The organism is Populibacterium corticicola (genome assembly GCF_042683685.1).
GTDB classification, from domain to species: Bacteria; Actinomycetota; Actinomycetes; order Actinomycetales; family Cellulomonadaceae; genus Timonella; species Timonella corticicola.
Genome location: NZ_JBHUOP010000004.1, coordinates 461374 through 519044 on the forward strand (window position 1 = coordinate 461374; position 57671 = coordinate 519044).

Here is a 57671-nt window from a genome sequence, read left to right on the forward strand (position 1 = left end):
GGCGGGCAGTGGTTGTTGCTCATCGTTTCGGCTTGGTGAGTGCTGTTGATTGAAGGAGTGGACGGATGGCAATGCAAGCGCAGACTGGAATCATTATCGAGTTTCCGGCATCGCATGCTGCGGAGCGTCGGGTTTCGCGCGAGCGCTACGGGCGGTCGGGTCTGCGGGGCCTGCGCCTGACGCGACGTGGACGTTTCGTGGTGTGGGCTTTTGCCATCGTGCTGTCGGTGATTGTGGGTGCGATGCTTGGAGGGGTCGCGGCTGCGGGGGAGGCGCCCGAGGGTATCCCGGTGACGGTTCATTCCGTGGAGCAGGGCGAGACGCTGTGGGCTCTCGCGTCAGGGATTAATCCGGGTAAGGACAATCGCGATGTCGTCTTTGAGATCATGCGTTTGAATGGCATGTCGGATGGATCGCTCAAGGCTGGTCAAACCTTGCTTTTGCCCAGTTATTAGGATTACGCAACAGGGTAGTTGCGTAATCGCCAAACATGCCTTAAGTTAGTAATACCTAACAAGAGGGCTGGGGGGCTGTCTGTTAGGGGAAAGCATTCCGCTTTCGGTTTCATCTCATCCTTCCTACGTGGTGCGGCGAGTCGCCACGCAAGTCGAAGGTTGGGCGCTCTGGAATGGGGCACAGCCTAGGCTGTGCCCCATTCGGCATTTTGGGGCCAGGCCCATCAGCACTGTGTGGGTTATTCTTCGCCGTTGTGTGCCTTTATGTTGCGCATAACGGCGAACAAACCCACACATCGGTGGGGTCATATGGGTGCTGGAGAGTTCCTTGTGATTAGTGCGTGATGAATTGAGTGCCAGGGAACTGACGGGTACACCAGTCGGGTAACGTAAAATGAACCGGAAGTTAAACCCAACCGGTAGGAGCACGACGTGCATTGCCCGTTCTGCAGGCACCCAGACTCACGAGTCGTCGATTCCCGCACGTCCGAGGACGGATCAGCGATCCGTCGACGCAGGCAGTGCCCCAAGTGTATGAAGCGATTCACAACAATCGAGACAGCCAGTCTCTCGGTGGTGAAACGATCCGGCGTGACCGAGCCGTTCTCCAGAGAGAAAGTCATCAACGGCGTACGTAAAGCCTGCCAAGGACGGCCAGTATCTGATGACGATCTTGCTGTTCTCGCTCAAAAGGTCGAAGAGTCTATCCGCTCAATGGGACTCGCAGAACTCGACGCCTACGAGGTAGGCCTTACCATTCTCGGTCCGCTTCGGGAACTGGATGAAGTTGCATATCTGCGCTTCGCAAGCGTCTACCAAGCATTCGAGTCGCTCGAAGACTTCGAAGCCGCGATTGAGCTCTTGCGCAAGGAACGCGAAGAACAGGCCGAGGGAGAAGCCGCCGAAGCAGGATCGGCTGAGCAGTAATCCTCGCTACTCACATCCTGCAAAGGGACTGAACGTCAAACGGTGCCGTGCTGGAGGACAACCCTCTAGCGCGGCACCGTTTTGACCAGTTGGCACTGCTGCTATAGATCGCTAGAGCGAGAGGCCCACAGGTTGAGGCCGCCGTCCACAGCGGTCGCTTCGATCTGCCTCAGTTGCGCATCGGTGAACTCGAGATCGAGCACCGCATCGAGGTTCTCGCTGAGCTGTTCCACAGTACGCGCACCAACGATGACCGAGGTTATCTCTGGGCGGCGTAGTGTCCAGGCGAGAGCCATCTGGGCGAGAGACTGCCCACGCTCGACCGCAATGTCATTCAATGCGCGCAGCGCCGTAATATTCTCCTGCGAGACGTACGACCGGCTAAATGATCCGCCTTGAGCTGCTCGCGAATTCGTGGGAATGTCACCGGACAGATACTTGGTGGTAAGCAGCCCCTGCGCGAGTGGCGAGAACGCGACGATCCCGAGTCCAGCCTCTGCGCACACTGAGGCCACTGAGTCACCATCAGCGTCTTCCTCTTCAATCCATCGGTTCAGGAGCGAATACGATGGTTGGTGCACACTGAGCGTCAAACCGATTTCGGAAGCGACCTGCAATGCCTCGCGAGTGCGTGCGGCAGAGTACGAGGAGATTCCGGCGTAGAGGGCTTTGCCACTGTCCACGGCGAACTTGAGCGCACCGAGCGTCTCGTGTAAGGGAGTGGTCGGGTCATACCTGTGGGAGTAGAAGATATCAACGTAGTCGATGTTCATCCGCTTGAGTGAGCTGTCGAGCGAACTGAGCAGGTATTTGCGTGATCCGCCCTCACCGTAGGGACCTGGAAGGAAACGATAGCCCGCCTTGGTGGTGATCACCAGTTCGTCGCGATAGCCGCGGAGATCTTTGTGTAGGATGCGTCCGAAGTTCTCTTCGGCGGAGCCTGGCGGTGGGCCATAGTTGTTGGCGAGATCGAACTGAGTGATACCGCGATCGAATGCGGCCACGATGATGTCGCGCTGTGTTGCGACGGGAGCCTGCGCACCGAAGTTCTGCCAGAGCCCAAGACTGATCGCGGGGAGTGCAAGACCGCTTCGTCCCATGCGACGGTATGGTGTGTTTCCGTGCGTCTCGCTGTAACGCTGTTCGTGTGGAAGGTGCATCTAGTTACCGTACCTGAAGAAGACTGAGCATATGACGATGGCCTTGGACCGGTGTTTCCGGTTCAAGGCCATCGCTGAGCTATAGGGGTTAGTGCTTTACACCGATTGGGGGCAGTACGCGGATGCGAATGTACTGTTCCATGTTTTTCAGTGCGTTGAGCGCGTCGAGTTCAACCGAGGCGTCGGTATCTGTCACCACGTAACCGATTTCGCCGCGGGTTGCGAGCAACTGGCCTTCGATGTTGGTGCCGAACTCTGCGAGCGTGTTGTTGACCGCAGCCAATACACCCGGGGTGTTGCGGTGCAGGAATGCGATACGGGTAACACCGGTGGTCGATTCGAGTGCCAGGTTGGGCAGGTTGACGCTGAGCGTGGTGGAACCGGTGCGAACGTAGTCCTTGAGTTTGTTGGCCACGAACTCACCGATTGATTCCTGGGCTTCGAGCGTCGATCCACCGATGTGCGGGGTCAGGATGACATTTGGAAGACCACGCAGTTCAGACTCGAACCTGTCGCCGCGCTTCTTTGGCTCGGTGGGGAATACGTCAACGGCGGCACCGGCGATGTGTCCTGTGAGCACTGCGCTGCGCAGCGCTTCGTTGTCCATCACGAATCCGCGTGAGAGGTTGAGGAAGATCGCGCCCTTCTTCATCTTCGCGAACTGTTCCTCGCCGAATAGGCCGGCATTTCCAGGGCGTCCATCGACGTGAATGGTCACGAAGTCGGAGACCCGAAGTAATTCGTCCATCGAGTGCAGCCGCTGGGCGTTACCGAGTGCAAGTTTCTCGGCCGTGTCGTAGAAGACCACGCGCATGCCCAGGTTCTCTGCGATGACGGAGAGTTGGGTGCCGATGTTTCCGTAGCCGATGATTCCGAGGGTCTTACCGCGAACCTCGTAGGATCCCTCTGCGGTCTTGTCCCAGACGCCATCGTGCAACGCCTTGTCTCGCTCCGGGATACGGCGAGCAAGGGAGATGATCTCCGAAATGGCCATTTCCACGACGGATCGTGTGTTGGAGAACGGTGCGTTGAACACAGCGACGCCGTGCTGCGCAGCCGACTTCAAGTCGATCTGGTTGGTTCCGATGCAGAACGCACCGATCGCCACGAGGTCTGGCGCGGATTCGATGACCTTTGCGGTGACCTGCGTCTTGGAACGAATACCTAGCAGGTGAACGCCTTGTAATGCCTCAATGAGTTCGGCTTCGTCGAGCGCGCCAGTCTTGGTGACGACCTCGATGCCGTTTGCGGCAAGAATCTCGATAGCGAGTGGGTGGACATTTTCTAAAAGCAGGGCCTTTAACACACGTCCATATTCCACCCACTGGACTTCTTTTCCCAAATGAATCTTGCCCTACGGACGTTTGCTACACACCCGCGTTAACCCCAGGGTCGCAGAACGTCAGTGTAGGGCTTGAGGTAACTCTTGGCTGTGCACGACGACAAGACGTTGGGTTGGTCTGGTCATTGCAACGAACAGATCGGAAACACCGTTGGCGGCCTCAAGTAACTGTGCAGGTTCCACGAGGACGACACCGTCGAACTCCAGTCCTTTCGCCTCTTGTGCGGTAATGATGCTGATGAGCGGGTCGTTTCCAACGATTTTCGACGAGTCGGTTGCGCTCAGCGCATGACGGATGGGTGCGATGTGTGCGGGTTGGGTGATGACCGCGACCCTCCCAGTGGTTCCACTGATGAGTTCTTGCGCGAGATCGTGTGCGGCACGGGCTGCACTGGATACCAACTGCGATGCTGTCACGTGATGCCGTGCAAAACAGTTGTCGATATCTCGCGCCGAGGTCAATGGCGACACGGGGAGACGGTGTTCTTGGGCAAGCGTGATCGCACGGTCGGCGATGTGTGCGGGAGTGCGGTAGTTGATCGTGAGTCGCCGTAGTTGCCAGGAGTCCTTGAAGAACCTGTTCATGGTGCGCGGCCAGTTCCTCGTTCCCGCAGGGTTCGAGGTTTGCGCGGTGTCACCGACGATTGTGAAGGACCGGGTAGGGCAGCGTCGGGCCAGCATCCGCCAATCCATGTTGGACAGCTCCTGTGCTTCATCCACGATCACGTGAGCGTAGGTCCAGGTGCGGTCCTGTGCCGCGCGTTCCGCTGTGGTCAGCGCTGGGCCGTTGTCCAAGAACCGTTCCGCGAGGAGTTCGGCATCGACGCGGATACTGTCCTTCGGGGCGTTCTCGAGTACCTGCCGTGCGTATTCAAGTGCTTCAGTTCGGGCAGCATCTCGGGCTTTCGCAGCGTCGGCGCGGGTCTGATCGTTCTCGCCAAGGAGTTCATACGCCTCATCGAGCAACGCGATATCCGCGGTGCTCCAACCGTGCCCAGGCTCACGGTACAGGGCAGCGATCTCGGAGTCGGAGAGATGAGGCGCAGCCTCCTGCAATCGGTGGGGCTTCGCCCACAGGTCCTCGATCAGTTTCTCGGGGCTGATCGGGAACCACGCGATGTTGAGTGCCACACGCACCTCACGGTGGGTGCGCACCTCCTCAAGGATCTCTCCGCGATCCTCTGGAGCAACCTCGTACGGCATGTCCTTGACATACTGCTCGACTAGTCGGTTCAGCATCTCGCGAACGAAAATGCTGCGAGCCTCGTTGTGCGGCTTGTTGGAACGGCGAGCCTTGAACATCGCGTCTTTGATGTCGCGGCGGCGGATCACGAGATCGTGTCCATCAATCCGCAGCCGGATGTCATGTGCTGGCACGCGCTCTCGGGCTTTGACCGCATTCTTGATGATGGCGACAAACTGCAAGGACCCCTTAAGCCGTTGTGCCCGAGGAGAATCGGTGCGCGTGGCGGCAACCCCGGGAATGAGTGAACTCAAGGTTGTCGACACCACACCGGTCTCGCCGAGCGATGGCAAGACCTGATCAATGTAGCGCAGGAACGAGGAACTGGGGCCAACGAGCAGCACACCGGAACGCTCAAGTAGTCGTCTGTGCGCGTACAACAGGTAGGCTGCGCGGTGTAGTGCGACAGCGGTCTTTCCGGTGCCGGGGCCGCCTTGAACGACAAGAGCACCCTGCAATTGAGCGCGAATGATCTCGTCCTGCTCCGCCTGAATGGTCGAGACGATATCGCCCATCTTGCCCGTGCGTCCAGCAGACATTGCGGCAAGCAAAGCGCCCTCGCCCGATAGGTTCAGGTGCTCGCGCTCCTGATCGCTCAGGTTCAGATCAAGTATCTCGTCCTCGGCGCCCACCACCTTGCGTTGCGAGGTCATCAGGTGCCGACGGCGTTTGACTCCATCACGCCGTGCTGCGGTGGCACGGTAAAACGGTTGGGCCGCCGGAGCACGCCAATCCGTCAACAGAGATATCTGACTCTCGTCATTCAAACCGATGCGGCCCACATAACGCACCTGATCGTCGCCAATTCCCGCATCAAAATCGAGCCGACCGAAAACCAGTCGGTCCTCAACCGCATCCAACAGCGCAATACGATCCTCGTAGAGGGTCGCAAACGAATCGCGCTCCGAGCGGTTCTGCGGCGAACCACTCGGCCCTTCACGGCGTACCTGCGCAAGGCGCTTGCGAGCAGTGGCGCGAGATTCATCTAAACGCGCGTACATGGCATCCACACGCAACTGTTCTTCATGCAGATCTAGGTTGGTCTCCGGCACGAACACATCCTCACCGATAAGGGATAGGCACAAAACACGGCCATCCATTATCCCGCATGTGCGGGCAGACATGCACATCGACACAAATGTGGGAACAATAGGACAGGCCTGCTGGTTGTACCTAACGACCAAGAACTACACGATGGAGACGCACATGCTGGACCCGCGCGACCTATACGAACTGAACCTTGACGTGGCTGACCCCCTGCGCGAGAGCGGAGAAGCGGCAACGGCAGGTCCAGCGCTCGTGGTTGCGCTGCGCGGCTACGGGGACGCGGGCCACGTCACTGAGATCTCAGCGCAGCACATCATCGCAACCGGCGAACCACGGCGCGTGGCCACCTTCGATCATGATCGTCTCGTGGACTACCAGGCCAAACGCCCGACCTTGACCTTCGAGTCCGCACGCTGGGTTGATTACCAGCCCCCGCTTATCGCGTTGGACCTCGTCACCGACGCCGAAGGTACCCCCTATCTCATCCTGCACGGCTACGAACCTGACCGATACTGGGATGGCTTTATTGCGGCAGTCATCGGGCTGATCACGGACTTCAACATCTCCCTGGTGGTCAACCTGCACGGCATCCCTATGGGCGTGCCGCACACGCGCCCAGCCGGAGCAATCGTCCACGCCACCCGCGATGGGCTTGTGGAAGACGAGAAGATCTGGAACGGCTCGATGCAGGTTCCGGCAACAGTCGCGAACCTCATCCAGTACCGGCTCGGGCAATACGAGCGCGATGCGATCGGCATTGCCGTGCACGTACCGCACTACCTCGCACAGTCGCAGTACACGCCCGCTGCCATCACCGGTCTCACCAAAGTCGAGGCGCTCACGGGTCTTGACCTTGCTGTGGGTGAACTTGCCGGAGCCGCAGAAGAGGCGCTCGCCGAGGTCGAACGGCAGGCAGGCAAATCGCAGGACATCTCCGAGATGATCTCCGCCATGGAGAACCAGTACGACGCGTTCATGGCCGCTCACCCAGAGGAATCTCTGCTTGCGCATGTGAACCGTATCCCGACTGCCGACGAGTTGGCGGCGGAATTCGAAGAGTTCCTGTCCCAGCAGCGCGAGTCGGGCAACGGTGACCTGTCCTAGTCGGTGACGCTGTAGGACCGGTTCCGTACGGAGGTGCTTGGTAGCGCCGTTCTGGGCAGGTCTGTTCTATCTGGGTCCGCTTGGGCACTTTCCTCGATGGGGCGAAATTGGTCCACATGCACTGCAAAAAGCTAGGCACCCGGACCAATTTTGGCCCATCGGCTTTGTGGTCCACCTTCTGTTGAGAGCCGAAGCAGAGTACAGAGAGCGGAAGTTGGTGTGGAAGAAAGCGGAGGCTACTCCGGGTCGCTGAGAACCGCGGCGGTTCCCGCGAACTGAGCCACCTCGTCGCCCATCAGAACCCGCGCTGGAACGGCGAGGGAGCGCACGGCCCGTCCGAGGGTGGCAGATTCTGGATCCAGTAACGGCTCTGTGGCGCCCGTGGGGGACAGCGCTCCGAGCACGAGGTTGCCGTAGCGGCGCCCCTTCATGATTCCCGGTTCGGCGATGACAAACGTTTGAGCCGAGTGGAACTCTTCACCCTGCCACTCGGCGGCTGCGTTTGCTGCGGCGCACTGCGCGAGAAGGGTCGCAACCTCGCTACGGGCTCGGCTCAGAGGCGGCTTATCCGCACAGTTGATGAGATACAGGCCACCTGGTTTGAGTTTGCGGAACACCAACTGCGTGAACTGCACGGACGTGAGATGCTCTGGAATGGCACCCGATGAGAAGGCGTCGCGAATGATGACATCCTGGCTGTGGTCTGCAATCCGTTCCAGTTGCTCGCGCGCGTCCCCAGCCCGCAACCGTAGTCTCGGAGAACGTGGCAGAGCGAACCATTGACGGGAGTACTCAAGAAGTTGGGCATCTATATCTATCCCGATCTGACGCGAATCGGGCCGCAGCGCCTCGATTGCTCGAGCCATTGATGAACCGGCTGAACCAAGATGCGTGACGTGTAGCGGTCCCGGTGAAATCTGCGCGATGACGCACAGGTAGATCTCCATGTACTCGAACACCACATTGGTGGGGTCATCAAGGTCGATGAATGAACTCGGCGCGCCATCCAACATCAGTGTCATACGGCGCGAGTTGTCGCGGTCCATCTCGATGGAGATGGTCGCATGGTTTGTGGTCACGGGCTGGGTTGGCACCTGCGGAGGTTGGAATGTCAGAGGCTTGCGCGATGATGAGCGTGAAGAACGAGATGCCATACCGCCAGCCTAACGACTAGACGCAGGCGGCAGGAAATCGCGGCATCCGTTGACATGGTCGAACAGATGTTCGAAAATGGAGTAGGAGGTGAGTGACATGACGAATGCACACACGGTAGGTACGGCGGTTCTGCCTGCACGAGAAGCGCTCGGGCAGCAGAAGGGGAAGCCGCGTTCCCGCCGCGCCATGTCACTCACTCCTGAATCAGCGCGTCTGATGAAGAGCGCTCGCGGTCAGTTGAATGAGGCGGAAAATGCGGCGCAGGATGCCGATAAGTTCGAGTTCTCCCATCGGGCTGCCTTGCGTATCGCTGGAGCGCTGCTCGACGCTGAGTCAAAGGGCGCTCGTTCCCGGAAGGCGGAGTCGATCTGGCAGCGTCTTGCACGTTTGTTCCCTGAGTTCAACGAATGGGCGATCGTGTTTGAGGAAGGTGCGCTTGTTCGAGTTCGAGTCCTTGCCGGTGATGAGGCCCCGATCCGGGAGGGTCGTGCCGCAATGTGGCTGAGCCAGACGCGACGGTTCTACGACGAGGCGGCACAACTGCTGGGTGTCTCTCCCGAGGATTCCTGGGTGGACCGCAGTTTGGCCGCTTGAGTCCTGGCGAAGTGGCGAGCCAACAGTCGGCAGTGTGGTCGGTGATCGGCGATGTCCAAGCTGGTTGAGAACTGAGAGTGTAGGGCACTGATGCATCGGTGGGTCTAGAGGATTGGCCCGCCGTGCGGGAATGGAAAGGGCGGCATGAGCAACGCACCGCGGGTGGTAAGTGCGAACAGGGACTGGGGTAGCGATGACTCAGATGCGCACATCATGCACGTTGACATGGACGCCTTCTTCGCGTCCGTTGAGGTGGCGCGCAAACCTGTGCTCGCCGGTAAACCTGTCATCGTTGGTGGTGGGGAACGTGGCGTGGTACTCGCGGCCACCTATGAGGCGCGACCATTCGGGGTGAGAGCGGGGATGCCCATCGCCCGTGCACGGGTATTGGCGCCTCAAGCTCTGTTCATCCCGCCGGACCATCGTGAATATTACCGAATCAGCACTGGGGTCATGGATATTCTTCACTCGATCACGCCTGAAGTTGAGCAGGTCAGTGTCGATGAAGCATTCCTGGACATACGTGGCTCCAAACGTAGGCTCGGGAGTGCGCTGGAGATCGGTGCGATGCTGCGTGAGCGAATCTATGACGAGTTCTCACTGACCTGTTCCGTGGGAATCGCACGCAACAAGTTCGTGGCCAAGCTCGCCTCCACGAACTGCAAACCGGATGGGCTGATGATTGTTCCCGCGGCACGCACCACGGAGTTCGTGCAGTGTTTGCCAGTTGGCTCGCTGTGGGGCGTTGGCGTGAAAACACAGGAACGGCTCGCTGAATGGGGTATCACGCAGGTTGCGGAACTCGCCGTAATGGAGGTGTCTGCCCTGGCGCGTATCGTCGGTCCTGCTGCGGCAGCCCACTTGCATGCGCTGGCCTGGGGGCGTGATGATCGCCCGGTGGTCACCGAACGGAACGAGAAAAGCATCGGCGCCGAAACAACGTTCAGTAAGGATCTGGTAGACCTTGACCAACTACTGAATCATTTTTGGGCACTTGCAGATCAGTGTGGTTCGCGTCTGCGTCGCAAACAACTCGTAGGGCGTACGATCGCGATCAAGGTCCGTAACACGCACTTTGAAACGGTGACACGTTCCATGCGGCTGGACTCACCGACAAACTCCTCAAAGGCGATCTATGAGGCTGCTCGGGAACTATTTGCCGGGTTGAAACGTCCTTCAGCTACGAGACTGGTTGGGATTCGAGTTGAAAACCTTGAAAACGAGTCTGACAGTGTTTTTCAAGACACGCTGGCCGATTCGGTTGTGGGTGCAGGAGTCGCTTTGAGTAGATCGGAGCGAGTCATGGATCAAATTCGGGCGAAATTTGGAGAAAGTGCGATCGAACGAGCAGCCCAAGGTGGTCTTCGACTTTCAAGACCCCAGTAGTTTCACTATCCTTGATATAAGGCAGTCCACTTACCCCTGAGGAGGTACTCATGCCTCTGTCTGAGCACGAGCAAAGAATTCTCGAGCAGCTTGAGCGCGAACTTGCGTCCGAGGATCCTAAACTCGCCACGACCATGAGCGATGGGCCGCGCCCTTCGTTTGCGCGCGTAGCGGTTGCGATCATCGGGGTTGTGGTTGGCCTCCTCATGCTCATCATCGGTGTTTCCCAGTCCCTCGCTGTTGTGGGAATTCTCGGATTCGCCGTGATGGTGGCCGCGGTGGTTTTCGCATCTACTCCATCTAAGAAGACGCAACTTCGCGTTGTCGACGGGAAGAGTTCATCGCGACCTGCCCGAGGTGGCTCAAACGTGAAGCCTAAGCAGGCCAAGTCCAAGGGTAGTTTTACCCAGCGTATGGAAGAGCGCTGGGAAAAGCGTCAGCGCGAAGGCTGAACTTTCGCCACCAAGGCGGCTTGCCGCAGGGCGACTGCGAGAGCACAGTATGGTCGGGTACTAGAGCGCGGCCATAAATAAGACATGACGAAGGGGCGGGTGCCTCACCATCGATGGTGAGGCGCCCGCCCCTTTCATGTGTCACAGTATTTCGCTCTTTGTGAGAGAACCCATGGATCGTTTCTTCGCGTGGATCATTGCCTGCATAGCGGTCTTGCTAGTCATAGTGCAGGGGAGTTGCGGAGAATCTGCATCACCCGATGGGGCGTTTTTGTTCCGGGTGCACAGTTAAACACTGTGCACCCGGAACAAAAACGCCCCATCGAGGTTCTGGGCAGGTGCTGTTGGTCGAAGTGTCTCCTCCGAGGCTCGAACGGTAAAACTCCTCCGCGCCCTCCACACATATTTCTGTCCTCCCACAGCGTGCGGCACATGCTCCTCCACTTTGCTCCACTCGAAGGTGGCGTGAAGTGGGGCAAGTGAATGGATGATCAATACGCATGCCCTGAAATGCTGTTTCGTTCTTCAACTACCAGGTGGGGTGTGATGCCCATTGCGAAATCAGGTTCGACACGGCAAAAATCCCTCCACTTTCATTTAGTGCTTTGACCTGCATCTTTTCTAGTAGATCAGGTGAAAATTGAGTAAATTCGCAAAAAAGTGGTGAGAAGTGGAGTAACGTGGAGGTACTCGGAGCGAGAGGAGGGTGCAGGCTATGCAAGAGCTGCTTGGCGGCATCCCCAGCTTGTTCTTGGGCACCTACAAACCACGTTTGGATGAAAAAGGTCGCCTCATCCTGCCAGCGAAATTTCGAAGCCAGTTCGCTCCTGGTCTCGTGCTCACTCGCGGGCAGGAACGATGCCTCTTTCTCCTTCCACTCGATGAGTTCCGCAGAATGTACGAGCATTTGCGGCAGGCGCCCGTCACCTCTCGGCAGGCGCGCGACTACATGCGTGTTTTCCTCTCGGGTGCGAGTGATGAAATGCCGGACAAACAGGGGCGCATCTCCATCCCGGCAACTCTGCGTGAGTACGCAGGGTTGGACCGCGATATCGCGGTGATCGGGGCTGGATCACGCGTTGAGATCTGGGATGCAGCAACGTGGGACTGCTACCTCGCGAACCAAGAGGAGGGGTACGCCGAAACTGCTGAGCAGATCTTCCCCGACTTGCATTTCTAGATAACAGTGCAGTTCGGGGTCTCCTCCCGGGTTCTGAGATCACTTCCCCGTTCCCAGAGCTTCGCGGTGGGGGACCCGGAATTGCACCGTTTCAGGTCTCATCAGGAGGCCATAGGTAAGTGACAGCACGCGCGAAGGGAATGAGGGCCAAGATGGCAGAGTTTTCGGATGACTCGCTCGCCGCAGAAAAGCACCTGCCTGTTCTGCTTGAGCGCTGCATCGAACTTCTCGCGCCTGCCCTGTCAGAGCCGCATGCCGTTTACGTTGACTGCACTCTGGGTATGGGTGGACATACCCAGGGGATGCTGAGGGCATTTCCATCCTTGACCGCGATCGGCATTGACCGTGATCCCCAGGCACTTGAGCTTGCAGGAGAACGGTTGCAGGAGTTTGGTGATCGCTTTGTCCCGGTGCACGCAACATACGACCAGATTGAACAGGTCGTTGTGGACCAGGGATTCGAGGGGGTCCAGGGAATCCTGATGGATCTCGGTGTGTCCTCGCTGCAGATCGATGAGAAAGAGCGCGGGTTCTCGTATGCCCAAGACGCTCCATTGGATATGCGGATGGACACGACGGCACAACTCACCGCGGCCGACGTGTTGAACACCTACTCGGAGCAGGAATTGACGCGAATTCTGCGTGAATACGGTGAAGAGCGGTTTGCATCAAAGATCTCGCGCTCGATTGTCGCGAAGCGAGCTGAGCGTCCATGGATTCGATCTGCTGAACTGGTGGATCTCGTACGGGCGTGCATCCCAGCCGCGAAACGAACCACGGGGGGCAACCCTGCCAAACGGACCTTCCAGGCGCTGCGAATTGAGGTCAACGGGGAACTTGAGGTTCTGGCACGTGCTCTGCCTGCCGCAGTGAACAGTCTCGCGGTGGGTGGTCGGCTGCTTGTTGAGTCATATCACTCGCTTGAGGACAGGATGACCAAACGGGAGTTTGCACGGGGGATCAATTCCTCAGCACCACCTGAATGGCCTATCGAACCGGACACACACAAGCCCTACCTCGCAGCGATTACTCGCGGAGCGGAAAAGGCCGATGAGGCTGAACTCGCCCGTAATCCACGTTCGGCGTCCGTGCGGCTGCGCGGCGTGGAGCGTCTCCGTCCAACACCACAGCACATGACGACAAAGGGATAGACACATGAGTGCATTGCAATCTGCCGCCGCCCGCGTCATGCCGGTGCGTCCAAGCACCGCTGCTCCTGTTACGGAATCTAAGCAGCGCCCCGACCTGCGTCTGGTTGAGGCACCTGTACAGGAACGGTCCTCGTTCCGCTTCTTGATGATGTGTATCTCACTGATCGCAGCGGCTATCGTCGTGGTCTTGGTGCTGAACGCGGAGATGGCCAACGGCGCATATGAGCGAGTCAATCTCCAGCGTGAACGATCCCAAGAGGTCATCGTGGGGGAGCAACTGAATGCGCAACTCGCCGATATCAAAACTGCCGACAATCTCGCTCAACGGGCCAAGGCTCTTGGTATGGTCCAGGAAGTTAATCCAGAAGTTCTGCACATTGACTCCAAGAAGGTAGCAGCGCAGAAAGTAGTTGAGGAACAGGGCAATTGACGGGTAAGTCGCAAGATCCACCGCAGGGCCGACGTCCGAGCGCGAGTCGCTCTGGGCGTCGGCCTGACTCGCAATCGCAGCCACGTTCTGAGCAACCACGCGGTGGCGGACAGCCTCGACGCAGCCAGCCGCAGGGCGGGCGAGCCAGCAGCAAGGACCAGCCAACTCGTCGGCAATCCGATGCACCCCAACAACGAACAGGGACCAGGCCCGGGACCACGGATCGCTCCGCCGCTGTGAACTCTCGCACTGACCAGCCAAGGGTCAGACCCGCGAACGCCGGGGCACGCCCGCGAATCGAAGCGACCTCGCGACCAGCCCCACGCAGCGGACGAACGGCCACGCGCCGTGAACTGGACACGGAACTGGCGCTAAGGCGTGCGGAACGCAGGGCAAAGCGCCAACGCGGTCCGTTGGGATTCACCTATTTCCCGAAGCGAGTTATCTCGCTGGGTCTCATATTCGCCCTTGCGATGGGCACTTTGGTAATCCGGCTCGCACACGTGCAATTGATTGAAGGGCCAGCGCTCGCACAGGCGGCTCGCGATCTGCGTACCACTACCCAGGAACTCGTTGCGGAACGTGGCTCGATAACCGACCGACACGGCAACGCGATCGCGGAATCCGTGGCTCGCTACCGGATCTACGGCGATCAACTGCGTCTTGAAGAGTGGCAACGCACCGTTGAAGAAGACGGCGAAGAGGTGGTCAAGGGCGGTCCTGCCTACGCCGCCGAACTCCTGGCGGAGGTGCTCGATCTGGACAGGGAAGAACTCGAGGAGAAACTCACCAAGAAGTCGGACCAGGAACGCTACAACCAATACGTTGTGATTGAGAAGGAGGCGGCTCCTGAGACCTGGGATGCCGTGCGAGCATTACGTATCACCGGTATCTACTCGGAGAATCTCAACAAGCGGATCTATCCCTCGGGCGAGACAGCGAAGAACATCATCGGTGCCGTTGGCACAGTAGACAAAGCCGTTGACCCATCTGACACATCCGAGAATGCCAAGACGGTGGCAGTGGATGGTGGCGTGTCGGGGCTCGAGTATCGTTTGGATGACGTTCTCAGTGGCGAACCCGGATATCGGACCTATGAGCGCTCGGCACACGGGTACATGCTTCCCTCAAGCGATCTCGTGGAGAAACCTGCCACCCAGGGATTGACCGTTCGGTCAACCTTGGATATGGATATCCAGTGGCATGCTGAGAAAGCCCTCGACGAACAGCTCAAGAAGATGGGTTCCAATGCAGGTTCCGTCATCGTCCAGGACGTGACGACCTGTGAAGTCTTGGCGCTTGCGGATCGCAGTACGACCACGGATGGCAGCACTGAGGCCACTGGGCGTATCGGCGCGGTGCAAGACATCTTCGAACCAGGCTCGACGGCCAAGGTCGTTACGATGGCCGCTGCGCTCGAACTCGGTGTGGCAACCCCTTTGACCAGGTACAAGGTCCCGTACATGTATGACACCAGCAACGGTCAGACGTTCCGGGACTCGCACGATCACCCGACTCAGAAACTGACGCTCACCGGTATCCTCTCCGAGTCGTCGAACACGGGCACGGTGCAGGTCGGTGAGTCGATTCCCAAGCAGCAACGTTACGACTACCTGTATAAGTTCGGTTTCGGCCAGCACACGGGTATTGAGATCGCGGGCGAGACCCGCGGCATACTCCACAGCGCTGACGAGTGGGACGGACGTACCCAGTATGGTGTCCTGTTTGGGCAGGGTATGGCATCGAACGCGCTTCAGGCCACGAACGTGTTCTCGACGGTCGCCAACGGTGGGCGCGCCTGCCAGCCACACCTCGTCGCGGGAACGACTGACAGCGATGGCGTGTACACGGAATCGCCCAAGTCGGAAACCAAGCAGATCATCTCGCAGGATGTCGCCGATCAGGTCCTGAGCATGATGGAGTCTGTGGTCGTTGAGGGTTCCGGCCGGGCTGGAAAGATCGACGGTTACCGGGTTGCAGGCAAGACGGGTACTGCTCAGGCACCAGGTGCGGATGGAAAACTGACGTCTTTTGTGTCCTCATTCATCGGCGTGGCTCCAGTCGATGACCCACGGATCGTGGTCTCTGTGATCATTCGCGATCCACAGACCTCTATCTGGGGTGGCGTCGTTGCGGCTCCCGTGTTTGCCGATGTGATGGCGTACTCGCTACAGCAACTGCGGGTCGAGCCGTCGACTACTGAACCTGACCTGTACGAGACCACCTGGGAGTAGGCGTCGCCAGGGCGGCTCGGGGATGGTGTTTTCAGCCCAAGCGATATTACTCACCACCCCCGATGCGGTTTTGGCGTGTCTGAAGGACTACATTGAGACTTATGAGTTCGCAAGAAGACCTGTTGCGGCCGCTCGAGGCCCCGGCTGTTCCGCTGAGAGATCTGCTGGTTGGTGCCAGCGTTCAGGTGGTGTCGCCGCATGCGCTGATCGACGAGACGATCGTTTCGGGTCTGACCGTCAATTCCCGGCAGGTCGTCTCGGGAGACGTGTTCGTTGCGTTGGCTGGTTTGAAGGCACACGGCGCGCGTTTTGCTGCCAGTGCCGTTGCGCAGGGCGCAAGTGTGATCCTGACCGATCACGCGGGTGTTCAGGTTCTCGCTGAACAGGATTTTGGTGATTCTGCTCCGGTGATTGTTCAGGGACCACAGGGCGATCTTCTCCGCGGCGAGATGGCGCAGTGGGCGAGCCGCATTTACGGAGCCCCTTCGCAGCGGCTTTCAGTGTCGGGGCTGACCGGCACCAATGGAAAGACCACCACCGCTTTCTTCTTGGATGCGATTCACCGCTGGGTGGGGGAGCGCACGGCCCTTTTGGGAACTGTCGAGATGCGGCTCGCGGACATTGCCGTCCCATCCACGCGCACAACCGTTGAGTCGCCTGTGCTGCAGGGGTTCTTCTCGCGGTGTGTTCAGGAGGGCATCGATCACGTGACGATGGAGGTGTCATCGCATGCGCTCGCGTTGGCTCGGGTGGATGGCACGCGCTTCGGGGTTGTCGGGTTCACCAACCTGCAGCATGACCATCTGGATTTCCACCACACGATGGATGAGTACTTTGAGGCGAAGGCTTCACTGTTCTCTCCTGGTTTCGCTGCGCACGGTGTTGTGGTGGCCGACGACAAATGGGGACGCAAACTGGCCGTGGAAGCTGCTGTTCCAGTGGACTCCATCACGACGAGACTATGTGACGAACCGCTGTTTGACGCCGATTGGCGGGTCACCCGCACAGGGCTTTCGCGTGACGGACTTGGCGTGGATTTCACGCTCACGCACAGGCAAGGCGAGCAGATTGAGTCACATTCCCCACTACTTGGCGCGGTGAACGTGTCGAATGCCGCCCTCGCGACTGTCATGGCGCTGCGACAGGGAGTCAGCCCTGAGCAGATCAGGTTGGGCCTGCAGCACCTTGCTATCGTTCCCGGGCGTATGGAAGTGGTGTCCCAGCCAGGTCAACCGCTGACCATCGTTGACTACGCGCACACGGCTGAGGCGCTCGAATTTGCGCTCGACTCGCTGCGCACCACACATCACATGGACGGGGTTGGCAGACTTATCGTTGTGTTTGGCGCGGCAGGGGACCGTGACGCAAGCAAACGCCCCTTCATGGGCGCGGTGGCTGGCGAATATGCTGATGTTATCTATGTGACCGACGACGATCCGTACTCGGAGGACCCCGCCAAGATTTGCGACGAGGTGGCGGCCGGGGTATTTATGTCACCTCGGTTTGCCGCACTCAGCGAGGCGGAACAGCATGAGCGCCTCTTTGTCGTATCGCCGCGCGAGGAGGCCATTGCCGCCGCGATAGCCAGTGCCCGTCTCGAAGACACGGTCTTGATTGCCGGTCGGGGACATGAGTTGATCCAAGACTTGGACGGATATCAGCATGAGTTGGATGATCGTGTGTTTGCTCGTGCGCGGCTGGCAGAATATGAAGCGGTGGATGAAATGTGAATGTGCGGTATGACATTCACTGTTAGGGCTGCTAACCGGCTATTTGGTCCCCCAATAGGTGGTTCAATAGATAGGTTGCAGTTCCAGGGCAGCGGTTCAAGTTCGGATCTATATGGATCACGGACCATCGTGGCTGCTCGTAGGTGCAGTGCGCATTGCGGCGCTACGCCAGACAAAACCGAACAGGCGCGTGGCTCATCGTGGTTTGCGATGAACCACCGCAGGTATCCAGACAAGATCAGGAGTGGCCGGAAAGTGTTGTCCGCGGAGCTCATAGCTTCTGTAACAGGTGGCAGGTTGGATGCCGATCCATCCATCAGTGTGACCGGTGGTGTCTTCATTGACTCACGTCAGGTCGAGCCAGGATCGCTCTTTGTAGCGCTACGCGGTGACAACAGCGACGGGCATGACTTCGCTCAGGCTGCCGTGGACTCCGGGGCTGTTCTCGTGCTCGCGCAGCGCGCCATCGATGGTGTTCCCACGGTGATCGTGGACAATGTGCAACGGGCGCTTGGACGGGTCGCACAGGCACACCTCGCCGCCTTGCGGGAGCACCGGGATCTCAAGGTGGTTGGCATTACTGGCTCCGCCGGCAAGACCACCACGAAGGACTTGATCGGACAGGTGCTTTCCACGCACGGTGAGACGATCTTCCCCGCGGGCTCGTTCAACAATGAGCTCGGCTTGCCGTTGACCGTTCTCCAGGCGACGCCTGACACCCAGTACCTGGTCCTTGAGATGGGTGCGGACGCGCACGGCGATCTGACCTATCTCACGGATATCGCACCTGTGGACGCCGCAGTTGTTTTGATCGTTGGGAACGCGCACTTAGGCGGCTTCGGCGGCACGCTGGACGATGTTGCGCGTGCTAAGTCGGAAATTGTCGCGGGCGTGCGCAGTGGCGGAACCGTGGTCCTGAACGCCGATGACCTACGTGTCAGCGCTATGCGCGAGAAGGCGACCGAACAGGTTATGACCTTCGGTTGTGTTCGCGACACCACTTTCCAGGCAACCGACACGGCGCTCGATGCCCTTGGACGTATCAGTTTTACCGTGACGGATTCCCGCACCGGGGAAGAGGCTCGTGTGGAATTGAAACTCGTCGGCGAGCATCACCTGACGAATGCGCTGGCCGCTATCGCAGCTACGAACGCCTTGGGCATCTCCTTGAGCGATGCTGTCCACACCATCAACAGTTCTTCAGCACTCAGCCCGCACCGTATGGCGGTCACCGAGCGCGCCGACGGTGTCACGATCATCGATGACGCCTACAACGCCAACCCAGACTCGATGCGCGCCGCACTCAAGGCACTCGCTGCGATTGCTGGACGGAAACGACGTACGATTGCTGTTCTTGGTGAAATGCTTGAGCTTGGTCCCGATTCGCGGGATCGGCACGACGACATAGGTCGCCTTGTGGTTCGGCTCAACATCAACCTGCTTGTCGTGGTGGGCAAGGGAGCCTCGGGCTTCGCTGACGGCGCATTGCAAGAGGGTTCGTGGGGGGACGAGGTTGTCTCCGTTGACACGATCGACGAGGCAGAGGAGCTCCTGAGCCAGACTCTGCAAGACGGTGATGTCGTGCTCGTGAAGTCTTCTAGGGATTCGGGCCTGTTGCACTTGGCAGACCGACTGGTCGGAAAGGAATAAGAACTGATGATTGCAGTTCTGGTGTCGGGTGCGGTTGCGCTCATTGTTTCCCTTGTGGGCACCCCCATGCTGATCAAGTTGCTGGTCCACAAGAATTACGGCCAGTTCATCCGTCAGGATGGTCCTGCCGCCCACCTCACCAAGCGTGGTACGCCCACGATGGGTGGAATCGTCATCATCGCAGCGACACTGTGCGGGTGGATTGCCTCCTTTTTCGTGCAGGGTAGGCTTCCGACCGCATCAGCAGTGCTGCTTGTCTTCCTGATGGTCGGGATGGGGTTTGTCGGATTTCTCGATGACTACATCAAGATCTCAAAGGAGCGCTCACTGGGTCTCTCGCCGCGCGGGAAGATCATTGGGCAAGGCATCGTGGGTATTGCCTTTGCGATCCTGGCGCTACAGTTCGAGAATCGAAATGGTCTGACACCAGCATCAACCAGGATCTCATTCATTCGCGACACGAACTTCGACCTTGCGTTTGCGGGTAGCGTGGTTGGCTTGATCTTGTTTGTGGTCTGGGCGAACTTCCTGCTCACCGCATGGTCAAATGCCGTGAACCTGACCGATGGGCTCGATGGTCTTGCCACCGGCGTCTCCCTCGTGGTGTTCGCCGCGTACACCCTGATCGCGATTTTCCAGTCGAACCAGCACTGCTCGATCGCGGTGGTCACCGATAGTTGCTACAACACCCGTGACCCACTAGGCCTCGCGATCGTGACCGCAGCGATCGTTGGCGCGCTGTTCGGTTTCCTGTGGTGGAACGGATCACCAGCGCAGATCTTCATGGGGGACACGGGTTCGCTTGCCCTTGGTGCGGCACTCGCAGGTCTGTCGATCCTCACTCGTACCGAGTTCCTTGCAGTCATCCTCGGTGGTCTCTTCGTGATCATCGTTCTTTCGGATGTCATCCAAATCGGTTTCTTCAAGGCGACCGGTAAACGAGTGTTCAAGATGGCACCGCTACATCACCACTTTGAGCTTTCTGGCTGGGGCGAAGTCACGATCGTCATCCGCTTCTGGATCATCTCTGGACTCTTTGTCGTCGCAGGCCTCGGAATCTTCTACTTCGAGTGGGTGGGGGCAGGACGCTAGTGCTGGTCCAACCTGTCGCAGACAAGAGGATTCTGGTTCTTGGGCTGGGCGTAACCGGTCAGGCCGTGGTCGCCGCACTGGGCCAGCTCAGCGGTACTCAGGCAGCGCGAGAGGTCACCTCGCTTGACTCGCGTAACCCGGATGCCACGTACAGCGATCCCGAGCAGATCCATCTCGAGTCCGTTGACCTGATTATCGCCTCCCCAGGGTGGCCTCCCCACTCACCGATCCTCACCCAAGCCACCGATCGGGACGTTCCGGTGTGGAGCGAGATCGAACTCGCGTGGCGACTGCGTGTTGAACGCAGCGCCGGTGGTTTCGCGCCGTGGGTCGGTGTTACAGGCACGAATGGCAAGACCACCACGATCGGTATGGTCGCCTCGATCCTTCAGGCAGACGGACGAAACGCTGTTGCCGTGGGTAACGTGGGGCGTCCAGTCATTGAGGTGGCCCGTGACCCAGACGTCGACGTGGTTGCGCTCGAACTGTCCAGCTTTCAACTTCACTTCACGCATACCCTGGCGCTTGACGCGGCAGCGGTCTTGAACATCGCACCCGATCACATCGACTGGCACGGCAGTTATACGGAGTATGCGCGTGCCAAGGGCAAGATCTACGAGCACGTTAAAACCGCCTGCGTGTACAACGTACAGGATGGACAGACGCGCACGCTGGTAGAGAACGCCGATGTCGCAGAGGGCGCGCGCGCCGTGGGATTCACACTTGGGTCGCCTAGGCGCAGCGAATGCGGTCTGGTCGAAGACGTTCTCGTGGATCGTGCCTTCCACATGGACTTTGGTAATCCACTCCGACACCAGAACGCGGCTGAACTTGGCACACTCGCCGACCTGGAACACCTGGGGGCAGGGGGGACACTCCCTCCGCATATCGTCTCCAATGCACTTGCGGCAGCGGCTCTCACCCGTGCGATTGGTGTCTCCCAGTCGGCGGTTCGAGAGGGATTGAGAAGCTTTTCTCCGGGAGGACACCGAATCGCAACCGTCGTATCGACTCCCGTCGATGGTGGGGAAATCCACTTCGTGGACGATTCCAAGGCAACCAATGCCCATGCGGCTGCCGCCTCACTGGCCACCTTCCAGGATTCCTCAGTGGTGTGGATCGCGGGTGGGCTTGCGAAGGGCGCGCAGTTCGACGAGTTGATCCGTGGCGCTGCGGAAAAGCTGCGTTCAGTGGTACTGATTGGCGTGGACCCGCAACCTCTGTCCGACGCGTTGGCCGTGTACGCTCCGCAGGTTCCGGTGCACCGGGTTCAACCGACCGACAAAGCCGGGAAGGCATGGACGGGAGCCGAGATCATGGTGCGCGCGGTCGAGTATGCGGCGCGCATGGCACAGGCAGGGGACACCGTGCTGATGGCGCCAGCGTGCGCATCCATGGACCAGTTCACCTCGTATGCAGAGCGTGGCGATGCCTTCGCGAGCGCTGCCCGTTTGTATGCTGGGCAGGTAGCGGATAACGCGAAACGGTAGGACTGGATCATGAGCACAGTGCGCAGAATCGATGAGCCGCGCGCAGCGCGAAAGTTCAGTTGGGCAGGAGTCTGGAACTCCGCAACCACCAGTTACTACCTCGTGCTGGGTGCCACAATTGCTCTCGTCGTGCTTGGCCTGATCATGGTTCTGTCGAGTTCGTTCGTGGAATCTCTTGGACGTGGGCGCGGGGCCTACTATCTGTTCTCGCGCCAAGCAATCTTCGCGGTGGTTGGCACGATCGGCCTCATCGTTGCCATGCATGTCAAGATCAGCGTTTACAAACGTTTGGCCTGGCTGATCGTAGCGCTCTCGTTTGCGCTTCAAATGGTCGTGTTCATCATCCCGCACGACGGCGGCGAGGTATACGGAAACAAGAACTGGATTCCGCTCCCCGGAGGCGCCTCAATCCAACCGTCGGAGTTCATGAAACTTGCTCTCGCGGTGTTCCTTGGGACGGTCGTGGCGCGGAAATTGGCTTCCGCCAAGGAATGGCTGCACGTCATGATCCCGACCGTTCCGGTCGTTGCGGTTGGGATAGGACTGGTCATGCTTGGTCGTGACCTCGGCACGGTACTTGTTCTGATAGCCACTGTAGCTGGGTGTTACTTTGTGGCCGGACTACCGTGGCGTTGGATCGGTACAGTTGCCGTCGTTGCAGGCCTCGGGGTTGCGGCGGCTACAGTTTTGAGTGAGAACCGTTTCAACCGAGTCTTGGCCACCTATGACTCAGAGTGTACAACCGCAGATCCGCTCTGCTTTCAGGTGCTTCGTGGTCTTGAGGGATTGGGGAGCGGAGGTCTCGGCGGAGTAGGGCTTGGCGCCGGAGCCGAGAAATGGGCGTACCTGCCTGAAGCGCAGAACGACTTCATCTTCGCGGTCATCGGTGAAGAGGTCGGCTTTCTTGGCACCACCCTCGTGGTCTTGCTCTTTGGGATCCTCGGGCTTGCGTTTGTCCGCATCATCATGCGGCATCCGGACCCAATGGTGAAGATCACCACGGGTGGGATCGCTGCGTGGATCATCGGACAGGCAGTCATCAACATGGGCGTGGTGACCCGACTCATCCCGGTGATCGGTGTACCTCTTCCCCTCGTGTCGGCTGGAGGTTCGGCTCTGGTCGCCACCATGATGGCTCTTGGCGTTGTCCTTGCCTTTGCCAAGGACGAGCCTGGTGCGCGTGAGGCATTTGAGGCGAAGCCCTCGGTTGTGCGTAAGACGATTGCCGTCATATCCCAGTCCAGCAGCCGACTGAGGTCCAAGAACTAAAGGAGAAACGAACATGGCCAGATCGATCGTGCTTGCTGGTGGGGGAACGGCTGGACATGTCAATCCTCTGCTTGCCGTTGCCCAAGAGGTCAAGAACCGGTATCCCGATGCGACCATCACGATCCTGGGAACCAGTGAAGGGCTGGAAGCGGACTTGGTTCCGTCCAAGGGCTTTGAGCTCACTGTCATCCCACGCGTACCATTGCCGCGACGGCCAAGCCTCGACTGGCTTCGGCTGCCCGGAAGGCTACGTGCGGCGCGTCAGGGCGCACACAAGGCTATCGCAACGACGAATGCTCAGGTCGTGGTCGGATTCGGTGGATACGTGTCGACTCCTGCCTACCTGGCCGCGCGTAAACTCAACGTGCCTGTGGTGGTTCAGGAACAAAACGCGCGTGCTGGTTTGGCGAACAAACTCGGAGCGCGATGGGCTGCTCGTATTGCGACAACCTTTCCCCAGACACACCTGCCGGGTGCAACGGTGACGGGGCTGCCACTACGAGCGGACATCGCAGCGCTCGTTCAAGAACGGCACACTGATCGAACCGGCCTGCGGAAACAGGCTGCAGCAACCCTGGGGCTCGACCCGGAACGCTCAGTCTTGCTGATCACGGGCGGTTCACTCGGTGCACTGAAAATCAACCAGACGATGGCGCAGGTGGCCCGCGATGTCCTCGCACAGGATGTCCAGGTGCTCCACCTAACCGGTCGAGGGAAGTCCGAGCAGGTGCTCGCGGATATCGCGCACCTGCCACACCATGTACGAGCTGATTATCACGTCCTCGAGTACCTTGACCAGATGCAGCTCGCCTACGCCGTCGCGGACCTTGTGGTCTGTCGCAGTGGTGCGGGGACGGTGTGTGAACTTGCCGCGCTTGGACTTCCTGCGGTGTTTGTCCCATTGCCGATAGGCAATGGCGAACAAAAACTGAATGCCTCCCCCCTGACGGACGCACACGCTGCACTGATCGTCGACAATGAGGCATTCACCCCGCAGTGGGCAAGCAGTACGATCGTCCCACTACTGGCCAACCGGGACGAACTCGCACGCATGGCCCAGGCTGCCGCCTCGGTCGGACGCCCGCAAGCGACCCAGGACGTGGTTGACATCATCGAGCAGGTAGCAGGGTGGACCCGTGGCTGACGTAACCTATGACGACATTGATGCGCTTCTAGCTCCGCAGGAGGCAGGCCCCATCCATTTCATCGGGATTGGAGGTGCGGGGATGTCCGTGCTTGCGCGGATGTTCTCGACCCTGGGTGTCCAGGTCTCCGGATCGGACGCAAAAGCCAGCGCTGTGACGAGAGCGCTGCAAGCGCAGGGCATCGAAGTGGGGGTGCCGCAGGCCGCGCACAACATCAACAATCCGAGCACGGTGGTCGTGTCCTCAGCGATTCGTGCTGACAATCCCGAACTCGTCCGTGCGCGGGAAACGGGTGCACGCATCATTCACCGATCTCAGGCGCTCGCCCTGCTTATGCGAGGGCAGCGTGCCATCGCAGTTGCCGGCGCCCATGGTAAAACCACAACCTCGGCCATGATTGCAGTCGCAGCAAACGCAGCGGGGACATCCCCAAGTTTTGCGATCGGTGGCTCGGTGCGTACTGCCACCGGTGCCATAGCTGGGGGAGCGGTCGGGGAGAGCGATGTCCTTGTCGCAGAGGCAGACGAGTCGGACGGCTCATTTCTGAACTACGAACCCTACATTGCAGTGGTCACGAATATTGAGCCGGATCACCTTGACCACTATGGTTCCAAAGAAGCCTTTGAACAGGCATTCGTGCAGTTCGCGCAGCGCATCACGCCGACCGGTGTGCTCGTCGCATGTGCGGATGACCCTGGGGCACGGGCCCTTGCTGACGAGGTAGCTCGCCAGGGCCGTATCGCGATCACCTATGGACAGGATGGCGATGCGGATCTTTCGATCACAAACCTGACTCAGATCCCTGGAACCCAACAGGCAACGTTCGATGTGAGTTGGTCAGATGGGATCGTCACCGGGTTTGTGGGCGGTACCGTCCATCTCGAGTTGCAGGTACCTGGAATCCATAACGCTTTGAACGCGACCGGAGCCTTCGCGGCATTGCTGTTCCTTGGGATCACCCCGGAAGAGGCCGCCCGCGGACTGCATGAGTTCGTCGGCACGGGGCGTCGATTTGAGGAACGAGGGGTGGTGGACGGCGTGACCGTCGTCGATGACTATGCCCACCATCCAACCGAGGTCGCCGCACTTCTCAGCGCCGCCCGGGTCAGTGCGGGTGCAGGTCGCGTACTCGTATTGTTCCAGCCTCATCTGTATTCGCGCACTCGGATCTTCGCGGCAGAGTTCGCGAGTGCGCTCGACCACGCTGACGAGACCGTGCTGACCGCAATCTATGCGGCGCGTGAAGACCATGACCCGGCCACATCGTCGCAAATGATCGCCGAACTGATGCGTTCCAGCGTCCAGTACGTTCCCGAACGCGAGGCTGCTGCACGTGAGATCGCGCGCCGTGCACGTACCGGAGACCTGATACTCACCGTGGGTGCAGGTGACGTGACGGAACTCGGTGACGTTGTCCTCGACGAACTGCAGAAGCTCCGGTCATGAAACCTCCACCACGGCCACGCACACCGGGACGCTCGAACCGATCAGCACCGAGCGCAGATCGGTCTCCCACGCGTCCTGCGCCACGTGAGCGTGCTGTGACCCGCTCAACCCACAGCGGACACAGCGCTGGCTCCGCAGAAGAAGCGCGAGAACCGAGCGCGCCATCGCCTGGTGACCAGGGCAACGAGAGTGCGAGCGGTGCTCTCAGCGCCCAAGCCACGGCTCGTCGCAAGAAGGTCTCATCAACCGCACACGTGCCCGCCCAGCCCACCCGGACAAGCACATTCGACCTTGAGGAACGAGAACCCAAATATCGCGAACTACTGCACAAATCCCGTGCTGCGATCCCCAAAGTACCGGTTCTGTCCACGGGGATGGCGGATCGGCTTGCGGAACGCGATGCGATTGAGCGACACGACCGTCGAAGGAAAAGGCTGATCGTCTCAGGCGTTCTCGCTGTACTTGTCGGCGTGGTGTGGTTGTTTGGGTTTTCCTCTGTCTTCGCACTCAATTTGAACCAGGTGCAGATTTCTGGTGCGCAGTTGTATGTCAGCGAGCAGGAAATCCTCGACGCAATTGCAGGCCACGAGGGCACCCCTCTTGTGCGGGTTGATCTTGGACGAATCAACTCCCAGGTCGCGGAACTCAAAAACGTGAAGTCAGTGACACAGACCCGGCGTTGGCCGGACGGTGTGACGATCACCGTTCACGAGAGGACGCCCGTTGCGGCGGTGCCTGAGGAAGAGGGGTTTACTCTCCTCGACATCGACGCGGTCAACGTCACTCACGTCGATGAGGCACCTGCCGGGCTTCCCGTGATCAGGATTCCAATGACCGGTGAGAACCAGAGAACCCTAGCCACGGCGCTAGAGATCCTGGATCAGATCCCTGACACGTTGCTCGCGGAAATCGCCTCGATTACGGCCTCGACGCAGGACAACATTGAGTTCACCTTGCGTGACAAGGTAAAAGTCCAGTGGGGTAATTCCCAGGACACTGAACTCAAACTTGAAGTCCTTGATCGGCTGCGTCCAATTGCCGCCGAGGAAAAGAAGAAGACGATTGATCTATCGGCGCCGACATTCCCGATCATCCGTTAGCAGTGGCGCGATGTCGCCAACAATTTCTGGCGACACACGCGGGATAAGTTTGATAGCCGTGACCGTTCAACATAGTGTCTCGATAGCAGTATTTAGCGAATCTTTAACCCTCAAGTAGAGGTTTAAACTTTCGTGGTTTCGACAAACGATCCAGGATCGGAAGGCAAGAGCGTGACTACTCCGCAGAACTACCTAGCAGTAATTAAGGTGGTGGGCATCGGTGGTGGCGGTGTGAACGCCGTGAACCGAATGATCGAGGTGGGGCTCAAGGGCGTTGAGTTCATCGCGATCAACACTGACGCTCAAGCGCTTTTGATGTCCGATGCTGACGTAAAGCTTGACGTGGGCCGCGAGTTGACCCGTGGCCTCGGTGCTGGTGCTGACCCAGAGGTGGGTAAGAAGGCAGCCGAAGACCACGAGGACGAGATTGAAGAGGTCCTGCGCGGCGCAGACATGGTATTCGTGACCGCGGGCGAGGGCGGCGGTACCGGAACCGGTGGCGCGCCAGTGGTCGCGCGTATCGCGCGTTCCCTCGGTGCGTTGACCGTTGGCGTCGTGACCCGTCCGTTCTCGTTTGAGGGCAAACGCCGTTCAAAGCAGGCCGAGTCTGGAATCGATGCGCTACGCCAAGAGGTCGACACGCTGATCGTCATTCCAAACGATCGCCTGCTCTCCATGGCGGACCGCTCGGTCTCGGCGCTCGATGCATTCCACCAGGCTGACCAGGTGTTGCTCTCCGGTGTCCAGGGCATCACCGATCTCATCACGACCCCGGGCCTGATCAACCTGGACTTCGCGGATGTCAAGTCCGTTATGCAGGGAGCGGGCTCCGCGCTCATGGGTATCGGTTCCGCGCGTGGTGATGACCGTGCTGTCCAGGCGGCCGAACTCGCGATCTCCTCACCGCTGCTGGAAGCCTCAATCGATGGCGCGCACGGTGTCCTTATCTCAATCCAGGGTGGCTCAGACCTTGGACTGCAGGAGATCAACGAGGCAGCGCGTCTCGTCCATGAGGCGGCGCACGCAGAGGCCAACATCATCTTTGGTACTGTCATCGACGATGCCCTTGGCGACGAGGTTCGGGTGACCGTGATCGCGGCTGGCTTTGATGGTGGTAACCCTCAGCCACGTCCTGAGTTGCGCGGGTACGGCAACGCCGGTGCGGCGCACGCCTCACCGGTGCAATCGACGCCTTCCTATCGGGAACCTGGACAGGTTCTGCGCTCTGAGGAACCACCACCGGTCACGGCTGGCCTGCGTGCGATGACTCGCCCGGTTGTGCCGCCGCAGGAGCCTCGTGAGCAGGCTCGGTCAGCACAGTCCCCAGCTCACAACCAGTATTCGGTTCCAGCTCAAGAACAGCCGGTGCCACGCTTCATCTCCGATGACGTGCCTGCTCAGGAGGAGACTGCACAGCAATCACTCGAGGTGCCGCGCATCTTTGATGAAGCCCCACCACGTCGTCGAATTGATGACGACCTCGATGTTCCTGACTTCTTGAAGTGAGTTCTCTGCGTGATATCCCAGTGGCCGAGGTTGACCTCGGCCCTGGGATTTCTGCATTTTTTACAACTGCACGGGGTGGGGAATCTTCTGGTCCGTACGCTTCATTGAACCTTGGTTCTCGGGTTGGCGACGATCCAGTTGCGGTTGCTGCGAATCGGCGTGCAGTGTCCGATGCAGCTGGTGTTCCACTCGTGTACGGCAGGCAGGTGCATTCAAACGGGGTGTTTGAGGTGGATGGGCCAACGGCACAGGTGCCTGATACGGAGATTGCCGGTGACGTCGCTGCTTCGGCAGACGCACTGGTCTCGGCTCGTTATGGGGTGGGGCTGACCGTATATATCGCTGACTGCGTACCGATTCTCTTTGCGGATGCCGATGCGGGAGTGATCGCCACTGCTCACGCAGGTCGCCCAGGACTTGAGGCGGGCGTGATCGCAGCCGCCGTTCACGAGATGGCCGCTCATGGTGCCACCCCTGCGAGCATACGGGCTGCGGTTGGGCCGTGTATCTGCGCGAACTGCTACGAGGTTCCCGCCGACATGGCCCAGGACTTCGCAACAATCACCCGCACCCAGGTCTCGCTGACAAAGTGGGGGAGCGTCGGGGTGGATTTGCGTGCTGCAGCAGAACGGCAACTCCGTGAACTTGGAATCGGCAAGATCCTCCATATCTCAGAATGCACCTATGAACATGCAGAACACGGGCGGTTATTTAGTCACAGGTGGGCCACGCACAATGTCGAACGGACGAACGGAAAATCAGGCAGGTTCGCTGGAGTCATCATGCGCACACCTGCTGAATAGAGATGCGAACCGCGCCTTATGGTGGCGTAATTGCTAAATCCACTGGGCGTGTCGGCAGTATCGTTGCCCGTCACTGCGTTAGCGTAATTACATTGGTGTATTTGCCCCAGGCGTATTGTCGTGGGGCAAATAGGTTGCTACAGCCACAATGACTGGAACGATACGAAAGCGGAGGCGCGTTATGGCAGGAGCCCTGCGCAGGACCATGAAATACCTTGGTATTGCTGAGGAAGACAGCAATTACGAGGGACAGGCGTACGAGGACTACTCCGACTATGACGAAGTAATCGAGGACGAAGTGGAACCCTACGAAGCGCAAGTAACGCCCATTTCACGCGCCGCATCGCACCAGGAGCCGACACCGTTTGTGGACACGGAGCTGCGCCGCATCACCACGGTTCACCCACGCTCGTACAACGACGCACGCGTGATCGGTGAGGCTTTCCGCTCCGGAACTCCAGTCATCATGAACCTCTCTGACATGGACGACGCAGATGCGAAACGTCTCGTCGATTTCTCTGCGGGGTTGATCTTCGGTCTGTGCGGCAATATTGAGCGCGTGACCAACAAGGTCTTCCTGCTGTCCCCGGCAAATGTGGAGATCACGGGGGAATCTAACGATTCAGGTCCTTCGTCTAGCCACCAGAGCTTTTACAACCAGAGCTGATCGTGTCATTGGTCTGGACCTTACTTGCACTTGTATGTTTCCTTTACATGCTTGTGTTGATCGGCCGCCTTGTTTTCAGTTGGGTGCGAGTATTCGCACCTCAATGGCGTCCAACCGGGGCAGTGTTGGTGATTGCCGAGGTAATTTACACCCTCACTGATCCGCCACTAAAGTTCCTGTCGAAACTGATACCACCGCTTCGAATCGGGAATATCATGCTCGATATAGGCTTCATGATCCTGTTGCTTGGGGTGGGTATTCTGCAAAGTCTCTTTGCAGGCCTCGCCGCCATAGCATAGGGTAACGGAAGCTAGCCGTACTGTACTTTCGGTGCGGATAACCCTTGTCCGACTTGTATCATGGACACAAATCTGAAACCGGAAGGCCGAATTCGGCGGACCGACCAGCAACATTGAGATGGAGACTACGGTGGAACTTCTGACACCAGACGAAGTCCTTAACAAGAAATTCCAGGTAACCAAGTTCCGTGAAGGTTACGACATGGTCGAGGTCGATGACTTCCTCGACCTCGTTTTGGGTACCCTTCGTGCGGTCTACCTTGAGAACGATGAACTCAAGGAGAAGCTCGCCGCTGCTGAAAGTCGCGTCGCTGAGTTGAGCCGCGCCGCGGCGGAAGCGCCAGCAGAAGCTCCAGTCGTTGAAGAGATCGCCGCACCCGCCCCTGAGGTCGTCGCCGAGCCTGAGCCTGAGATTGCCCCAGCGCCTGCTGTGACTCCACGTGAGCCAGAGATGGCCACTGGCATCATCCAGATGGCACAGAAACTTCACGATGACCACGTCCGTGCCGGTCAGGAGGAAGGCGAGCGCCTCGTTGCAGAGGCACGCGTCGAGGGTGACCGCATTGTGCGCGAAGCACAGGAGCTGTCGCAGCGTACGCTCACCCAACTTGAGCAGGAACGCACCGTTCTCGAGTCGAAGATTGACGAGCTGCGTACCTTCGAGCGCGACTACCGTCTGCGTCTGAAGAGCTACCTGCAGAACCTTCTGGGTGACCTCGACCAGCGTTCGAGCGGACTGGGTCCGGACAACTCGGGTATCTGAAAATACCCGGTCGTAACATCCTTTTACGAGAACCGGCAAGATTTTTCACCCTGCGCTCAATGCGCTAGGTGAGAGACTTTGCCGGTTCTTGTGTTTATAGTCGGCTATTCAATCGTTGAAAGTAGGTGCTGCCATGGCGAACACCGGTGCGAAGGAGCACTCCGGAATCGAAGAGTTGTTCCCTGACCTTGAGCAGAACATTGCTCAGTTCCCGGTCCGTGAAGGCGAAGAACCATGGACCGTTGATGAGGTCGTTGAGATCGTCTCGGCGCTTCTTGAAGAACAGACCCGACTCGAAGCCGAACTGGCGGCAGCGGATGCGGAACTCTCCGAGTTGTTGCGTAACTCTGGGGACGGCTCTGGGGACGACCAGGCCGACTACGGTTCCTCGGCACTTGAACGTGAACAGGAACTCACGTTCCTCAACAACACCCGCGATCTGCTCGAACAAAACAAGCGCGCCCTCGCACGCGTGTCAGCGGGAACCTTTGGACGTTGCGAATCATGTTCGCAGCCCATTGCCAAGGCGCGCCAAGAGGCCTTCCCACGCGCAACGCTGTGTGTGGAGTGCAAGCAGAAGGAAGAACGTCGGTAATCTTATTGCATGAGATAGGTCTCTCACGGCGGTTGCGGTTTCTTATTACCGGGGACGACGTGGGAGACTTTTCTCTGTGCTCCATGCCGTGTGCGGGAGCCACATTCTGCCGCGTACACGAGGAGACATCACACCAATGACGAAGACCACGCCAAGTCCCATAGGTGGCAAAGCAGCCTTCACCGTTTTGGTTCCTGTAGCACTGGTGGTTTTCGTAAGCGACCAACTGACAAAGATATGGGCAGAATCCGCTTTGTCGGTGTCAGAACCTGCACGGCCCTTGATCGGTACGCTCATCCAACTGCGCCTCATCTATAACCCTGGCGCCGCGTTGTCCCTGGGAACCTCAGCGACGACGCTGTTGACCATCGTCAGCGCGGCAGTTGTCGTGGCGCTTGTATGGGTAGCGCCTCGTCTGACATCAAGGGGTTGGGTGGTCACCGCTGCTCTGCTGCTGGGCGGTACGGCGGGCAACCTCACGGACCGTCTCTTTCGCGCGCCAGGATTCCCCAAAGGTCACGTTGTCGATTTCATCGACTATGGCCCCTTTGTCGGAAATGTGGCAGACATCGCGATCGTCGCCGCAGCCGGGCTGATCATCCTGATGTCGCTGCTGGGACGCTCCCCGCTCGTCGAAAAGCACATCGCCGCGGACACTGCCCCAGCGGCAACGGAATCGACAGCGGACGCAGTTGAGGCTGAGGACACCGACCCGGACGATGCCTCGCAGGGGTCTGGGGAAAGCACGGCTCAGTGATGGGGCAGACACGTACTTTCCCAGTTCCAGATGGCGTTGTGGGAGAACGCGTTGATGCTGGGCTTGCACGGGTGCTCGGAATATCGCGAACGATCGCAGCGCAGATCGCCGATGCTGGCGATGTGTACGTCAACGGACGCCAGGTATCCAAAAGCGATCGACTCACACCTGACGCAATGGTCGAGGTAACCCTTCCAGACCCAAACCAGTCGCGTGGCTTGGAGGTCAAGCCAGAAGCCGTTGAGGGCATGGAGATCGTGTACGACGATGACGATGTCGTTGTCATCGATAAACCAGTGGGAGTCGCAGCACACCCAGCAGTGGGATGGAGCGGACCCACGGTTGTGGGAGCACTGGCCGCAGCAGGGTACCGAATCTCAACCTCAGGAGCAGCGGAACGCCAGGGAATCGTGCACCGGCTCGACGCAGGCACTTCAGGGCTCATGGTCGTGGCCAAGTCCGAACATGCATACACGGTCCTCAAGCGTGCCTTTCGTGACCGCACGGTCGAGAAGGTCTATCACACGTTGGTGCAGGGGCATCCCGAGCCCACGAGGGGCACCATCGACGCGCCGATCGGTCGACATTCCAAGGCAGAGTTCAAGTTCACAGTACGACCAGACGGCAAGCGCTCTATCACCCACTATGAGGTGCTTGAGATGCTTCCCTCCGCTTCACTTGTGGAGGTTCACCTCGAGACCGGCCGTACCCACCAGATTCGCGTCCACTTCTCCGCCATGCGGCATCCGTGCGTGGGCGACACCATGTATGGTTCCGATCCGAAACTCACCGAACGGGTTGGGTTGAACCGGCAGTGGCTCCATGCAGTACGTCTTGGTTTCACGCACCCTTCGAAGGGTACGTGGATCGAAGTGGAGAGCGAATACCCACAGGACCTGGCTGCAGCATTGGACATCTTGCGCGACCCGTACTCATCGAGCACTCGCTGACTCATCACAAGGGGGGATGGCACTCATGACTCAAGACACAGTCACCGCAGGTGGTGTACGGGTGGAGAGAATCGAAAACGAGGTACAACTCCAGGCGGCCTACGACGTCCGCCTTGAGGTGTTCGTGCATGAGCAGCAGGTGCCGCCTGACGAGGAAATCGACGCACTCGACACCGACCCGACCACAACGCATGTGCTTGCGCTGGACGTGGCCACGGGAAAGGCACTCGGCACGGCGCGGCTTCTGCCGAATGCAGAGCGTCCCGGTCACTTTCACATCGGCCGAGTTGCAGTGCGTAAAGAGGCTCGCGGACGACAGATTGGTGCGGCGCTCATGAGAGCACTTGAAGACATCGCTGCCCAGGAGACGGACGGTCCGGCCGAGATCGAACTGTCCGCGCAAATCCAGGCATCCGGTTTCTACCGCACGCTTGGTTACGAGCAGTCAGGCGATCACGAGTACCTAGATGCCGGAATCCGGCACATCGACATGAAGAAGAAGCTCGCACCGCAGCCAAGATGACACGTGATTTTCCCAACGGGAGTTAACCCCGTGTACGGGGTTAGACGGACGCGCCAAAAGGACTAGACTTGCAGACATGTCTGGTGCAAACAGCGATTTCGTTCACCTTCACGTCCACACCGAATACTCGATGCTCGATGGCGCAGCGCGCCTGGACGATCTGTTCAAAGAGACAGCGCGTCTTGGGCAAAAAGCAATTGCGACCACCGACCACGGCTATATTTTCGGGGCTTTCGAGTTCTGGGATAAGGCGCGATCTGCCGGGATTAAGCCGATCATTGGCGTCGAAGCATATCTGACTCCCGGAACCAGTAGATTTGACTCCACCCGACAGCTCTGGGGCGACCCATCGCAGCGCAGCGATGACGTTTCGGCTCGTGGTGCCTACACGCACATGACCATGTGGGCGCGCAACAACGAAGGAATGCACAATCTGTTCCGGATGTCCTCTCTCGCCTCGCTCGAAGGCCAGATGGGTAAGTGGCCGCGTATGGACCGTGACCTGCTCCAGACCTACGGCAAGGGACTGATCGCGACCACCGGCTGCCCGTCTGGTGAGGTCCAAACTCGTCTGCGTCTCGGACAGTTCGACGAGGCGGTCAAAGCGGCGGGAGAGTTCCAGGAGATTTTCGGCAAGGACCACTTCTTCGTTGAACTCATGGATCATGGCCTGGACATCGAGAACCGGGTGCGCACTGAACTGCTTGAGGTTGCGAAGAAGATCAATGCGCGGCTGCTTGCCACCAACGACTCACACTACGTTCACCGGGAGGACTCCGGCTCGCAGGAAGCACTGTTGTGTATCAACTCTGGTTCCACGCTGTTGGACCCGGATCGCTTCAAGTTCGACGGCGATGGGTACTACATCAAGTCAGCGGCCGAGATGCGCGACCTGTGGCGTGACTTCCCAGAAGCCTGCGACAGTACCCTTCTCGTTGCGGAGCAGTGCGATGTATCGTTCAACACGAGCGCGAACTACATGCCGCACTTCCCGGTTCCGCAGGGCGAGGACGAGACATCATGGTTCGTCAAGGAGGTGGAGACCGGCCTGCATAAACGTTATCCAGGCGGTGTTCCGGACCACGTGCGCAAGCAGGCCGAATACGAGGTCGACGTCATCAACCAGATGGGTTTCCCCGGTTACTTCCTCGTGGTCGCGGACTTCATCAACTGGGCAAAGGACCACGGAATTCGCGTTGGTCCAGGGCGTGGTTCCGGTGCGGGGTCGATGGTTGCATACGCGATGGGCATCACGGAACTGGACCCACTCGAACACGGTCTCATCTTCGAGCGCTTCTTGAACCCCGAGCGTATCTCCATGCCGGACTTCGACGTCGACTTTGACGAGCGCCGGCGCTCGGAAGTCATCAAGTACGTGACCGAGAAATACGGCGAGGACCGTGTCGCCCAGATCGTCACCTATGGAACGATCAAGGCCAAGCAGGCGCTCAAGGACTCTTCACGCCTGCTGGGCATGCCGTATGCAATGGGTGAGAAACTCACCAAGTCGATGCCACCGGCTGTCATGGGCAAAGACATTCCGCTCTCCGGCATCTTTGACTCAAAGCACCCTCGTTATGCCGAGGCCGCGGAATTCCGGACTGTGCACGATGCTGACCCAGATGCTCAACGAGTTGTCGAGCTTGCCCTCGGTATCGAAGGCCTGAAGCGTCAGTGGGGCGTGCACGCAGCCGGTGTCATCATGTCGAGCGATCCGCTCATCGACATCATTCCGATCATGCGTCGTCCACAGGACGGTGCGGTCATCACGCAGTTCGACTACCCGACCTGCGAGGGCCTCGGACTGATCAAGATGGACTTCCTTGGGCTGCGTAACCTGACCATCCTGTCAGATGCCCTTGAGAACATCGTGATGAACGGCAAGGAACCCGTGGTACTCGAGGACCTTACGTTTGACGATGAGGAGACCTACAAACTGCTGGCGCGCGGCGACACGCTCGGCGTGTTCCAGCTTGATGGTGGTCCGATGCGAGCGCTGCTGAGGCAGATGCGCCCGGACAACTTCGAAGACATCTCCGCTGTGATCGCACTGTATCGTCCAGGCCCGATGGGCATGAACTCGCACACGAACTATGCGCTGCGTAAGAACGGCCTCCAGAAGGTTGAGCCGATTCACCGGGAGTTGGAGGAACCACTCGCAGAGGTTCTGGACACCACGTACGGATTGATCGTCTATCAGGAGCAGGTGCAAAAGGCCGCACAGATCCTGGCGGGGTACTCGCTTGGCCAAGCAGACCTGTTGCGTCGTGCAATGGGTAAGAAGAAGAAAGAGATCCTGGACAAGGAGTTCGTTCCGTTCCGCGAGGGCTGCCGTAAGAACGGTTACTCAGACGAGGCGATTCAAGCGGTGTGGGACGTCCTGGTCCCATTCGCGGGCTATGCGTTCAACAAGGCCCACTCAGCGGCGTACGGTCTGGTGTCCTACTGGACTGCATACCTCAAAGCTCACTATCCCGCCGAGTACATGGCAGCCCTGCTGACCTCGGTGAAGGACGACAAGGATAAGTCGGCGCTCTACCTGAACGAGTGTCGTCACATGGGTATCAAGGTGCTTCCACCAGACGTGAACTCTTCAGCGGCAAACTTCACCGCTGTTGACAAGGACATCCGTTTTGGTTTGACCGCTGTGCGTAACGTTGGCGCCAACGTTGTTGACGGCATTGTGACTACCCGCGAGGAGAAGGGGGACTACGCCTCCTTCACAGATTTCCTGGACAAGGTCCCAGCGCCGGTCTGCAACAAGCGAACCATCGAATCCTTGGTGAAGGCCGGGGCATTCGATTCGCTTGGACATCCGCGCAAGGGCCTGCACCTGATCCACGAACAAGCCGTTGACTCGGTGATCGGTGTGAAACGGAAGGAAGCGGAAGGGCAATTTGACCTGTTCGCTGATTTCGGTGGCGAGGACGAGTCGATGTCGTTCTCGATCGATATCCCGGATCTGGCGGACTGGGACAAGAAGCAGCGCCTTGCGTTTGAACGTGAGATGCTGGGCCTGTACGTGTCCGACCACCCACTCAGCGGCCTTGAAACGCTGCTCCAAGCAAGCGCGGACGTGTCAATCGCAACGCTCAACTCAGATGAGACTCGTGCGGATGGCTCTGTTGTGACAGTTGCTGGACTGGTCACGAGCCTGCAGCGCAAGATGTCCAAGCAGGGCAATCCGTGGGCGGCCGTAACGATTGAGGACCTGGCGGGTTCCGTTGAGGTGATGTTCTTCGGAGAGACCTACCTTGCCTATTCGGCCATGCTGGCAGAGGACCAGGTGGTGGTCTGCAAGGGACGCGTGCGGCGCCGTGACGATCAGATGCAGCTTCAGGCGATGGAGGTGACGTTGCCGGATCTGACGATCAGTGAGGAATCGGCACTTCTGGTGACGTTGCCGGCGGCCCGCTGCATCGAACCGATCATGGAGAAACTCCAGTTCACACTCCGCAATCACCCGGGGAAGGCTGAGGTGCATCTCAAGATCACGAGCCCAGGACGGGCTACGCTGTTGCGTTGCGATGAACGGTTCCGAGTGGAAAAGGGCCCAGCACTCTATGGGGACCTCAAAGCACTGCTTGGCGCGAACTGCCTGGTCTAAACCCAGCCCACGCGCCGACTCATAAAGCCAACCGATCAACATTTCCAGCGGAGAACCTCTTGATTCATCTCACGCCCGAACAGCGTGTGTTCGTCACCGAACGTCACCTTGCAACCTTGAGCACCCTGCGCGCAAACGGCACGGTGCACGTCGTACCGGTTGCATTTACCTGGGATCATGAGCGGGGAGTGGCACGTGTGACCACTAATCGATCATCGGTGAAGGCAAGGAATGCCCGCGGCCACGGGGATACTCCAGCCCGTGGTTCCATCTGCCAGGTTGAGGGGGGACGCTGGATCACGCTTGAGGGCGAGTTGCGTGTGCTTGACGATGGGGAATCGGTGCGTGACGCGGAGCGCCGTTACGCCGTGCGGTATCGCGAACTCGAAGAGAACCCGGAGCGAATCGTGCTTGAACTCGCTGTGGACAGGGTGATGAGTTCGGCCTACATGTCCCGTGGCTGATTGCCTGAGTTGTGTGACGAATCAGTTGCGCGAATCAGCCGACAGTGACCGCGTATTCGCCGCTCGGAGTCGATAGGGTTACCGTGTCGCCTTTGGCGAGTTGGCGTCCACGTCGGGTTTCGACCTCCCCGTTGACCGACACCTCGCCTTCGGCGATGAGTTCACGGGCCTCGGCACCGTTTTCCACGAGGTCTGCGAGTTTGAGGAACTGACCGAGACGGATCATGTCGTCTCGAATGACTACTGTATTCACGTGGCTAATCTTCTCATGTCCGCGTGCCCTCACGCGTGCCGGGAACGCGCAGTGCGCGTGGGGATATCAACGTGAGAGCGCAGATCTGATCGGAGATGACATAAGGTGAGCGCCCCAGTGACATCGGCCACCAACAGGCCACAGACTTTACTTGGGGTCGTGGGTCGGTCCTTCTATCCACTGGCGATGCTGGGACGACTACCCTTCGCGATGACCGTCGTCGGCGTGTTCACGCTTGTTGTCACAGTGACGGGATCGTACACGTATGCGGGCCTCACCTCAGCGACAGTCGGTGTTGGCACGGCACTGTGCGGGCCGCTGCTTGGGATTGCTGCGGACAGATTTGGCCAGCGAATCGTTCTGCTCGCGTCCACGGGTGTGCATTCCCTCGCGCTTGTCGTACTCACGTTTGCGACCTACCGGCAAACTCACATCGCGACGTTGGTTGCGCTCGCATTCGTGATCGGGGCGAGTGCGCCGCAGTTGGCAGCGATGTCTCGAGCCCGGCTGATGACCATCATCAACGACAGACTGCCTTCGCAGACACGGCTGCGTACGCTTGGCCGGGCGATGTCCGTTGAGTCGATGGCCGACGAACTGGTGTTTGTGTTCGGTCCCGTCGCGGTTGGTCTGCTTGCGCCAACGGTTGGGGCGTGGGCGCCGCTCATCGTGGCCGCAGGGATCACGGCCGTATGCGTGACGAGCTTCGCCCTACACCACACGGCGAGTGTCGTCGCACCGCAAAGGGCAAAGGACAAGGCCATAGGCGAGCGGGAGAGGGTGCTCACCCCGCGCATCATCGTGCTGATCGTTGCGATGTTCGCAACCGGTTCGTTCTTTGGCTCGATGTACACCTCGTTGACATCATTCATGGATGATCGGGGATTTGCGCAGTCCACGGGAGTCGTCTACGCCGCAATGGGGCTGGGATCTGCTGTGTTCGCGCTCGCGGTGGTACTTTTCCCGGCAGGTTTTACCCTCGCGGCGCGCCTCACGTCCTTTGCCGTGCTTGCGTTCCTTGCTTCGCTCATGGTCCCGTTTGTGTCCGAGATCTGGCAGATCAGTGTCGTCCTGATTGTTATCGGGGTGGGGCTTGGTCCGGTTCTGGTCACGATTTTCTCGCTAGGGTCCCAGCGGGCGCCCGATGGGCGCTCTGCAACGGTCATGACTGCGCTCTCAAGTGCGGTTGTGGTGGGACAGTCGCTATTGACCGCCGCGATGGGGCGTGCCGTGGATGAGTTCGGGACGGCTCCGGTGTTGTGGGCACCCTGTATTGCGCTCGCGGTGCTGTTGGGTGCGGCACTGTGGAACGTTGTGCTTACCCGCGCCGAGCAGCGGTAGTTTTCCGCTCGGGCGGCAAAAGTTGCTGATTGGCGACGCTTCCCGCAGGAAACCTGTGGCTTGCGTGACAGCGTGGATGAGTTATTTTTCGGCGTGATCTGCTCTTTTTACTGGTTTTGGGAATGGGTTACCTGTCTTGACGGGTAAAACGAATGACCGTTTCGTGTGGATTGGGTCATACACTATAACCGTGATGAAACAACTAGATCTTCGTGGAAAGAATCTGTCTGCACGAGAGCTGATCGAGGCTCTTCCGCGCGCTGACGTTAGCGTTGACGATGCCGCGACATTGGTCGCCCCGATCATTGATGGTGTGCGCGAGCACGGCGCCGCACATTTGCGTGAACTCTCCGCGAAGTTCGATGGTGTCACCCCCACACACCTGCGGGTTCCTGCTCAGGCTTTTGACGAGGCGCTCGAGACTCTGGACCCGCTGGTGCGCTCTGCGCTTGAGGAAGCCATCGTTCGGGTACGAACCGTGCACGCGGCGCAGCGTCCGCAGGACTTCTCGGTTGAACTGGCGGACGGTGCCGTTGTGCGCCAACGCTGGGTTCCGGTGCAGCGTGTTGGTCTGTATGTTCCAGGCGGCTTGGCCGTTTACCCGTCATCGGTTGTCATGAACGTGGTGGCGGCACAGGAGGCCGGGGTTCCCCAACTTGCCGTGACCACTCCGCCGCAGAAGGAGAATGGTGGACTGCCACACCCCACGATTCTCGCTGCCTGCAAGTTGCTTGGGGTGGATGAGGTGTACGCGGTTGGTGGTGCACAGGCGATCGCGATGCTCGCATACGGTGCACGCGGATCCGAACCCCAAGATGGGGAGTGGCTGTGCGAACCTGTCAACGTCATCACGGGTCCCGGAAACGTGTTTGTGGCAGCGGCAAAGAGACTCGTTCAAGGTGTTGTCGGTATCGACGCGGAGGCAGGTCCAACTGAGATTGCGATCCTCGCCGATGACACGGCTCAGGTAGATCACGTCGTTGCGGATCTGATCAGTCAGGCTGAGCACGATCCAAATGCTGGTTCGGTATTGGTGACCCCGAGTGTTGAACTTGCACAAGCCGTGGCGCAGCGGGTCACGGAGGTTTACGGTAAGACCAAGCACTCGGAGCGTGTCGCCGTGGCCTTGAGCGGCCCACAATCGGCCATCGTGCTCGTTGATGATCTTGAACAGGGTTTGCAGGTGGTGGACGCCTATGGTGCGGAACACCTTGAGATCCAGACCGAGGATGCGGGTGATTGGGCCAACCGTGTCTCCAATGCGGGTGCCATCTTTGTTGGACCATATTCGCCGGTGTCACTTGGCGACTATATGGCAGGCTCAAACCACGTTCTGCCCACGGGAGGATGTGCGGCTTTTGCGTCGGGTCTCGGCGTGCACTCCTTCGTAAAGGCAGTTCAAGTGATTGAATACTCCAAGGACGCACTACACGAGTTGTCGTCCCGAATTATCGCTTTGTCGAATGCCGAAGACCTACCGGCTCACGGTGAAGCGGTTGCAGCCCGGTTCACCGACTGAAGCTTTGAAACATCGGCCAGCACACAGATCGAGCACACACCTATGAATCCTGAATACGTTCGACACAAGCCCGGAACTCGCGTTACCGCAACGATGGTTGCGAAGCACGCGGGAGTTTCCGTGGCCACGGTTTCCCTGGTCGTCAACGACAAGTTCCGCGGTCGGGTGTCTCCGGCCAATGTGGCCAAGGTGCGCGAATCCATCGCGGAACTCGGTTACGTGGTTGACCGTGTGGCTAGTTCGCTATCAAAGGGTTCGAGCGACCTCATCATCCTGATCGCCCCAGATATTTCCAACCCGTACTTTGCCGGTGTTATCGCGGGTATCAAAGAGGTCTTGGCGGATCGCTATCAGTTGCTGTTGTCAGTCACTGATGGGGGAGAACTACCTCGCGCGCAGGAGATCAAAGCGTCGCTGGAGTTCCGGCCGTCAGCGCTGCTCATCTTCGCCCCGAACGAGTCCTTCGTGCTCGATGTTCGTGGCCATGCGCCAATGGTGCTCATTGACGCACCGGGGATGGAACATGTCGCGCCAACCATCAACATAGGTATTGACTCGAGTGCGCATCTGCTGCGTAATCACCTGATGGAACTGGGTCACCGTTCCTTCGGTTATCTCGACTCGGTGACCGGTTCTCGGACGTTCACGCTTCGCCGCGAAGCTCTCATGGGTGAGCTCATTGCGTCTGGTGGGCGTGAGCCGAGTCCAACTGACGTGCAATCGGTTGTCGAGGTCGATGCGGCCTGCCAGGCGTTCCTAACTGCCTGGCCGCAGTGGGATGCGGAGGGCGTCACCTGTGTCATCTGTGCTACCGACATCCAAGCCTATGGGGTGATCAAGGGAGCACGTGAACTGGGTTTGCGGATCCCCGAGGATCTGTCCGTCGCCTCTTTTGACAATCTGAGCTACTCCTCGATCTCGTCCCCGGCTCTGACGTCAGTCGAGTTGCCGTCTATTGATCTTGGTCGCGCTGCGGCGACGCATGCGCTTGCGCTGATCGAGGGTGACGAGGTAGCCGTCACGCACCAGGTGTTCGCCGGCGAACTGTATGTGCGAGAGTCAACGGGAAGGCCGTCGCGCTGATACTCGAACCACCCTTACGTTTCATGTTGGCCAACCTGCAACGGTGGGTATCCATGCATTTTGTGAGGGGCCGGCAATCGCCGGAAGTTCGGTCTAGTATTGCGCAAGCACAAACGGGTAGACCTGTGCGGCACCCGCCTGGCGCAGCAGACGTGCGGCAACGGTGAGGGTCCACCCGGAATCGGTGTAGTCGTCAATCAACAGAACGGATCTACCCGGAAGCCCTGCGCGTGCTGCGGGAGAGAGTTCAAGGTCAAGCCTGCCCGCAACCGATGCCAGGCGCATCGCGGAGTTCACGTCGTGGCGGTCGGGTTCCTGCCCTTGTACTGGCCCGATCGAGCCGATGTAGGGCAGTTTCAGGTAGGAGGCGAGTCCTGAGGCAAGATGTTCCACGAGTTGAGGTCGGGTCAGGGATCGAACGCTGACAACACCCTCGCAGTTTCCAAGCTCTGGCCAGGAAGCCAAAACCTGAGCGGCAGCCGTACGCAACCGTATCGGGGTTTCACCATCTGGCGTGCGTGGACTCAACAGATCACGCAGGTCATTGGACCAGCCAAGTCCATCGATACGGGCTATTGCGCGGCCTTCCTCAGCTAGTTCGTCGGGGCTGAGCCTTCCCGCAAGTTGAACGCCGAGGGCAGCCATGTTGGTGGGCCACATCTTGCGGGGCGTAATCTCGATTCCCGGAGTCGCGGCTGCTGCCGTGGTGGTGGCGAGAGACGCCTCGCTGACCTGCGCGGGAAGCGCGATGCCGCCGCAGTTGTCGCAGCGTCCACACCTAAAATCGGCGCGCAAGTCTGGATCGTCGAGACAGGAACGCAAGAATGCAACGCGGCACTGTCCGGTTGATGCGTACTGCAGCATGGCGTTTTGCTCGGCGACTCTGGCAGCCTCAACCCGGCGATAGCGTTCGCCGTCGTAGGTCCACTGTTGCCTTGTCGCGACCCAGCCGCCCTTGACCCGTTTGACAGCGCCGTCGACGTCCAGCACCTTGAGCATCATTTCGAGGCGTGAGCGCTTCAGATCGACTCGTGATTCCAGTTGCGGAATGCTGATCGGCCCGTGTCCGTGAGTCTGCGCTGCCTCGAGCAGCGAGATGACCTCACGTACCTGCTGTTCGGAGGGGAAAGCGAGGGAACCGAAATAGTCCCAGATCGCCCGGTCCTCGCTTCCGGGCAGTAGGACGGCGGATGCCCGTGCAACTCCACGCCCCGCACGACCAACCTGCTGGTAGTAGGCGATGGGTGAGCTTGGTGCACCGAGGTGGATGACGAATGTGAGATCGGGTTTATCGAAGCCCATGCCGAGTGCCGAGGTCGCAATGAGCGCTTTGACCTCATTGTCCTTCAACTGTTGCTCGAGTACCGCACGTTCATCGGGATCGGTGCGCCCGGTGTAGGCGGCGACATCGAGGCCGGCGGACCTGAGCTGTTCAGTGACCTCATGCGCCGCGGATACGGTCATGCAGTACACGATGCCTGAGCCAGACAAGTGATTCAGCGCATCGACAATCCACGCGACACGTTGCGTGGTATCGGGCAGCGATATCACGGCAAGATGCAGGGATTCGCGGTCAAGCCCGCCTCGTAGCACCGTGACATCCGTGAGTGAGCCACCCGAGGTGGACAACTGCTCGGCAATATCCAGTGACACACGCTCGTTGGCCGTGGCGGTTGTCGCAAGCACCGGAATTCCCGGACGTAGTTCCGCAAGCAGCGTGCGAATGCGACGGTAGTCGGGGCGGAAGTCGTGTCCCCAGTCCGAAATGCAGTGTGCCTCATCAACCACCACGAGGCCCGCATCATGCGCCAGCCGTGGCAGTACCTGATCCCGGAAATCCGGGTTGTTGAGCCGCTCGGGGGAACACAGCAGAACGTCCACCTCGCCGCTGCGAATCTGTCCCTGAATCTCATCCCACTGCGTCACGTTCGCAGAGTTGATGGTGACCGCGCGAATTCCGGCGCGCTCGGCGGCAGAGATCTGGTCACGCATGAGCGCCAGCAGCGGAGAGATGATGACCGTCGGTCCGTGTCCCTGGGAGCGAAGTAGTGCGGTTGCCACAAAATATACGGCAGACTTACCCCACCCAGTACGCTGCACAACGAGTGCGCGTGAATGATCCATCACGAGTGCCTTGATCGCGAGCCACTGGTCCTCGCGGAGTTTTGCATCGGCGCGTCCCACCAGTTTGACCAGGTGTGCCTCGGCCTGCATGCGCACCTCGTCGGCGCTCGCTGAGAGGCTTGCGATCGCGGGTTCGGGGAACCCGCCTATTGGCGACGAGTTGGGTGCCGCCCGCGTTTCGCCGCGCGATGGCTGAGCGTCCGGGTAGGGTTCATCGAAGTACGACGGTTCATCTGCGTAAAAGTCGGGCTCCTCCGGTAATGGAACATCATCGTTCCATGTGGGGTTGGTGCTGGAAGGTGCCGACCCGACCGACGGCGCTGGAAGCGGCGTGTCAGACGAATGTGAAGACTCGTCGGAAAGCTGCGGCACAACCGACGCAGCCGACAACTGGCGGTTGGGCACTTCCGGGGGGTCGTCGGCAATCGCAGGCTCCGACGCCGACCCCGCAGACTCGATGAGCGAACCACCTGAACCAAGATCGAGTGGGGTGTCGTCGGCTGCAAGCCCCTCGACATCGAAGTCATCGTCATCGAGTTCCTCAGGCGACCTAGACGACTCTTCGTCCTGTGGCAACGGTGGAGAAAGCGGCGGAACCGGCTGCGAGGAACCCAACGGGCCAATATCCAGATCCGCCTCTGGGTTTGCGGACTCGGCAAGTACGCGAGCATCGACGTTGGAAACACCCCATTCGGGAACATCTCCCGCGAGTCTCGCGAGTCGCTCACGGGCACCAGCCGGGATCTTCGACAAATCTGGCATCACGCCAAAACGCTTGGGTCCCTTGGCCGCAACCGGACCCAAAACAGGCTGGTCCCCATGCTGCGACTGCGATTCGGTTTCTTCAATGCCACTCATACCTCAAGCCTATGTGTTTGAACTGTCACGTCCTCGCATATCCACATGCGAGGTCGACTACACATTGTGTGATCTGGGGACAATGCCCCACACCGGACCTGTCATGGAGAGCGTGCCACACAGCGGACGCCCACACACGGCGATACAAAACACCACTAGAATAGACCCGTGAAAACCCAAGAAACCGGTGCGGAACGAGCCACGACTGGCCGCAGCCCGCAGGCGCGTAACGGCATTCGCGGCGATCAGCCCTACGGCGCACCCCAATTGGATGTGCCCTACCAGCTCAATACCAACGAAAACCCATACGCCCCCTCCGACACGGTCATCGCCACCATCGCGGCTGACGTGGCCAGCGCCGCAACAACGCTGAACCGCTACCCGGACCGCGACTTCACCGCACTGCGCCATGACCTCGCCGACTTCTTGCGTTCAGAGTCATCAGTGGCGCTCGATCCGGCCCAGATCTGGGCCGCAAACGGTTCAAACGAGGTCATGCTCCACATCCTCCAAGCCTTCGGAGGCCCTGGACGCACGGCACTCGCATTCACGCCCGCATACGCGATGTACAGCGAATACGCTCGCGACACGCTCACCGAGTGGACCACGATCGCACGCAGAGACGACTTCACGATCGACCTCGACGCGGCAGCCACGCAACTACCGGAACTGGCACCAGCGGTCATCTTCCTCACCAGTCCGAACAATCCCACCGGAACCGCACTCGCACCGGGCGAACTGCGCGCAATCCTGGACATCGCCCGTGACCTCGATATTGACGGTGGACCAGCGCTTGTGGTGGTGGACGAGGCCTACGCTGAGTTCCGGCGTGAAGGCACTCCATCCGCGCTCGAACTCCTCGCCGACTACCCGAACCTGATTGTCACCCGCACGATGTCGAAGGCATTCGCGCTTGCGGGTGGGCGCCTCGGATATCTCGCGGCTTCGCGGGAAATCGTGGACACACTGCGTATCGTGCGGCTGCCGTATCATTTGTCGAGTATCACCCAGGCAGTCGCGCGAGCGGCCCTCAAACACCGCGACGAACTCCTGTCTCAGGTAGCAGCATTACGTGCCGAACGCGATGCCCTCGTCACCTGGTTGCGTGGGTTGACCGTGAATGGTGAGCCGATGACCGTTGCGCAGTCCGACGCAAACTTCGTGTTCTTTGGCAAATTCGAAGACCGCCACGCAGTATGGCAAGGTTTATTGGACCAGGGTGTCCTCATCCGGGAGAGCGGCCCCGAAGGTTGGCTGCGCGTCACGGTGGGGAACAGGGAAGAGATGACCGCGTTTAAGAACGCACTAGTCAAGGAGTTGGGTCTGTGAGCGAAACCGCCGCACCACGCACCGCGCGCATCGAACGCGTGACATCCGAGTCAACCGTGCTCGTCGAACTCAATCTCGATGGAACCGGTAAGACTGACATCTCCACGACGGTGCCGTTCTATGACCACATGCTCACCGCTCTTGGCAAGCACTCACTCATCGACCTGACCGTGAAGGCGACCGGTGACGTGCACATCGATGCCCACCACACGGTTGAGGACACGGCTATCGTCATCGGCGAATGCCTGCGTATCGCTCTTGGCAACAAGGCGGGGATCGGTCGCTTCGGCGATGCACTCGTGCCGCTGGATGAAGCACTGGCACAGGCTGTCGTTGACGTGTCTGGACGTCCTTACTGTGTCCACGAAGGCGAGCCAGCCGGTCAGGAATACCACCTTATCGGTGGACACTTCACTGGCTCCCTGACCCGTCACGTACTCGAGTCGATCGCCCACCACGCAGGTATCTGCATCCACATGCGTGTGCTCGCAGGCCGCGATCCACACCACATCGTGGAGGCTCAGTTCAAGGCTCTCGCCCGTGCACTTCGGTTCGCGGTGGCGCCGGACCCACGCGTGCAGGGAATCCCATCGACCAAGGGCGCACTGTGACCCAAGAAAACCCCGCAACCCAGGAAAACCCGGCGGCACCGGTCTCAGTGCTTCTCACACAGGTGGCAACGGCGCAGGCACTTGCCGCGACCTGCGCCCTGTACAAGATCAAGGCAACTGCGGTTCCATCGCCAATCGGTGCGTACGCGGTGGCGCACTCGGACAACCCAACGCACGTGACCTTCATGGCTCGACAGTTGACCTCACTCGTCAAAGAGGTTCCAGCCATTCTCATCACCTTTCATGACGGCCAGATGAAGGCTGTGCAGTGGGAAGCCGGTGAGGAGGTAGGTCCACTTTCGCCAGCGATCGTTCTTGATGGCGCGCCGCACGAACTTGAAAACGTACTGTTCGGCTCCATCAGCCCTGCTGACGTCGACGGCGCGGTTGACTCGACCAAGCTCTCCCGGTTCAAGGCCATGCGCACGCTTGCTGCCGTTGCGAAGGCCTACAAGGCTAAGGCGGAGAAGTGACCGATATCTGTGTCCTTGACTACGGATTCGGTAACGTCCGCTCCGCAGTCCGTGCACTTGAGCATGTCGGTGCCACCGTCACCCTGACCGCTGACTACGACCTAGCGATGAATGCGGATGGACTCGTTGTGCCAGGCGTGGGTGCCTTCTCCGCTGTCATGGACGGGCTGAAGGCCGTGAACGGTCCACGCATCATCGAGCGCCGCCTCGCAGGCGGTCGTCCAGTTCTGGGTATCTGCGTGGGAATGCAGGTCATGTTTGACGCCGGAAACGAACATGGCGCGCATACCGAAGGCCTGGCCCAGTGGCCAGGTACCGTGGACCTGCTTGACGCTCCCGTTGTGCCGCACATGGGCTGGAACACGATAGAGGCACCAGAAAACACGGTGCTGTTCGATGGACTCGAAAACGAACGTTTCTACTTCGTGCACTCGTATGCCGCGCAGACCTTCACTCTTGGGCAAGACGACCCGGAAGACTGGGCTCTGCGGGCACCACTGGTGACTTGGTCAACCCACTCCACCCGTTTCGTTGCAGCGGTCGAGAACGGCGCTCTGAGCGCGACCCAGTTCCACCCAGAGAAGTCCGCGGATGCTGGTGCCCAGATGCTGAAGAACTGGATCAACTCCTTCTAACAGAGCCCTCACACCGGCAAGAGAACCTAAAGAGCATGCTGTGCCTGGCGCAGACCCTCGAACCTGAGTCGATAAGGAAGAATGATGGCAAAGCGCCTCGAACTACTGCCAGCTGTTGATGTAGTGAACGGTGAGGCAGTGCGCCTCGTCCAAGGCGAAGCGGGATCGGAAACCTCCTATGGGGATCCGTTGACCGCAGCTTTGGAATGGCAGGCAGGGGGAGCGGAATGGTTGCACCTTGTAGATCTTGACGCCGCATTTGGGCGCGGATCAAACGCCGAACAACTGGCGCAGGTTGTTGACGCCCTCGATATCAAGGTTGAGTTGACCGGTGGCATCCGTGACGACGAGTCCCTCGCTCGCGCGCTGAGCACCGGCTGCGTCCGGGTGAACCTCGGCACGGCAGCAATCGAGAACCCTGAGTGGACCGCACGTGTCATCGCGGAGTATGGAGACAAGATCGCGGTTGGGCTGGATGTGCGCGGAACCACCCTCGCGGCTCGTGGCTGGACCAAGGAGGGCGGCGATCTGTGGGAAGTGCTCGACCGGCTGAATGAGGCGGGATGCTCACGCTATGTGGTCACCGATGTCACCAAGGACGGCACGCTTCAGGGGCCAAACCTGGACCTGCTGCGTGATGTGTGTGCGCGCACTGACGCTCCCGTGGTCGCCTCGGGCGGTATCTCGAACCTCGAGGACATCCGTGCACTGAGCGAACTGGTGCCATGTGGTCTCGAAGGGGCAATTATCGGTAAGGCGCTCTACAACGGTGCATTCACGCTGTCACAGGCGCTCGATATCGCTGGCCGACCATGAGCGGTAAGGCGCTACCTCCAGGTTCCGCATTCGCTGGAGATGACGGCTCGGCGGATCCAGAACTCGCCGACCTGCTCCTCGGCCACTCGATGAAGGCAACGAGCCTTGAACGCGTTGTGGCTCGTCTCGCGCAAGTGCGAGTACTCGTACCTGTGCTTGCCTCCCTTGACAAAGAGGATCACACCGAGGACGGGCACAGGTTCGACAAGGAGGCCTCCGCGGGGATCGTCGCGCTCCAAGCGCCAGATGGGCGTAAAGCGCTCCCTGTCTTCACATCCGTAGCAGCAATGGCCGCTTGGCGACAGGATGCACGCCCAGTTCCTGTTGATGCCGTGCGCGCCGCGCTCAGCGCCGTCAGCGAAGACTGGGCACTCCTCGTGGTGGACCCCGGTAGCCCACATACCGCACTGATTCCACGACCGGCTGTATGGGCGATCGCTCAGCAGCAACCGTGGGTTCCTGCCGTGTCCAACGGGTCCGTGGACCCTGAGATTGACGCGGAAGTCAGATCAGCACTAGGCGATATCGAAGAGGTCGTGCGTGCAAGTGCACAGCCCGGACGCACCGCAGAGGTTGCGGTAGCGCTCGCGATCAATCCCGGTTTGAACCGTATCGAGCTCAACAGCGTTCTCGCGCGAGTCAACCAGGCGCTCGGCGCTAGTACGTTGATCTCCGCTCGGGTGGACTCTCTCGAACTGCGCGTTGGCCGAGCATGACTTTCAACCCGTCGTGGTGGGTGTGACTACGCTGTTCACACACCGTCAGGTATCGAATAGCGTGCAAACTAACGTGAGGCATGCGCACAGGAGACGTTCTCCTGCGCGGTAAATCCCTCGTCGTCGGCCGCGAGTATCTTCTTCAATGTCGAGACGGGGATGATGTAGGAGGCTCCCGAAGTGTTCTTGGCGTAGACCACGCCGATGAGACGACCCTCAGAGTCGAGAACAGCGCTGCCAGAGGAGCCGTGCTCAACCTCGGCATCGGAGTAGATGACCTCGCCAAGATTTTGGTTGATGGGGTCATTCGTATATCTGATGACAGTCCCCGATGTCACGGTGAGTTCGCCACCGTTGGGATACCCAACCACCGTAATCGGTTCACCCTCTTCGGGATCCTCGTCTGCCAGCACCGGGTAGGCGTCTAGATCCTCAGTCGTTCGCACAAGGGCAAGGTCTGCAAGCGGTGCGAGCGACGAGTTCGTCACTGACACATCCCGACCGTCATAGGTGTTGAGTTGAAGGAGAGTCGTTCCCTCGACTACGTGTTTGTTGGTGATGAGTGTGCGTGAATCGAGTGCGAAGCCGGTTCCCCGAGTGACACCCGTGCAACTGACGTTTCGAACCCGTACGGCCATACGTTGGGCCTCGCTGAAACCGTATGAACTCAGGTTTCCTTGAACAGCCTCCTCCGCTGAGACCGTGACCGTGGGGACATAGGAGTCAGGAATGGGTGGCGGGAAGTCCGGCACAACACCGCAGCCACTCAAAACAAGTGCGACCACCAAGACAGTCGGTCCCGTGGCTTTCCGACTCACCCTCACTCGCGCAGGCTCTCTACTAGGTTGTTGTGGCGCTCAACTGCAGCATCGCACACCTCGTTCATGGAGTCTTCCAAACCGCTCAGAGCATCTCGAGCGCTGCGTACCCGTGCCCGAGTTTCCGTCAACTCCTCGGCGTCCTGCTGTTCAGGGTCAATCGAGGTGAGGGTCAGCAGATCGCCCTGTGCCGATACGTAATCGGCCAGATATCCGGTGTATTCCCCCTGCATCTCAAGGCAACGGCCCAGTTCTCGAGAGATCGCAAGCGACTCCTGAGCCAGAGCGGCCGTGTCCTGAGCCTGAATACGCTGCAACTCGCGGTCATCGCCCACGAGTGCCTTTTCCTTGGCCAACTCACTGATCCGCTGTTGGGCCGTCGACAACTGGCTGCGAGTTGCCTTCAACGACTCCTGCGCGGCATCCAACTCGGCCTGAGTCGTCGCAAGTTCTCGGCCAATCTGGAAATTGGTCGAATGGGTTTCATTTCCAAAATCTGACCAACGGTTTGCAAGATAGCCGAGATACGCGCACGCCACGACTGCCAGACCAAGGAGAATGGCGAGAACCTTCGAACTCGTTGACACCCTCGAGTCAGGGGCAGCCTTGTGCTGGCGGGCAGCAGCCCGCTCCGAGCCGACCGATTTCTCTGCGTGAGCGGACGCTGGCACCGCAGTGTCGTCGGCAATAGTGCTGTCCTCAACAGTGCCTTCAGCGTGTGCCAGAGCTGGCACAGGGACATCGAGGTCGTTGACCACAGCGTCATCGGTGTGGTGTGCACGCGAAGAAACCCGACGCGGCGAGTTAGAACCATCGCCGGACGGTGGAATGGACGGGGGAGTGGGAGTGGTCAACTCACGCCGCCGGTGAACTTCTCACCCGGACCCTCACCCGGCGCATCAGGAATGACGCTGGCCTCACGGAACGCGAGTTGCAGTGAACGCAGACCATCGCGCAGCGACCGTGCATGCTGGTTACCAATATCAGGGGCGGACGTCACGATCAATGCGGCCAGAGCATTGATGAGTTTGCGGGCCTCATCAAGATCCATCAACTGCGAGGCGTCCTCGGTATCAGCCAGACCGCACTTCACTGCAGCCGCGCTCATCAGGTGCACTGCGGCCGTCACGATCACCTCGACGGCTGCCACCTCGGAGATATCGCGCAGGGCCTCCTGCGCGGCGCTGTCGGCATAGGAGAAGGACACAGGTGCTTGCGTCGAAGAGGATTCGAAAGTGCTCATAGAGCCATTCTTTCAAATAAACGCAACCAACACGTCATCCTTTCGGCGGAAGAATAAACCATGTCGACCACACTTTAGGACAGAACCGCAGGTGGCAGACGAAAAATCGCGGACATCCAAGAGACGAAGGGAGGGTGAGATCCAAAGGATCTCACCCCTCCTCGTCGCTAAAGGCTACTTGCCGACAGATTCACGGAGCTTCGCACCGAGCGAGGCATCCACGTTGGTCCAGTACTGGAAGAAACGTTCACGGATCTCTTCAACGGTGATCGAGTTACCCTGACCGGTCAGAGTCTCGAGGAACCGTCCGCGAGCGGCGTCATCGAAAACCTCGCGGTACAGGGTTCCAGCCTGACCGAAATCGGAGTCCTCAGCGCGCAACGTGTAGGCCGCACGCAAGAGTTCGCCGTCAGTCTCCCAGTTGACCTCACCGGCACGTGCCTCGTCAGCCTCTGGGTAACCTGAGTGGTTGGTGTTGTGCACAGGTACTTCGTAGTCGTTGAAGTGGTAGCGCATGTTGCCCTCGTGCTGATAATTGAAGACCTCAGCGGCATGTGGCTGGTTCACTGGCAACTGGTTGTAGTTGGCGCCGATGCGGTAACGCTGAGCGTCTGGATACGCGAATACGCGACCCATGAGCATCTTGTCTGGCGAGATGCCGGTTCCAGGGACCAGGTTCGAAGGTGAGAACGCGGCCTGTTCGATCTCCGCGAAGAAGTTGCGCGGGTTCCGGTTGAGGGTGAGTTCGCCGACCTTGACCAGTGGATAGTCAGCGTGCGGCCATACCTTGGTCAGGTCGAATGGATTGAAACGGTAGGTCTTCGCATCCTCGAACGGCATGACCTGAACGTTCAGATCCCAGACAGGAGCGTCTCCACGGTCGATCGCCTCGAACAGATCGCGGCGGTAGAAGTCAGCGTCCGCACCGGCGATACGCTGGGCTTCATCATTCGACAGGTGAGCCAGACCCTGGCGGGAGATGAAGTGGTATTTGACCCAGAACTTCTCGCCAGCCGCGTTCTCCCACGAGTAGGTGTGCGAGCCGTAGCCGTTCATGTGGCGCCAGGTAGTCGGCAAACCACGGTCACCCATCAGATAGGTCACCTGGTGAGCCGATTCAGGGGAACGGGTCCAAAAGTCCCACTGCATGTCTGCGTCGCGTAGCCCCTTGCCGTTGCGCTTCTGCGAGTGGATGAAGTCTGGGAACTTGATCGCATCGCGGATGAAGAACACAGGGGTGTTGTTACCCACGATGTCGAGGTTTCCCTCGGTCGTGTAGAAGCGCACAGCAAAACCGCGTACGTCACGCCACGTGTCAGGCGAACCCTGTTCACCGGCCACGGAGGAGAAGCGAATAAGGGTCTCGGACGCAGCGCCCTTCTGGAAGGCGGCAGCCTTGGTGTATCGCGAAACATCCTCGGTGATAACAAGTTCACCGAATGCTCCACCACCCTTGGCGTGTGGGTTGCGCTCCGGCACGCGCTCGCGGTTGAACGACGCAAGCTTTTCCACGAGGAAGCGGTCATGCAGTGCGGTGACGCCGTCAGGTCCAGTGGTCAAAGAGTGCTGTGAGCTCGCGATTGGCGAGCCATTTTGGGCGGTGGTGTAGTTCTGCGAAGTCATGTGTCTCCTTGGCATTAGGTGGCAGGCGGTGGGGGCCGCCTGCCGGTGCGAGTGAAAGGGCCGAAAGGCCATTCCGCCACATTCTTGGATGTCGGTTTTACTAGACTTCCGACGATTCGGTTGCCTTCTCTGCGTTCGCGCAATCGCGGCACGTTCCCCAGTAGGTGACCTCTGCGGTGGCTACCGTGAAATCAAAGGCCTGGGACGGGGTGAGGCAGGGCGCATGTCCGACCGCGCAGTCCACGTCTTCAATGCGTCCGCATCCCGTGCAGATGAGGTGGTGGTGGTTGTCGCCCACGCGCAGTTCGTACCGTGCGGGGTGACCGGCAGGTTCGATCTCATTGACGAGACCCGAGGCGGTCAATGCGTGAAGGGCATCGTAGACCGCTTGAACCGAGGCTGTTCCGAGCTTCTCGCGGACCGCATTGAGGATGTGATCTGCTCCCGTGTGAGGAGCGTGCGCGAGAACCTCGAGTGTTGCCATGCGAATGGCCGTGACGCGCAGCCCTTTGGACCGGAGCAGTTCGTCAGGCGCTGTTGTGTGCATGTCCATAACCATACACCTCTTTTCTGGAATGATTCAAGAAAAAGAACGTTTCTGTTGAAAGATTTATTCTGACTGTTTGTGCTGATGTGTCGGGGTTGATTTGAGTCGGACCCTGTATTGCTGGCTGAGGGTTGTGCTTCGCTGGCACTCTCGCTTCGCGAGACTGGTTTTCCCTACTTTGCTGGCGGCCTTTGCGGCTCAGATCACACGGATTGACCGGCGGTGGCTGCCGCGGGTTGTGATAGATTGGATCACTGACCGACCTGCTAGGGCCGAAAGGTTCCTTCAGCGGGTATGCAAGTGGAGACATCCCACCTGAGTTTCGCCGCCAACATCATTCGATGAAAGCGTTGCTGAGACCGGGTCCAACTGGTCCGCCTCATCTTTGAGGAATTTACTGACATGTTGTCAGTGTATTCGGTATCAACGATACCGTCGGACTTGTATGCCTCCGCTCTGCTTAGAGATGGGGGCATTTCTCGTTTCTAAGGTCTACAACCGAAATTTTGAGGAGCATCAAATCAGCGAGCCGCGCATCAACGATCGAATCCGCGTTCCCGAGGTTCGACTCGTCGGACCATCAGGGGAACAGGTCGGTGTTGTCCGCCTTGAGGTTGCACTGGGCTTGGCCCAGGAAGCCGACCTCGACCTCGTTGAGGTCGCACCGGATGCACGCCCACCAGTGTGCAAGCTTATGGACTACGGCAAGTTCAAGTACGAGTCAGACATGAAGGCTCGCGAAGCTCGCCGAAACCAGGCAAACACGGTGCTCAAGGAAATCCGTTTCCGCCTGAAGATTGATGACCACGACTACCAGACCAAGAAGGGCCATGTGGAGCGCTTCCTGTCCGCTGGTGACAAGGTCAAGGTCATGATCATGTTCCGTGGACGTGAGCAGTCCCGTCCAGAAATGGGCATCCGGCTGCTCCAGCGTCTTGCTGAGGACGTTTCGGAACTCGGTTTCATCGAGTCCGCTCCGAAGCAGGACGGCCGCAACATGATCATGGTCCTCGGTCCGGTCAAGAAGAAGGCCGAGGCGAAGAGCGAGCAGCGTCGTCGCCGCGAGGACGGTAAGCCATCGCGTGAAGAACGCAAGGCCGAGCGTCAAGAGGCTCCTGCTCCAGCACAGGCGACAAAGCCAGAGATCGACGTCGAAGAGGTCGAGTCCTCCGGTTACCCAGCCACTCGCAAGAAGACTTCCGCGAAGCCCACTCCAGCGAGTGAGTGAGCGACACCGCAACGTTGATTTCATCAATGTAGCTGTAGTCCACACCGACTACAGTCCGATTCATGTCTCAACCCGATAGGGGAAGGGACCGAAAGCAAGGAGAACGGCAGCCATGCCGAAGAACAAGACGCACTCCGGCGCTAAGAAGCGTTTCCGTATCACGGGTAGTGGCAAGGTTATGCGTGAGCAGGCGAACAAGCGTCACCTTCTCGAGCACAAGTCGAGCACCCGCACTCGCCGCCTGTCGGCTGACCTCGAGGTAAGCCCAGCAGACGTCAAGAAGGTCAAGAAGCTTCTCGGCAAGTGACCCTCCCAGTTGCCCTCAGCAACTGAAGATCATTTCAGAACTTTTACACAAAGGAGATTCACGTGGCACGCGTGAAGCGGGCGGTCAACGCCCAGAAGAAGCGCCGTACGACTCTTGAGCTCGCATCCGGCTACCGTGGTCAGCGTTCCCGCCTTTACCGCAAGGCGAAGGAACAGGTAACCCACTCATTCGTTTACAACTACCGCGACCGTAAGAAGCGTAAGGGCGACTTCCGCAAGCTGTGGATTCAGCGCATCAACGCTGCAGCCCGCGCAGAGGGCCTGACGTACAACCGCTTCATCCAGGGCCTCAAGGCTGCTGGCGTTGAGGTAGACCGTCGTGTTCTTGCTGAACTCGCTGTCAACGACGTGGCAACCTTCAACACCCTCGTGGGAGTTGCAAAGAACGCTCTGCCAGCGGACGTCAACGCTCCTAAGGAAGCTGCCTGACCCGCTCGTGGCGAAAGATTCCCGCGTGTTCCCATTGATGGAACACGCGGGAATTTTGTTTGAAAGGAACTAAAGGCGATGCTCGAGAACCCGCGAAGTGACCGCGTCAAGCACGTGCGTGCGCTACACGCGCGCAGTGCCCGCAAGCGGCACGGACAGTATCTCGTAGAAGGGCCCCAGGGGGTGCGAGAAGCAGTCCGCTACGCACCTGACGATATCCGGGACATCTACGCGACCACCGAGACGATGGAACGCTACCCAGACATCTTCGAGGACGCTGCTGAAGCTCGCCTATGGGTCCACCAGGCATCACCTGATGTGATCTCGGCGATGAGCGGTGACGCACAGGGTGTCATCGCGGTGTTACATCGTAAGGACCGCACGCTCGCGGACGTTGATCTCTCCAGCGCGCGTAACGTTGCCGTTCTATGCTGCGTACGTGACCCTGGAAACGCGGGCACCGTCATTCGCGCAGCCGATGCCGCGGGTGCCGACCTGGTGATTCTCAGTGACGAGAGCGTCGACATCTTTAACCCAAAGGTCGTGCGCTCCACAGCGGGCTCGATGTTTCATCTCCCCGTCATCAGCGGCGTTGCCGTTGAAGAGATCGCAGCAGGACTGCGAACAGTCGGTATCCAGATCTTCGCCGCCACCGGCAGCGGCGCCTATGACCTCGATGATCTACTCGACAGCGTAGGCCCCACACGCAATGGTGCGGTGGCAGATAAATCGACGCCAGATGCTGCCGCGCCGACCGCATGGTTCTTTGGCAACGAGGCCCAAGGACTCTCCCAGGTTGAACTGAGTCTTGCGGATTACTCCGTGCGGGTTCCGCTACGTGGCAGAGCCGAATCCCTGAACGTGGCGACAGCCGCAACGGTATGTCTCTATGCAACATCGAGGGCGCAGCGTTAGGGTATTCGTTAGCGCAGATCATCGTGCAGGTTTTGATTGTTCGGAGCGGGAAATCATCGTGCTCTTATCCAAGCTGAGGTAGACATGTCGAAAAGCAACCTGTCCGCAGGCCTGAAGGTCCGCCACCTGACCATGATGGGCCTTGGTTCAGCGGTTGGTGCGGGTCTCTTTGTCGGTGCGGGACAGTCCATCGCCACTGCTGGTCCTGGAGTCCTTGTCTCGTACGCCCTTGCTGGACTCGTGGTTGTTTCCGTGATGTTCATGCTTGGCGAGATGGCGAGTGCCAAGCCTTCCTCAGGAGCGTTCTCCACCTATGCCGAAGAGGGCGTGGGGAAGTGGGCAGGATTTGCGGTTGGCTGGATCTACTGGTTCATGCTCATCATGGTGCTGGGCGTGGAAATCCTCGCGGCAACCTCCATCATGGCCACGTGGACTCCCGTACCGCAGCCAGTGATCGCACTCGTGCTCATCGCGCTGTTCGCCGCGGTGAACCTGATTGGCGTTCGACAGTTCGGCGAGATGGAGTTCTGGTTTGCGGCCATAAAGGTAGCGGCCATCATTGCGTTCCTTGTGATCGGAGCGTTGGCGCTGATCGGTGTTCTGAATGCACCAGAGGGAGCCGGACTGTCCCGACTGTTCAACGGTGAGGGCGGCTTTTTCCCAACCGGTGCATCCGGGGTGGCAGCCGGTCTGCTGGCCGTGATGTTCGCTTTTGGAGGCATCGAGATCATCACGATCGCGGCTGCTGAAGCCACCAACCCACAGGATTCCATCAGCCGCGCAACGTTCTCGATCATCGGTCGGATCCTGTTCTTCTACCTGGGATCGGTATTCATCATCCTGACCGTGCTGTCCTGGAATGATCCCGCCATCGCGGACAAAGGCGCTTTTGTGGCAGTTCTCGAAGCCATCAATGTGCCGGGCGCGGCCAAGGTCATGGAAGTGATCATCGTCATCGCGCTCCTCTCCGCCTTCAACGCTCAGATCTATGGCACCTCCCGTATGGCCTATTCGTTGTCTGAGCGCGGCGAGGGCAACAGGGTGCTCCTCGCGGTCTCGAAGAACGG

Annotated in this window: 54 protein-coding genes (1 of these 54 running past the window's edge); 43 read left to right on the plus strand and 11 right to left on the minus strand. The window is 59.3% G+C overall.

The genetic code is table 11. The annotated features are described in order from the left end of the window. Positions 1-65 precede the first annotated feature (65 nt). Both ACFSYH_RS11555 and nrdR read left to right on the plus strand, forming a co-directional pair. Positions 66-455, plus strand: a complete 390-nt coding sequence (locus ACFSYH_RS11555; RefSeq protein ID WP_377467112.1) for a LysM peptidoglycan-binding domain-containing protein — start codon at positions 66-68, stop codon at positions 453-455. Between the two features lie 432 nt (positions 456-887). Next, a complete protein-coding gene (nrdR, locus tag ACFSYH_RS11560; RefSeq protein ID WP_377467113.1) occupies positions 888-1382 on the plus strand; it encodes a transcriptional regulator NrdR in 495 nt (164 codons plus the stop codon). A 101-nt stretch (positions 1383-1483) separates the two neighbouring features. Here the strand turns inward: nrdR and ACFSYH_RS11565 are convergent, their stop codons facing one another. The 3 genes from ACFSYH_RS11565 to ACFSYH_RS11575 form a co-directional block, all read right to left on the minus strand. Further along, positions 1484-2542 carry an aldo/keto reductase gene (locus tag ACFSYH_RS11565; protein ID WP_377467115.1) on the minus strand — a complete coding sequence of 353 codons (1059 nt, stop codon included), beginning with the start codon at positions 2540-2542 and terminating at the stop codon, positions 1484-1486. A gap of 88 nt (positions 2543-2630) precedes the next feature. After that, entirely contained in the window at positions 2631-3848 is a 1218-nt protein-coding gene (serA, locus tag ACFSYH_RS11570) for a phosphoglycerate dehydrogenase (protein ID WP_377467117.1), read from the minus strand. A 96-nt stretch (positions 3849-3944) separates the two neighbouring features. Next, positions 3945-6179 carry a HelD family protein gene (locus ACFSYH_RS11575; protein ID WP_377467118.1) on the minus strand — a complete coding sequence of 745 codons (2235 nt, stop codon included), beginning with the start codon at positions 6177-6179 and terminating at the stop codon, positions 3945-3947. 154 nt (positions 6180-6333) lie between these two features. On the opposite strand from ACFSYH_RS11575, the gene ACFSYH_RS11580 reads away from it, so the two are divergent. After that, complete coding sequence (locus ACFSYH_RS11580) at positions 6334-7278, plus strand: PAC2 family protein (protein ID WP_377467119.1); 945 nt, start codon at positions 6334-6336, stop codon at positions 7276-7278. A 236-nt stretch (positions 7279-7514) separates the two neighbouring features. Here the strand turns inward: ACFSYH_RS11580 and ACFSYH_RS11585 are convergent, their stop codons facing one another. Next, complete coding sequence (locus tag ACFSYH_RS11585; RefSeq protein ID WP_377467120.1) at positions 7515-8432, minus strand: spermidine synthase; 918 nt, start codon at positions 8430-8432, stop codon at positions 7515-7517. A 97-nt stretch (positions 8433-8529) separates the two neighbouring features. On the opposite strand from ACFSYH_RS11585, the gene ACFSYH_RS11590 reads away from it, so the two are divergent. The 26 genes from ACFSYH_RS11590 to ACFSYH_RS11715 all read left to right on the plus strand — a co-directional run bounded on the left by ACFSYH_RS11590 (position 8530) and on the right by ACFSYH_RS11715 (position 37716). Next, the gene (locus ACFSYH_RS11590; RefSeq protein WP_377467121.1) at positions 8530-9027 is read left to right on the plus strand and encodes an SAV_6107 family HEPN domain-containing protein; all 498 of its coding nucleotides are present in this window, start codon (positions 8530-8532) and stop codon (positions 9025-9027) included. A 144-nt stretch (positions 9028-9171) separates the two neighbouring features. Continuing rightward, positions 9172-10413 (plus strand): DNA polymerase IV, encoded by a 1242-nt coding sequence (gene dinB, locus ACFSYH_RS11595; protein WP_377467122.1) that lies wholly within the window; start codon positions 9172-9174, stop codon positions 10411-10413. A gap of 50 nt (positions 10414-10463) precedes the next feature. Next, positions 10464-10865: a DUF3040 domain-containing protein gene (locus ACFSYH_RS11600; RefSeq protein ID WP_377467123.1), complete on the plus strand. Its 402-nt coding sequence runs from the start codon at positions 10464-10466 to the stop codon at positions 10863-10865. A gap of 745 nt (positions 10866-11610) precedes the next feature. Then, the gene (mraZ, locus tag ACFSYH_RS11605) at positions 11611-12045 is read left to right on the plus strand and encodes a division/cell wall cluster transcriptional repressor MraZ (protein ID WP_377467199.1); all 435 of its coding nucleotides are present in this window, start codon (positions 11611-11613) and stop codon (positions 12043-12045) included. Between the two features lie 152 nt (positions 12046-12197). After that, a complete protein-coding gene (gene rsmH / locus ACFSYH_RS11610; RefSeq protein WP_377467124.1) occupies positions 12198-13196 on the plus strand; it encodes a 16S rRNA (cytosine(1402)-N(4))-methyltransferase RsmH in 999 nt (332 codons plus the stop codon). Between the two features lie 4 nt (positions 13197-13200). Continuing rightward, positions 13201-13626: a hypothetical protein gene (locus tag ACFSYH_RS11615; protein WP_377467125.1), complete on the plus strand. Its 426-nt coding sequence runs from the start codon at positions 13201-13203 to the stop codon at positions 13624-13626. Positions 13627-13862: 236 nt separating this feature from the next. Next, positions 13863-15860 carry a peptidoglycan D,D-transpeptidase FtsI family protein gene (locus ACFSYH_RS11620; RefSeq protein WP_377467126.1) on the plus strand — a complete coding sequence of 666 codons (1998 nt, stop codon included), beginning with the start codon at positions 13863-13865 and terminating at the stop codon, positions 15858-15860. A gap of 101 nt (positions 15861-15961) precedes the next feature. Beyond that, positions 15962-17590 carry a UDP-N-acetylmuramoyl-L-alanyl-D-glutamate--2,6-diaminopimelate ligase gene (locus ACFSYH_RS11625; RefSeq protein WP_377467127.1) on the plus strand — a complete coding sequence of 543 codons (1629 nt, stop codon included), beginning with the start codon at positions 15962-15964 and terminating at the stop codon, positions 17588-17590. 297 nt (positions 17591-17887) lie between these two features. Then, entirely contained in the window at positions 17888-19240 is a 1353-nt protein-coding gene (locus tag ACFSYH_RS11630; protein WP_377467128.1) for a UDP-N-acetylmuramoyl-tripeptide--D-alanyl-D-alanine ligase, read from the plus strand. Positions 19241-19246: 6 nt separating this feature from the next. Next, a complete protein-coding gene (gene mraY, locus ACFSYH_RS11635; RefSeq protein WP_377467129.1) occupies positions 19247-20332 on the plus strand; it encodes a phospho-N-acetylmuramoyl-pentapeptide-transferase in 1086 nt (361 codons plus the stop codon). After that, positions 20332-21822: a UDP-N-acetylmuramoyl-L-alanine--D-glutamate ligase gene (gene murD, locus ACFSYH_RS11640; protein WP_377467130.1), complete on the plus strand. Its 1491-nt coding sequence runs from the start codon at positions 20332-20334 to the stop codon at positions 21820-21822. Before mraY ends, murD begins: the two co-directional genes overlap by 1 nt. Positions 21823-21831: 9 nt before the next feature. Next, entirely contained in the window at positions 21832-23091 is a 1260-nt protein-coding gene (locus ACFSYH_RS11645; protein ID WP_377467131.1) for an FtsW/RodA/SpoVE family cell cycle protein, read from the plus strand. A 13-nt stretch (positions 23092-23104) separates the two neighbouring features. Beyond that, complete coding sequence (gene murG, locus ACFSYH_RS11650; RefSeq protein WP_377467132.1) at positions 23105-24235, plus strand: undecaprenyldiphospho-muramoylpentapeptide beta-N-acetylglucosaminyltransferase; 1131 nt, start codon at positions 23105-23107, stop codon at positions 24233-24235. After that, entirely contained in the window at positions 24228-25682 is a 1455-nt protein-coding gene (gene murC / locus ACFSYH_RS11655) for a UDP-N-acetylmuramate--L-alanine ligase (protein ID WP_377467133.1), read from the plus strand. The genes murG and murC overlap by 8 nt, the downstream gene beginning before the upstream one ends. After that, positions 25679-26782: a cell division protein FtsQ/DivIB gene (locus ACFSYH_RS11660; RefSeq protein WP_377467134.1), complete on the plus strand. Its 1104-nt coding sequence runs from the start codon at positions 25679-25681 to the stop codon at positions 26780-26782. Before murC ends, ACFSYH_RS11660 begins: the two co-directional genes overlap by 4 nt. A gap of 171 nt (positions 26783-26953) precedes the next feature. Beyond that, positions 26954-28288 (plus strand): cell division protein FtsZ, encoded by a 1335-nt coding sequence (gene ftsZ / locus ACFSYH_RS11665; protein WP_377467135.1) that lies wholly within the window; start codon positions 26954-26956, stop codon positions 28286-28288. Next, positions 28285-29091 (plus strand): peptidoglycan editing factor PgeF, encoded by an 807-nt coding sequence (gene pgeF / locus ACFSYH_RS11670; protein WP_377467136.1) that lies wholly within the window; start codon positions 28285-28287, stop codon positions 29089-29091. Before ftsZ ends, pgeF begins: the two co-directional genes overlap by 4 nt. Positions 29092-29272: 181 nt before the next feature. After that, entirely contained in the window at positions 29273-29758 is a 486-nt protein-coding gene (locus ACFSYH_RS11675) for a cell division protein SepF (RefSeq protein ID WP_377467137.1), read from the plus strand. 2 nt (positions 29759-29760) lie between these two features. Further along, positions 29761-30057 (plus strand): YggT family protein, encoded by a 297-nt coding sequence (locus ACFSYH_RS11680; protein WP_377467138.1) that lies wholly within the window; start codon positions 29761-29763, stop codon positions 30055-30057. 130 nt (positions 30058-30187) lie between these two features. Beyond that, a complete protein-coding gene (locus ACFSYH_RS11685; protein WP_377467139.1) occupies positions 30188-30820 on the plus strand; it encodes a DivIVA domain-containing protein in 633 nt (210 codons plus the stop codon). Positions 30821-30953: 133 nt separating this feature from the next. Continuing rightward, positions 30954-31415: a TraR/DksA family transcriptional regulator gene (locus ACFSYH_RS11690; RefSeq protein ID WP_377467140.1), complete on the plus strand. Its 462-nt coding sequence runs from the start codon at positions 30954-30956 to the stop codon at positions 31413-31415. A gap of 136 nt (positions 31416-31551) precedes the next feature. Beyond that, on the plus strand, positions 31552-32172 hold the full coding sequence (locus ACFSYH_RS11695) for a signal peptidase II (RefSeq protein ID WP_377467141.1): 621 nt from the start codon (positions 31552-31554) through the stop codon (positions 32170-32172). After that, positions 32172-33122, plus strand: coding sequence for an RluA family pseudouridine synthase (locus ACFSYH_RS11700; protein ID WP_377467142.1), 951 nt, complete (start codon positions 32172-32174; stop codon positions 33120-33122). Before ACFSYH_RS11695 ends, ACFSYH_RS11700 begins: the two co-directional genes overlap by 1 nt. A 25-nt stretch (positions 33123-33147) precedes the next feature. Further along, positions 33148-33645 carry a GNAT family N-acetyltransferase gene (locus tag ACFSYH_RS11705; RefSeq protein WP_377467143.1) on the plus strand — a complete coding sequence of 166 codons (498 nt, stop codon included), beginning with the start codon at positions 33148-33150 and terminating at the stop codon, positions 33643-33645. Positions 33646-33721: 76 nt separating this feature from the next. After that, positions 33722-37252 (plus strand): DNA polymerase III subunit alpha, encoded by a 3531-nt coding sequence (gene dnaE / locus ACFSYH_RS11710; protein ID WP_377467144.1) that lies wholly within the window; start codon positions 33722-33724, stop codon positions 37250-37252. A gap of 59 nt (positions 37253-37311) precedes the next feature. Next, positions 37312-37716, plus strand: a complete 405-nt coding sequence (locus ACFSYH_RS11715; RefSeq protein WP_377467145.1) for a pyridoxamine 5'-phosphate oxidase family protein — start codon at positions 37312-37314, stop codon at positions 37714-37716. 34 nt (positions 37717-37750) lie between these two features. Here ACFSYH_RS11715 and ACFSYH_RS11720 read toward each other — a convergent pair whose 3' ends face one another. Then, complete coding sequence (locus tag ACFSYH_RS11720) at positions 37751-37969, minus strand: RNA-binding S4 domain-containing protein (protein WP_377467146.1); 219 nt, start codon at positions 37967-37969, stop codon at positions 37751-37753. A 117-nt stretch (positions 37970-38086) separates the two neighbouring features. On the opposite strand from ACFSYH_RS11720, the gene ACFSYH_RS11725 reads away from it, so the two are divergent. The 3 genes from ACFSYH_RS11725 (at position 38087) to ACFSYH_RS11735 (ending at position 41912) form a co-directional block, all read left to right on the plus strand. Next, positions 38087-39310, plus strand: a complete 1224-nt coding sequence (locus ACFSYH_RS11725) for an MFS transporter (RefSeq protein WP_377467147.1) — start codon at positions 38087-38089, stop codon at positions 39308-39310. 193 nt (positions 39311-39503) lie between these two features. Further along, positions 39504-40829, plus strand: coding sequence for a histidinol dehydrogenase (gene hisD / locus ACFSYH_RS11730; RefSeq protein WP_377467149.1), 1326 nt, complete (start codon positions 39504-39506; stop codon positions 40827-40829). Positions 40830-40871: 42 nt separating this feature from the next. Further along, on the plus strand, positions 40872-41912 hold the full coding sequence (locus ACFSYH_RS11735) for a LacI family DNA-binding transcriptional regulator (protein ID WP_377467150.1): 1041 nt from the start codon (positions 40872-40874) through the stop codon (positions 41910-41912). A 93-nt stretch (positions 41913-42005) separates the two neighbouring features. Here the strand turns inward: ACFSYH_RS11735 and ACFSYH_RS11740 are convergent, their stop codons facing one another. After that, positions 42006-44894 (minus strand): RecQ family ATP-dependent DNA helicase, encoded by a 2889-nt coding sequence (locus ACFSYH_RS11740; RefSeq protein WP_377467151.1) that lies wholly within the window; start codon positions 44892-44894, stop codon positions 42006-42008. A 168-nt stretch (positions 44895-45062) separates the two neighbouring features. On the opposite strand from ACFSYH_RS11740, the gene ACFSYH_RS11745 reads away from it, so the two are divergent. The 6 genes from ACFSYH_RS11745 to ACFSYH_RS11770 all read left to right on the plus strand — a co-directional run bounded on the left by ACFSYH_RS11745 (position 45063) and on the right by ACFSYH_RS11770 (position 49474). Next, on the plus strand, positions 45063-46223 hold the full coding sequence (locus tag ACFSYH_RS11745; RefSeq protein WP_377467152.1) for a histidinol-phosphate transaminase: 1161 nt from the start codon (positions 45063-45065) through the stop codon (positions 46221-46223). Further along, a complete protein-coding gene (gene hisB, locus ACFSYH_RS11750; protein ID WP_377467153.1) occupies positions 46220-46834 on the plus strand; it encodes an imidazoleglycerol-phosphate dehydratase HisB in 615 nt (204 codons plus the stop codon). Before ACFSYH_RS11745 ends, hisB begins: the two co-directional genes overlap by 4 nt. Continuing rightward, positions 46831-47307 carry a hypothetical protein gene (locus ACFSYH_RS11755; protein ID WP_377467154.1) on the plus strand — a complete coding sequence of 159 codons (477 nt, stop codon included), beginning with the start codon at positions 46831-46833 and terminating at the stop codon, positions 47305-47307. The genes hisB and ACFSYH_RS11755 overlap by 4 nt, the downstream gene beginning before the upstream one ends. After that, positions 47304-47942, plus strand: a complete 639-nt coding sequence (hisH, locus tag ACFSYH_RS11760) for an imidazole glycerol phosphate synthase subunit HisH (protein WP_377467155.1) — start codon at positions 47304-47306, stop codon at positions 47940-47942. The genes ACFSYH_RS11755 and hisH overlap by 4 nt, the downstream gene beginning before the upstream one ends. Before the next feature lie 84 nt (positions 47943-48026). Continuing rightward, positions 48027-48758 (plus strand): bifunctional 1-(5-phosphoribosyl)-5-((5-phosphoribosylamino)methylideneamino)imidazole-4-carboxamide isomerase/phosphoribosylanthranilate isomerase PriA, encoded by a 732-nt coding sequence (gene priA, locus ACFSYH_RS11765; protein ID WP_377467156.1) that lies wholly within the window; start codon positions 48027-48029, stop codon positions 48756-48758. Next, positions 48755-49474 (plus strand): SseB family protein, encoded by a 720-nt coding sequence (locus ACFSYH_RS11770; protein WP_377467157.1) that lies wholly within the window; start codon positions 48755-48757, stop codon positions 49472-49474. Before priA ends, ACFSYH_RS11770 begins: the two co-directional genes overlap by 4 nt. 68 nt (positions 49475-49542) lie before the next feature. Here the strand turns inward: ACFSYH_RS11770 and ACFSYH_RS11775 are convergent, their stop codons facing one another. The 5 genes from ACFSYH_RS11775 to ACFSYH_RS11795 form a co-directional block, all read right to left on the minus strand. Beyond that, a complete protein-coding gene (locus ACFSYH_RS11775) occupies positions 49543-50259 on the minus strand; it encodes a S1 family peptidase (RefSeq protein ID WP_377467158.1) in 717 nt (238 codons plus the stop codon). A 35-nt stretch (positions 50260-50294) separates the two neighbouring features. Then, the gene (locus ACFSYH_RS11780) at positions 50295-51146 is read right to left on the minus strand and encodes a hypothetical protein (RefSeq protein WP_377467159.1); all 852 of its coding nucleotides are present in this window, start codon (positions 51144-51146) and stop codon (positions 50295-50297) included. Then, positions 51143-51535 carry a DUF1844 domain-containing protein gene (locus ACFSYH_RS11785; RefSeq protein ID WP_377467160.1) on the minus strand — a complete coding sequence of 131 codons (393 nt, stop codon included), beginning with the start codon at positions 51533-51535 and terminating at the stop codon, positions 51143-51145. The genes ACFSYH_RS11780 and ACFSYH_RS11785 overlap by 4 nt, the downstream gene beginning before the upstream one ends. A 174-nt stretch (positions 51536-51709) precedes the next feature. Beyond that, positions 51710-53158 (minus strand): catalase, encoded by a 1449-nt coding sequence (locus ACFSYH_RS11790; protein WP_377467161.1) that lies wholly within the window; start codon positions 53156-53158, stop codon positions 51710-51712. A gap of 100 nt (positions 53159-53258) precedes the next feature. Continuing rightward, positions 53259-53711, minus strand: coding sequence for a Fur family transcriptional regulator (locus tag ACFSYH_RS11795; protein ID WP_377467162.1), 453 nt, complete (start codon positions 53709-53711; stop codon positions 53259-53261). Between the two features lie 439 nt (positions 53712-54150). On the opposite strand from ACFSYH_RS11795, the gene infC reads away from it, so the two are divergent. The 5 genes from infC to ACFSYH_RS11820 form a co-directional block, all read left to right on the plus strand. Next, positions 54151-54933 (plus strand): translation initiation factor IF-3, encoded by a 783-nt coding sequence (gene infC / locus ACFSYH_RS11800; protein ID WP_377467163.1) that lies wholly within the window; start codon positions 54151-54153, stop codon positions 54931-54933. Between the two features lie 112 nt (positions 54934-55045). Beyond that, the gene (gene rpmI / locus ACFSYH_RS11805; protein WP_377467164.1) at positions 55046-55240 is read left to right on the plus strand and encodes a 50S ribosomal protein L35; all 195 of its coding nucleotides are present in this window, start codon (positions 55046-55048) and stop codon (positions 55238-55240) included. Positions 55241-55302: 62 nt separating this feature from the next. Beyond that, complete coding sequence (gene rplT / locus ACFSYH_RS11810) at positions 55303-55689, plus strand: 50S ribosomal protein L20 (RefSeq protein WP_377467165.1); 387 nt, start codon at positions 55303-55305, stop codon at positions 55687-55689. A gap of 78 nt (positions 55690-55767) precedes the next feature. Next, positions 55768-56604: a TrmH family RNA methyltransferase gene (locus ACFSYH_RS11815; protein ID WP_377467166.1), complete on the plus strand. Its 837-nt coding sequence runs from the start codon at positions 55768-55770 to the stop codon at positions 56602-56604. A gap of 84 nt (positions 56605-56688) precedes the next feature. Continuing rightward, a protein-coding gene (locus tag ACFSYH_RS11820) for an amino acid permease (protein WP_377467167.1) crosses the window boundary here: on the plus strand, positions 56689-57671 show its 5' portion. It continues 385 nt past the right edge of the window; only the first 983 of its 1368 coding nucleotides appear in the window; it begins with the start codon at positions 56689-56691; its stop codon lies beyond the right edge, outside the window.

What these genes read in the sequence shown, in the direction of transcription:
- ACFSYH_RS11585 (WP_377467120.1), bottom strand. Translation starts at nt 8,432, where the DNA reads ATGGCATCTCGTTCTTCACGCTCATCATCGCGCAAGCCTCTGACATTC.
- mraY (WP_377467129.1), top strand. Translation starts at nt 19,247, where the DNA reads ATGATTGCAGTTCTGGTGTCGGGTGCGGTTGCGCTCATTGTTTCCCTT.
- priA (WP_377467156.1), top strand. Translation starts at nt 48,027, where the DNA reads ATGGCAAAGCGCCTCGAACTACTGCCAGCTGTTGATGTAGTGAACGGT.
- dnaE (WP_377467144.1), top strand. Translation starts at nt 33,722, where the DNA reads ATGTCTGGTGCAAACAGCGATTTCGTTCACCTTCACGTCCACACCGAA.
- dinB (WP_377467122.1), top strand. Translation starts at nt 9,172, where the DNA reads ATGAGCAACGCACCGCGGGTGGTAAGTGCGAACAGGGACTGGGGTAGC.
- ACFSYH_RS11785 (WP_377467160.1), bottom strand. Translation starts at nt 51,535, where the DNA reads ATGAGCACTTTCGAATCCTCTTCGACGCAAGCACCTGTGTCCTTCTCC.
- ACFSYH_RS11675 (WP_377467137.1), top strand. Translation starts at nt 29,273, where the DNA reads ATGGCAGGAGCCCTGCGCAGGACCATGAAATACCTTGGTATTGCTGAG.
- ACFSYH_RS11690 (WP_377467140.1), top strand. Translation starts at nt 30,954, where the DNA reads ATGGCGAACACCGGTGCGAAGGAGCACTCCGGAATCGAAGAGTTGTTC.
- ACFSYH_RS11735 (WP_377467150.1), top strand. Translation starts at nt 40,872, where the DNA reads ATGAATCCTGAATACGTTCGACACAAGCCCGGAACTCGCGTTACCGCA.
- ACFSYH_RS11590 (WP_377467121.1), top strand. Translation starts at nt 8,530, where the DNA reads ATGACGAATGCACACACGGTAGGTACGGCGGTTCTGCCTGCACGAGAA.
- ACFSYH_RS11615 (WP_377467125.1), top strand. Translation starts at nt 13,201, where the DNA reads ATGAGTGCATTGCAATCTGCCGCCGCCCGCGTCATGCCGGTGCGTCCA.
- ACFSYH_RS11580 (WP_377467119.1), top strand. Translation starts at nt 6,334, where the DNA reads ATGCTGGACCCGCGCGACCTATACGAACTGAACCTTGACGTGGCTGAC.
- rsmH (WP_377467124.1), top strand. Translation starts at nt 12,198, where the DNA reads ATGGCAGAGTTTTCGGATGACTCGCTCGCCGCAGAAAAGCACCTGCCT.
- hisD (WP_377467149.1), top strand. Translation starts at nt 39,504, where the DNA reads ATGAAACAACTAGATCTTCGTGGAAAGAATCTGTCTGCACGAGAGCTG.
- ACFSYH_RS11660 (WP_377467134.1), top strand. Translation starts at nt 25,679, where the DNA reads ATGAAACCTCCACCACGGCCACGCACACCGGGACGCTCGAACCGATCA.
- ACFSYH_RS11770 (WP_377467157.1), top strand. Translation starts at nt 48,755, where the DNA reads ATGAGCGGTAAGGCGCTACCTCCAGGTTCCGCATTCGCTGGAGATGAC.
- ACFSYH_RS11700 (WP_377467142.1), top strand. Translation starts at nt 32,172, where the DNA reads ATGGGGCAGACACGTACTTTCCCAGTTCCAGATGGCGTTGTGGGAGAA.
- ACFSYH_RS11740 (WP_377467151.1), bottom strand. Translation starts at nt 44,894, where the DNA reads ATGAGTGGCATTGAAGAAACCGAATCGCAGTCGCAGCATGGGGACCAG.
- ACFSYH_RS11555 (WP_377467112.1), top strand. Translation starts at nt 66, where the DNA reads ATGGCAATGCAAGCGCAGACTGGAATCATTATCGAGTTTCCGGCATCG.
- murG (WP_377467132.1), top strand. Translation starts at nt 23,105, where the DNA reads ATGGCCAGATCGATCGTGCTTGCTGGTGGGGGAACGGCTGGACATGTC.
- ACFSYH_RS11815 (WP_377467166.1), top strand. Translation starts at nt 55,768, where the DNA reads ATGCTCGAGAACCCGCGAAGTGACCGCGTCAAGCACGTGCGTGCGCTA.
- ACFSYH_RS11790 (WP_377467161.1), bottom strand. Translation starts at nt 53,158, where the DNA reads ATGACTTCGCAGAACTACACCACCGCCCAAAATGGCTCGCCAATCGCG.
- ACFSYH_RS11795 (WP_377467162.1), bottom strand. Translation starts at nt 53,711, where the DNA reads ATGGACATGCACACAACAGCGCCTGACGAACTGCTCCGGTCCAAAGGG.
- ACFSYH_RS11705 (WP_377467143.1), top strand. Translation starts at nt 33,148, where the DNA reads ATGACTCAAGACACAGTCACCGCAGGTGGTGTACGGGTGGAGAGAATC.
- ACFSYH_RS11695 (WP_377467141.1), top strand. Translation starts at nt 31,552, where the DNA reads ATGACGAAGACCACGCCAAGTCCCATAGGTGGCAAAGCAGCCTTCACC.
- ACFSYH_RS11600 (WP_377467123.1), top strand. Translation starts at nt 10,464, where the DNA reads ATGCCTCTGTCTGAGCACGAGCAAAGAATTCTCGAGCAGCTTGAGCGC.
- ACFSYH_RS11565 (WP_377467115.1), bottom strand. Translation starts at nt 2,542, where the DNA reads ATGCACCTTCCACACGAACAGCGTTACAGCGAGACGCACGGAAACACA.
- rpmI (WP_377467164.1), top strand. Translation starts at nt 55,046, where the DNA reads ATGCCGAAGAACAAGACGCACTCCGGCGCTAAGAAGCGTTTCCGTATC.
- ACFSYH_RS11625 (WP_377467127.1), top strand. Translation starts at nt 15,962, where the DNA reads ATGAGTTCGCAAGAAGACCTGTTGCGGCCGCTCGAGGCCCCGGCTGTT.
- infC (WP_377467163.1), top strand. Translation starts at nt 54,151, where the DNA reads ATGCCTCCGCTCTGCTTAGAGATGGGGGCATTTCTCGTTTCTAAGGTC.
- ACFSYH_RS11645 (WP_377467131.1), top strand. Translation starts at nt 21,832, where the DNA reads ATGAGCACAGTGCGCAGAATCGATGAGCCGCGCGCAGCGCGAAAGTTC.